Here is a 57,229-nt window from a genome sequence, read left to right as displayed (position 1 = left end):
ACGAGTAGCCGGTCGGAACCGTGATGCCCACGACCGGGCGGGAGACACCCAGGTGCTCCATCTTGGCGATCAGCCGAGGCAGCGCCGATTCCGAGGACGAGGTCGACAGGATCAGCAGGAACTCGCGCCCCAAGTAGCGCAGCAACGAGAACACGTTGACGCGCGCCACGACCCACAGGATCGTGCCGAGCACACCGAACACGAAGATGAAGCAGGTCAGGTAGAACGCGATCATCACCACGGCCAGGCCTTGCAGTGCCTTCCATCCGGTCGCACCGACGACAGCTGCCATCGCGCCGAACGCACCGATGGGCGCGGCATACATGATCATCTGCATCAGCCGGAAGACGAGTCGCTCGCAGTGCTTGATGCCGACCAGGATTGGCTCGCCGGCCGGGCCGAGCTTCTGCAGCGCGAAACCGACCAGCAGGGCCACGAGCAGTGCCTGCAGCACCGAGCCCGACGTCAGTGCCGAGACCAGGGTGTCCGGCACCAGGCCGAGGATGAAGTCGACCGTGCCGCTGCCCTCGCTGCTCACCTGCTGGTGGCCGGTCGCCGCCAGTTCCTTGGTCAGGTGCAGCCCGGACCCGGGATGGATGAGGTTGCCGACCAGCAGGCCGATCGCGAGCGCCACGGTCGACATGGTCAAGAAGTAGCCGAGCGCGAGCCCTCCGATGCGGCCGACGGCAGCGGCCTTGCGCACCGAGCCGATGCCGAGAACGATCGTGCAGAAGATGATCGGTGAGATCATCATCTTGATGAGGTTCACGAATGCGGTCCCGAGCCATTTCAGCTGGACGCCGAAGTCCGGCCAGATGATGCCGACCGCGATGCCCGCGATCATCGCGACGACCACGGCGGCATACAGATAATGCGTACGGTCCTTCTTGGGCGCCGGTGTCGGCGCTCTGTCCTTCACAGCGGTCATGCTCATCACATCTCTCACAACTCGTGTCCCGGGCCTGGCACCGGGAAGCCTCAACGACAATGGCGTGGTGAGTGATGCGGGTCACGTTTGTGTTCATAGAGTTCATCGGCAGCAGGCACAGTGAGCTCGGCTGCCCGTATGACGACTGAGGCCAGGGCACATCCACGGCTGCGCTCCCCTCGGCTGTGGAGTGTCGCCGCCCAGACCTTCACGTTGCAGGCCGTCGTCGCGCTGATCGTGGTGACGGCCGGCGTGGTCGGTGCCTACGTGCAGGCGCGGCACTACAGCAACAGCCGCGCGACGGCGCAGGTCGTGGCGGTCGCCCAGTCCGTGGCCGCGTCGCCGCAGGTCATCGCCGGACTGCACACCGCCGATCCCAGCGTGCGGCTGCAACCGATCGCGGAAGCCGTCCGGAAACGCACGCACACCGACTTCGTGGTGATCATGAGCCCGACCGGCACGCGCTACAGCCACCCCAACCCGGCGCGCATCGGACACACCTTCGTCGGCCACATCGCGCCCGCGGCTGCCGGCGGCCAGGTGGTCGAGGACTACACCGGCACGCTGGGCCCGTCCCGTCGTTGTGTCGTGCCGGTGACCGACGGCGGCAAGATCATCGGCCTGGTGTCGGTCGGCATTCGCAAGCAGGAAGTGCGCCACCAGGTCAGTGAGCAGTTGCCGGCCGTGTTCGGCGCCGGCCTGCTGGCCGCCGTCCTGGTCGGGCTCGGCACGCTGCTGGTTGCCCGTCGGGTACGCCGGCAGACCCGTGGACTCGGCTCCCGCCAGTTGCAGGAGATGTACGACTACTACGACGCCGTCCTGCACGCGGTGACCGACGGACTGTTGCTCACGGACCTCGACGGGCGGGTGCGGATCGCCAATGACGAGGCCGTGCGATTACTCGGGCTGCCAACGGATTTCGCCGGTCGGGCGGCCGACGACCTCGGCCTGCCTGCACCGATGGTGGCCACGCTGACCGACGACAGCACCCGACACGATGAGCTGCAGATCGCAAGTGGCCGGACCCTCGTCGTGAGCAAGGCTGTGGTCGCCCCCGGCGGCAAGCCGCTCGGGTATGTCGTCACGATGCGCGACCGGACCGAGCTCGTCGCCCTCACCGGTGAACTCGACTCCGCACGCAGCCTCACCGATGCGTTGCGGTCCCAGACCCACGAAGCGTCCAACCGGTTGCACACGATCGTGTCCCTCATCGAACTCGGACACACCGACCGGGCGCTGAACTTCGCCACCGAGGAACTGGATCAGGCACAGGGTCTCACCGACCGGGTCGTCGGCGCCGTCCACGGGGAACCGGCGATCACCGCACTGCTGTTGGGCAAGGCGGCGCAGGCCCGTGAGCGTGGCATCACGCTGCTGATCGAGCCGGACTCCGTGGTCCCCGAGGATGCCGCGCCGACCACGGACCTGGTCACCATCGTGGGAAACCTCGTCGACAACGCCTTCGACGCGGTGAGCGACCTGGACGGGGACCGGATCGTGCGGTTCGACGCACAAGTGACGGACGGCTGGACCACCATGACGGTCACCGACAACGGGCCCGGTCTCAGCGGCGACGTGGAGCAGGCCTTCCGTCGTGGTTACTCGACCAAGGAGTCGGGGCAGGCGGGCAGGCGCGGCGTGGGACTGGCGCTCGTGGCTCAAGCAGTAGCCCGACTCGAGGGCACCGTCGAAGTCACCGGTCCCCCAACGCGATTCGTGGTGCGGCTCCCGGTCGGTAGGGTCGCGCGATGACCGATCTGCGCGTGCTCGTCGTCGAGGACGAGCCGATCGCTGCCGAGGCGCACACGGCGTATGTCGAGCGCGTCGCCGGCTTCTCGGTGGCGGCCACCGTGGGCAGTTGCCAGGCCGCGATCCAGGCGCTGCAGGATCACCACGTCGACGTCATCCTGCTTGACATGCACCTGCCCGACCGGCACGGTCTGGACGTGCTGCGCGCCGTCCGCTCGGCCGGCCATCGGGCGGACGTCATCGCGGTCACTTCCGCGCGCGAGTTGGACGTGGTGCGGTCCGCTGTGTCGCTCGGGGTGATGCAGTATGTGCTGAAGCCCTTCACGTTCCCGACGCTGCGTGAACGACTGGAGGCCTACCGGGCGTATGTCGAGCAGACCGAGGCGGTTTCGTCGGTCACGAACCAGTCGGAGATCGACCAGATGCTCGGGTCGCTGCGCCCCAGTCGCCCGGTAGAGCTGCCCAAGGGCCTGTCGCAGGAGATGCTCGATCAGGTCAGCACCGTGCTGCGCGGCAGCGACGTCGCGCTGTCCGCACGGGACCTGGCCGAGCAACTGCCGGTCAGCCGGGTCACCGCCCGTCGCTACGCGGAACACCTGTGCGACGCGGGCCTGGCGATGCGTCGCTCCCGGTATGCCGGTGCGGGTCGCCCCGAGGTGGAGTACCGCTGGATCTGAGGCACCCCACGAGGTTTCTCCCCCGCTCCGCTCCTCCGAATACTTCGCGGGGACCCCGCCAGCACTCCCACGATATTTCGCAGCGCCTGCACGTCAGGCCGGTCGCTGCAGCTGCGCCGCCAGGGCCGGCGCGAGGTCGCCACGTGGGGCGACCACGACATCGTCCAGGCCGAGCCATCCCGCCAGCTCACGCAAGGCGTGCAGCAACTCGGGCGCCGTGTGCTCCGGGGCGCCGGGCTCGGCATACGTCCCGAGCACCTGGAGCACACTCCCCTGCCGGTCCGCCTTGAGATCGACGCGGGCGACGATGCGGTCACCGAGCAGGAACGGCAGCACGTAGTAGCCGTGCACCCGCTTGGCCTGTGGCACGTAGATCTCGATGCGGTAGAAGAAGTCGAAGAGCGCCTCCGTGCGCTCCCGCTGCCAGACCAGTGGGTCGAACGGGCTCAGCAGTGCACGCCCCGCGATCTTGCGGGGCACCGTCACGTCACGGTGCAGGTATGCCGGTCGCCGCCAGCCCTCGACCGTCACCGGCACCAGCTCGCCGTCCTCGACGAGTGAGTGCAGTGCGGGACCGATCTGCGGCAGGTGCACGTTGCCCGGTGATTGCAGCCGGAAGTAGTCGCGCAGGTCGAATTCGGTTGCCACGCCATACGATCGGGCCGCCCGACGGAGAAGCTCACGTGTGGCGTCCAGCAGGGTTGGCTCCGGCTGGGCGAGGACGTGCGGCGGAATGACTCGTGCCGGCAGGTCGTAGACCCGCTCGAACGCCGAGTTGCGCCGGGCGACGCTGAGCTCCCCGGAGAAGAACAGGAACTCCAGGGCCTTCTTGGTGTTGGACCAGTTCCAGCCCCAGTTGACCTTGGCACGGGGCAAGCCGTCATCGAGGTCGCGCGCCGTCGCCGGACCGCCCTCCTCGATCTCCCGCAGCAGCGCCGCCGGCAACTCCGGATCGTCGGGCACTCCGAACCAGGCGTGTCCGCGCGCGCCGTAGTCGCGCATCCGATGGATCATCACCGGCCACAGCTCGACCGGCATGTATGCCGCGCAGTGCGCCCAGTATTCGACCAGCCGTCTCGGCGACCTGCCCGCGGCACGGTCGAGCAGGCCAACGTCATAGGGGCCCATCCGGGAGAAGAGCGGCATGAAATGAGCCCGTTGCAGCACGTTGACGGAGTCGATCTGCAGGATGCCGGTGCGTTCGACGGTGCGCGCCAAGGTGCGCATCGTCGGCGGCGAATGCCGCGGATCGCGAAAACCTTGGGCCACCAAGGTGATCCGCCGGGCCTGAGCTGCCGACAACGAGTCAGGAAGGGGTGCTGGGCTCACCTACGCGACTCTAGGCGTAGCCACCGACATGGCCGGTGAATGCGGCACGAGCAGAGTCGCCGCCCAGCCCCGACGCCAGCAGGGCGAGCAGCAGCAGACGGGCCTTGTAGGCGTCCAGCGTGCCGGCCGGGAGAAGACCCCGGTCGACCAGATCACGTTCGTTCCCCGGCCCGCCGTAGGTCGCGATGTGGACCGCACCGGCGCCCGTCCGAGAGGCGAGGACCACTGGACGGGACCCGGCCAGTGCGGCCGCACGGTCGGCGATCTCGGGCCGCAGGTGGCCGACGCCGAACGCGGCGACGACGAGACCATCGCAGTCGCGCGCCGCGTCGAAGAGCCCGCCGTCGTCGTCCATGACCGTGACGATCAGCGGCACGCGCACCGCACGCAGCGGCCGGCCGATGACTGTATGGCGCGACACGCTCGTCGTGAACCGGACCGTGCCCTCCTCGACCCGGCCCACCGGGCCGGCGCCCGGCGACACGAATGCGGCGACGCTGCTGGTGTGCCGCTTCGCGACGAACCGCGCGGCGTGTATCTCATCGTTCAGCACGACGAGGGCGCCCAGGCCGCGACTGCCGGGGTCCGCCGCCACGCGAAGCGCCGCGACGAGGTTGGCCGGGCCGTCCGGCCCCGGCAGTCCGGGGTTGCGCATCGCTCCGGTGAACACGATCGGCTCGGTGTGGTCCCACCACAGGTCCATGAGGAACGACGTCTCTTCGAGGGTGTCCGTGCCCTGCACGACCAGCACGCCATCCGCACCGCCGGCCACAGCGGTCTCCGCCGCCTCGTGCAACTCGGCGAGGTCGGCGACCGAGATGCGCGAGCTGCCCACCGCACGGAAGTCCACGACCTCGGTGTCGATGCCGAGCGCCTCGACCTGCGGCGCATGCAGCAGGTCGGCGCCGGTCAGGCGGACGACCGCTCCCGTGTCGTCGGTCCCGGTCATGCTGATCGTGCCGCCGAGGAAGAACACCGCCACCTGAGTCACGACGTCACCTTAGTGAGACCGCGATTCAGGTGGCCGGGGCCGCTAGGCGGCGAGGGCGTGCTGCACCACGTGGCGACGGTGCAGGACGAGGGCGCCAAACCCCGTGACGGCGACGGCAGCGCCGATCCCCGCGACGAGCAGGAAGCCCGCCCCGAACCCTCCGGTGTCGATCGCTGCGCCGGCCAGCGGGGCGCCGAGGGCACCGCCGGCCGTCATGAACGACCCGTGCCAGCCCATCGCCTCGCCGCGCGCGGCCGACGGCACCACCCGGCTCACGGCGTCGACCGTTGCAGTGATCGTCGGTGCGCAGAACAACCCTGCGATGAGCGAGATCGCTGCGAGGGACCACGTGCCACCCGCGAACGCCATCGGAGCGGTCGCGACCGCCAGTCCGAGCAGCAGCAGGAACGGCGGGAACGACCGGGACAACGCGCCGTAGATCAGCCCACCGAAGAGCGAGCCTGCGGCCCACGGCACCAGCACGATGCTCATCTGGCTCACCGCATCGAACTCCCGCATCGCGGCGACGATGGCGACGTCGCTGCCACCGAGGACGATCGTGCAGGCTGCCGCGGCGCCACAGATGGCCAGGAAGCCGGCCCGGAACCAAGCACGCCGCGGGACGACCTGCCCGGCCTTGTCGGTCTCGGGGTCGGCCCCGCGCAGCGGCGGGTTCATCAGGTAGAGCGCGATGCCGGCCACCACGCCCGCGAGCTCGAGCCCGCACAGCACGAACCGTGTGTCGAACGCCGTGGCGAGCCAGACCGCGACCGCCGGACCGACCATGAATGCCATCTCGACGGTCACGCTGTCGAGCGAGAGAGCAGTGCGGCGTTCGCTGTCGGGCACCGCCGCAATGACGCCCTGCCTAATGATCGAGAATGTCGGAACGACGAAAAGTCCTGCGACCGTTGCGAGTACGAGCAACGGCCAGTAGCCGACGAACGGCGCGATGGACCAGCAGACCGCGTTGACCAGCAGCGACGGCAGCACGACACGACGCAGGCCCAGACGGTCCAGCAGCTTGCCGCGCCAGGGACCCGAGACCGCGATCGCGAGCGTCGCGCCGGCTGCCACGAGGCCGGCTTCGGAATAGGAACGACTGAGCGACTGCACGACGTGCAGGGTGAGCACGACCGCGGCGGACGCGATCGGGATCCGCAGCAGCAGACCCAGGAACAACACCCGTCGGGCATCACTGATGCTCAATACGCGCTGGTAGGGGTTGAACGACATACGGGAGTCACTCCTTCAGGGTCTGGAGAACAGGGCTCGGTCCACGACAAGAACCAGATGCAATACTTCCATATCGAAATATTGCGCGCGACCCATTTACCCGCCGTGAGAGCAAAATCTCACTGCTGTTTCCCAGCCTGCGTTCCGCGCCCTCGAAGCCCGGACCGAAAGACTTTCGGCAACCGGGAATTATTCGGAGGAGCCCTCCGTTACACCTCATGTCCGCCCGAGCCAGCAACCGAAAGGACACAGGATGGCGCCACGCACCTCACCGGTCGTGCACGAGACGACGTCGAGAATGCTCGACGCACTGCACCGCGACCACATCACGCGCAACCATTTGCCGACATCAGGGCAACGGAAGTTGCCTCGCATGCGCCCGTATGCCGAACAACTCGCCTACGAACGCGGCGACGACTGACGGCCTACGCGCACCCCTTTTTCGACGAGCCGACCGCATCGGCGCTCCACCGGGTGGAGCGGGCATGACGCGGTCGGCTTCGTCATGCCCGGAGGCGGATCAGCGAATGACCGCGCCGGGATGGCGCGCATCCACCAAGTCGCGATAGCGGCCCGCGGCCACGGCGCCCGCCCCGGGATCCGACGGCTCGACCGTCGCAGCCACAGGGACGTCCCACTCCGGTGGAGCCGACCCTCCCGCGAGCGCCCACGCAGCCTGGCGTGCCGCGCCGAGCGCGACATACTCCCCCGGCTCCGGCACCAGCACCGGCACCCCGAAGATGTCTGCGGCCGCTGAGCGGACGGTGCTCGCGGCGGCCGCGCCGCCGATCAGCAGCACCCTGCTGGCGTGTATGTCGTTGCGGGCCAGCGCGTCGATGCAGCCCTTGAGGTTGCAGAGCATGCCCTCGACATACGCGCGGGCGAGGTGCGCCGGAGTCGAGTTGGCCCGGGTGATGCCGGCCAGCGTGCCCTGCGCCATCGGCAGGTTCGGCGTCCGCTCGCCGTCCAGATAGGGCAGCAGGGTCAGTCCGTCGGCGCCGATCGGAGCCGACGCGGCGAGCGCGTCGAGACCGGCCAGGTCGACATCCAGGGTGCTTGCCGCGGCCACGAGCACCCGCGCTGCGTTCAAGGTCGCCAGCAGCGGAAGGTGCCGGCCGGTCGCGTCGGCGAACCCCGCCACTGCTCCGGAGACGTCGCCGACCGGGCGATCGTGCACGGTGAAGACCGCGCCGCTGGTGCCGAGCGAGACGACGACGTCGCCGGGCTCGATCGCCAGGCCGAGCGCGGCCGCGGCGTTGTCGCCCGTCCCGGCCGCTACGAGCATCCCGCCGGCGGTCCGGCCGGCCGCCTCCGAAGCCCCGACCACCCGCGGCACCTGCACGTCACGACCGAACGCGCGCCGCAACAGGTCGTGCCGGTATTCGCCGGTCACCGGCGACCAGTAGGCGGTGCCCGATGCATCGCCCCGGTCCGTCGTCCATCCCTGGAAACCGTTGCCGTCCTTCAGGATCCGCCCGGTGAGCCAGTCGTGTGGCAGCACGACCGTCTCGGTCTGCGCGGCATTGTCGGGCTCCTGCTCGGCCAGCCAGCGCAGCTTCGTGCCGGTGAAGCTCGCCACCGGAACCAGGTCGACCGCGTCGACCCATGCAGGTGCGCCGCCGAGCTCGTCGACAAGCTCGGCCGCCTGGGGCGCAGAGCTGGTGTCGTTCCAGAGCATCGCGTCGCGCACCAGCCGATCGGCATCGTCCAGCGTGACCATGCCGTGCTGCTGCCCACCGACCGCGATCGCCTGCACGCCGTCGAGCAGGCCACCGCTTCGTGCCTCCTCGAACGCGGACCACCACGCGTCGGCACTCACCTGCGTGCCGTCGGGATGACCCGCTCTGGCCTGTCGGACCACCCTGCCGGTCGCCGCCTCGCAGACGACGATCTTGCAGGACTGGGTCGAACTGTCGACTCCGGCGACCAATGACTCACTCATATGCGGACCTGCGTCATGCAGGCGAGGGTAGTCACCCCATGAAGTTTCTCCCCCACTGCGTTCCTCCGAATACTTCGCGGGGACCCCGCCGATCTGCTGACCGGATTGGTGCATGCCGAAACCCAGGGTCTATGCTCGGCCCTGCTTAGTTAAGGCTTGCCTAATACCGCAGAGAGGTGCACGTGCTCGCGACATTCGTGATCGGCCTGCGCGAGGGTCTCGAAGCTGCATTGATCGTCGGCATCATCGCTGCCTTCCTGAAGAAGAACGGTCATCGACTGACCACCATGTGGATCGGCGTCGGCGCCGGCATCGCGATCAGCATCGCCGTGGGGATCACGCTGAAGGTCGTCGAGTCCGCGCTGCCGCAACGGCAGCAGGAGATGATGGAGACCGTCATCGGCGCGGTCGCCGTGGTCTTCGTGACCGGCATGATCATCTGGATGAGCAAGCACTCCCGCGGACTCAAGCGGGAGATCGAGGCCGCTGCGCAGAGTGCACTGGGCGAAGGCACCTCGCGGGCCATGGTGATCATGGCCTTCCTCGCGGTCCTGAAGGAGGGCTTCGAGAGCGCGGTCTTCATGCTGGCGACCTTCCAGGCCTCCACCAACACCGGCAGTGCGATCGCCGGTGCGGTGCTCGGGATCGGCGGCTCGGTCCTGCTCGGCATCGGCATCTACCGCGGCGGCGTCTCCCTCAACCTGGGCAAGTTCTTCAAGGGCACCAGCGCCTTCCTGATCCTGATCGCCGCCGGCCTGGTCGTCAGCGCGCTGCGTACCGCCCACGAGGCGGGCTGGCTGAATGCCGGACAGGCACGAACCGTGGACCTGCACTGGCTGGCGCCGGTCGGGTCGATCCGCAGCGCCGTCTTCACCGGCGTCCTCGGCATACCGGCCGACCCCAGGGTCGTCGAGGTCCTTGGCTGGTTGCTCTACGTCATACCGATGGCACTGGTGTCGTTCTGGCCCGTCGCGCACCGCCCCGGCGCCATACAGAGCATCCGGCTGAAGCTGGGCGTCGCGGCGGCGTGCGCGATCGGCGCGGTCGTGACGTTCGTCGCGGTGCCGTCCGCCACACTCGACGTGCCTTCCGCTGCTCCGGTGGTCGACGCAGGCGGCGCGACCGCGGGCACAGTGCGGCTCGACGGAGCGACCTTGCAGCGCTCCGGCGGCGAGCAGACCCACCTGACCCGAGCCGGCAGGGCGACGGTAACTGGAGTCCGTACGAACCACTTCACCGGTAGCCCCGCGTCCGAGTCCGGGGCCAAGGCGCCCTCGAGCCTCACCCTCGCGCAGGTCACCGCTCTCAATGGCGGTCGGGTGCCGGTCGGCGTGGACCCCGCTGTCAACCCCGGGCCCTACCGGGCGGCGTGGCACCAGAGCGACAAGCTCGACGTGTGGACCAGCCACGGAAGGCTGTATGACGCGAGTCGCGCCGTCCGCTCCAGCGTGACCCTCACCGGCGGCGGCCTGAACACCCAGCGCACGCTGACCATCGCTCCCGACGCGACGATGCCGGCAGGCATGACCGCTCCCGGCGCTTCGTGGTCGGTCAAGCCGTCATACACCGACGACTTCAGCAGCGCACTCAATCACTTTGCCGGAGAACGTGATTCGGCAACCTTCTGGGGTCGTGTCGTCCCCCTCGGCCTGCTCCTGGCGGCCATCACACTCCTCGTCGTCGCGCTGCGTGCGCGCCGACGTGTTCCCAGCACCCGCGAACGCGTCAGTGCGACCACCCGCGATACCTCTTCGAGGAGCTCAGCACATGCCTAAGTCCACTGTCCGTCTCGCAGCCGTACCCGGCGCCGCCGTCGCGGTCGCTCTGGCGCTCACCGCCTGCGGGTCGTCGTCCTCCGGCGGATCCGCGAACAGGGCATCCGGCGGCAGCTCCGCGAGCAACGCGGCAGCGAAGGTGTCCGGTGGCGCGGCGCAGGTCGGCGTGACGTTGACCAGCGCCGGCGGCTGCGAGCTCGACCACGCGTCCGCACCGGCCGGTCCGGTCACCTTCACCATCACCAACAAGGACGCGACCGCCATCACCGAGATCGAGTTGCAGAGCGATCAGCGCATCCTCGGCGAGAAGGAGAACCTCGCGCCGGGCCTCGCCCCGGTGAAGTTCACGGCCACGCTCTCGGGCGGCAAATACCAGCTCTACTGCCCCGGCGCCGACAAGGAGAACGTTCCGTTCACGGTGACCGGCAAGGCGGCCGCAGCAGCTTCCGGCTCCACCGCCACGGTGCTGGCCGAAGGAACCAAGGGCTACGCGAAGTTCGTCAACCAGAACGCCGCCGACATGGTCACCGCGATCGGGAAACTGAAGGCGGCGGTCGACAAGGGCGACGTCGCCGCGGCCAAGAAGGCGTATGCCGGCGCGCGCCCGTTCTACGAGAAGATCGAGTCCGATGTCGGCGGATTCGTCCTGCCCGGCTTCAAGCCCGGGGACAACGCGGGCAACCTCGACTACCTGATCGACATGAGGCAGTCCAACCTCGACCCCAAGGTCGGCTGGCACGGCTTCCACGCGGTCGAGAAGGACCTCTGGCAGGGCGGCAAGATCACTCCTCAGACCAAGAAGTACGCGAAGGAACTGCACACCAACGTCGGCAAGCTCGCCAAGTTGGTCAAGGGCGTCACCTACAAGCCCGAGGACCTGGCCAATGGCGCAGCCAGCCTGCTCGAAGAGGTGCAGACCAACAAGATCAAGGGCGAGGAGGAGAAGTACAGCCACACCGACCTGTCCGACTTCGCCTCCAACGTTGAGGGCGCCCAGCAGGCGTTCGCGTTCCTCAAGCCCGGTCTGCAGAAGATCGACCCGGCGCTGACCGCACGGGTGAGCAAGCAGTTCACCAATGTGACCAACGGCCTGACCCCTTACCGCGACGGCGCCTCGCTGGGCGGTTTCAAGCCGTGGACGGCGCAACTGCGCAAGACCGACGCCGCCAAGCTCAGCAAGAAGGTCCAGGCGTTGCAGGACCCGCTGTCGCAGATCGCGCAGAAGGTGGCGACCGCAGGTTGAACAACGAACAACCCGAGACCAGAGGTCATAGTCTGCCGCGCCGACGGCTCTTCCAGGGAGCCGTCGGTGGAGCGACTGTGGGCGCGCTCGCGGTGGGCGCGTCCTGGGGCATGGACGCCTCGCGTTCGCATCCGGCGGACGCCGCCGACAAGGACGCCATCGACCTGACCACGCAGTATCCGTTCTACGACCAAGCCGAGCCCGCCGGGATCCGGACGCCTCCGCAGCGGTATTCCATCTTCATGACTTTCGATCTGGTCGACGGATCGTTGCGAACGGACCTGCAGTCGCTGCTCGCCCGGTGGACCGCCGCCAGCGCCCAACTGATGCGCGCCGAGCCGATCGGTCAGGTCCAGCCGTCGTCGGACGCCGGCGTCGGCCAGGACACCGGCGAAGCTCTCGGCCTGGATGCTGCCAGCCTCACGGTCACCATCGGTCTGGGCCCGTCGATCTTCGACGACCGGTTCGGCCTGGCGGACAAGCGACCGGCGCTGCTGCGTCGGCTGCCCAAGCTGCCCAGTGACAACCTCACCCCCGAGACCAGTGACGGCGACCTGTCGGTGCAGGTCTGCGCGGATGACCCGCAGGTGTGTTATCACGCCATCCGAAACTTGGCCCGCATGGCGCGAGACACCGTCCAAACCCGTTGGACCGTAATGGGATTCGGCCGCGCGTCGGCCGGCAAAGGTCAGCAGACGCCGCGGAACCTCTTCGGATTCAAGGACGGCACCCGCAACATCAGCACCGGCGCCGACTTCGACAAGTACGTCTGGTTGAAGGACGCCGACTGGATGACCGGTGGCACCTACCAGGTGGTGCGCAAGATCGAGATGAACATCGAGACCTGGGACGCCGACCGGGTCAGCGACCAGGAGCACATCTTCGGGCGTGGCAAGACGCACGGCGAGCCGTTGAGCGGGTCTGTCGAGCACGACACCCCGCGCTTCGCCGCCAAGGGCAAGGACGGCGAGGCGATCATCGCCCCGACGTCGCACATCGCCCTGGCCGCACATGAGAACAACGGCGGCATCAAGATCCTCCGCCGCGGGTACAACTACACCGACGGCATCAACGAATTCGGGCAGCTCGACGCCGGGCTGCTGTTCGTCTGCTATCAGAACGACCCGGCGCACTTCGTGCAGTTGCAGCGCAAGCTCGGCGCCGCTGATCTGCTGAACGAATACGTCAAGCACGTCGGCTCGGGTCTTTTCGCCATACCGCCGTCGCCCAAGACGGGTCACTACATCGGCGAGCAGCTCTTCACCTAGCCTCCTCACCGAATCCGGCAGAGCGGCCCCTTCGCCGACAGGCTCACAACGGCCTCGAGAGGCTCAGAAAATTCGCGTCGAAGCGGTCACTTTTCTGAGCCTCTCGAGCGTGTGGTGAGCCTCTCGGCGAAGGTGTCGGAAGTGGTCAGGTGCAAGGCTGTGGAAAACTTTTGCGGGCGCCGGCGCGTGGATGCGACGCTCACTCGTCATGAGCGTGGCACCGAACGAGCCGTACCCCGTGTCGAAGGCACTGGAGTCGCACATGCGCGCACGAGCCGAGCACGTTGCCGGGCTTGGTGCACTCGTGCGGTCGACGTCGGCACGTCGCCTGACGGCGTTCGGACTGTCACCCGTTGACGGCACGCCCTCCATCACAAAACTGCGTCGCAACGCCTACGGAACCGCCATCGGCGACCTCAGTGCGGAGGACTTGCTCATCATTATGGCGTGGGCCGTGCGGGACGCCACTGATCACGAACTCGTGTTCTCGAACGACACCAGCTGCGCCGTGTGGCAACTTCCCTCGATCGGCGCACGATCACGCCGGGTCGAGTATGTCGTCCGCCCCGGCACCCGCGGTCGCACGCCGAACGTCCGTCGCCGTCGAACGTCGTTGCCGACAGAGGCGGTCGACATCGGTGGACTGCTGGTCACGCCATACGAACGCACCGTCGTCGACGACGCGCGGCACGCCTTGCTCGAGTCCGGAGTTTCCGTGTGCGACGACGCACTACATCGGTCGTTGACCTCCCGTGAGGCGCTTCTCGGCGAACTCGCCAAGGTTCCCAGGGGCAGACGTGGCAGACGTATGGCGCAACTCGCCATACACCTTGCCGACGAGCGTGCCGAATCCCCGCTCGAATCCTTGAGTCGCACACGGATGTTCCAGTGCGGTCTGCCGATGCCCGAGTTGCAGAAGAAGTTCTTCGATGGCGCGGGCTTCATCGGCCGCACCGACTTCTACTGGCCAGCGCTTGGGCTCGTCGGAGAGTCCGATGGCGACCTGAAATACACTTTCCCAGAAGATGATTCGGGCGAAAGCGCGGTCGACGCCCTGTTGCAGGAGAAGAAGCGAGAGCAGCGATTGCGCCGACACCATGAGGTGGAGGACATCGCCCGCTGGGACTGGAGCGAAGGATTGCCCCACGGGGCACTGCACGGAGTGCTGGGCGCACACGGAGTGCGGCCGGTGCTCGACGGCGGCTGGCCCGTCCCGGACGGCCCGCTGCCGCCGCGAGCCTTCCCCGCCGAGAGGCTCAGACAGACGTCGAGAGGCTCAGAAAATCACCGGTGAACGGCCGAAATTTCTGAGCCCCTCGAGTCGTTTGTGAGCCTCTCGACGAGGAGGTGTGCGCGGAAGGGTCAGTCGCCGAGGCGGCTTATCAGCTCCCGGAGCGTGGCGGCGGCGCCCTTGTCGTGCAGCGACTCCAGCGCAGCGACGTATGGCGCGGTGAACGCCTCCTGCTCCGCGAGGTCACCGAAGAGGCTCGGGTCACGGATGAACGCGAGCCGGTCATCACTCTGCTTCGCAGCAGCCGCCATCACCTGCTCCTTGCGGTGATCCACGATGTCGATCGGCTCGCCCTGTTCGTCGACGCCCTCGGCATACCGCGCCCAGGCTGCGACGACGAGCGCCGCCCGCTCGACCGGCCGGTCCGCGGCGAGGTCGTCACGGATGACCGGGACCAGCCACTTCGGGATCCGGTCGCTGCTCTCGGCGCACAGCCTGGCGAGCGTGTCGCGGATCTCGGGGTTGGCGAACCGCGCGACGAGCTCGTGCTCGTAAGCCGTCAGGTCCACGCCGGGCACCTCGGGCAGCGTCGGCTCGCCCTCGTGCTTCATGTAGCCCAGCAGGAACCGAGCGAACTCCTGGTCCTGCGCGACCTCGTGCGCGTAGCGGTAGCCCGACAGGTAACCCAGGTAGCACAGCGCCTGGTGGCTCGCGTTGAGCAGCCGCAGTTTCATCAGCTCATACGGCATGACATCGGGGACGACTTGCACGCCCGCGTCGTCCAACGGCGGTCTGCCCGTGGGGAATTCGTCCTCGAGCACCCACTGGGTGAACGGCTCGGTGACCACCGGCCACCCGTCGTCGATGCCGAACTCGTCGGCCAGCCGATGGATGTCGTCCTCGGTGGTCACCGGCGTGATCCGGTCGACCATGCAGTTGGGGAACGACACGTTGGCGGCAATCCAGTCCCCCAACTCGGGACTCTTCAGCCTCGCGAAGGCGGTGATCGTGCCACGTGCCACATCGCCGTTGCCGGGCAGGTTGTCGCACGTCATCACGGTGAACGGTGCGACACCGGCCTCGCGACGCCGACGCAACGCTTCGACGATGAAGCCGAATGCCGTTGCCGGCACGGCGTTCTCGATGAGATCCGGCTGGATCGACGGGTGATGCGGGTCGAACTCGCCGGTCACCTGATCGACCAGATAGCTGCCCTCGGTGATGGTGAGCGACACGATGCGAGTTGCCGGGTCGCACATCGCCTCCAGCACCGCGTCCGGCTCACTCGGGGCGTGCAGCAGTCGCCGGATCGAGCCGATCACCCGTGGCTCGAGGTGACCGTCCGGGTGCTTGACCACCAGGGTGTAGAGACCGTCCTGCGCGTTGAGCACCTCGACGATCCGGTCGTCCTTCGGCAGCACGCCGACTCCGGTGAACGCCCAGTCGCAGGCTGCACCCTCGGACAGCAGGGTGTCGACATACATCGCCTGATGCGCGCGGTGGAAGCCACCGACACCCAGGTGCACTATCCCGGTGGTCAACGCCGATCGGTCGTATGACGGCACGGCCACTCGCGAGTCGAGTGAATTGACTGTGGTTGCAGATAGTTTCGTCGCCATCCCGGTCACCGTACCGCGCCCATGGACAGACCTTGGACCAGCTTGTCCTGCGCCGCGAATCCGGCGGCAAGCACCGGCAGCGACACCACGAACGACGCGGCACAGACCTGTGCGAGGAACAGACCTTGGCTGGTCACGAAGCCGGTCAGGAAGACCGGCGCGGTCTCGGCGCGAGTGCCGGTCAGCACCCGGGCGAAGAGCAGTTCGTTCCAGCTGAAGATGAAGCAGATCAGCGCCGCCGATGCGATACCCGGCATGATGACCGGCGCGATGATCTCGCGCAGCGTGCGGAGTAACCCGGCACCGTCGACCTGTGCGGCTTCCAGCATCTCCGCGGGGATCTCCGCCAGGAACGAACGCAGCATCCACACCGCGATCGGCAGGTTCATCGACGTGTAGAGGATGACCAGCAGCCAGATGTTGTCCAGGAAGTGCACCTTCTCGGCGAACAGGTAGACCGGCAACAGCGCCGCCACGACCGGCATGAACTTGGTCGACAGGAAGAAGAACAACACGTCGCTCCAGCGCTTCACCGGCCGGATCGACAGGGCGTATGCCGCCGGCAGTGCGAGGCACAGCACCAGCAACGTGCTGACGACGCTCGCGGTGAGCGAGTTGAGGATCGTCGGCCATGGATCGCTACCGAAGAACGACTTGTATCCCTGGACACTGAATGACGACAACACCTTCGGCGGGTTGCTCGCGGCGTCGGTCTCGGAGTGGAACGACGTCCAGATCATCCATACGACGGGGAAGACGAACAGGACGGAGATGATCCAGGTCGCTCCGGTCAACAGCACTCCGGCGCGCTTCTTCTTTCCGCCTGCGGCTCGCATCTGAGGCCCTGCCTGGGCCTCTTTCACAGTAGTCATTTTATCGGGTCTCCTCCCGGAACAGACTCAGCACGGTGCGCAGCGCGAAGGTGGCGATGATGATCGTGCCGATCACCACGATCACGCCCGCTGCGGACGCGGTGCCGTAATCGTGTGCGGAATAGAAGGTTTGGTAGATGTAGTACGGCAGGTTCGCGGTACCGAGGCCGCCCGACGTGATGGTGAAGACCGAGTCGAAGTTCTGGACGATGTAGATCGCGCCGAGCAGCCCGGACAACTCGATGTACTGGCGCAGGTGCGGCAACGTCATGTTGGTGAAGATCTGCCAGCTCGAGGCGCCGTCGATCTTCGCCGCCTCCACGACGTCCATCGGCCGGCTCTGCAACCCGGCCAACAGGATCAGCATCATGAACGGCGTCCACTGCCAGACGAGCGAGACGATGATCGCGATCAGCGGGTGATTGCTGATCCAGTCCGGTTGCGGCGCGTTGTCGCCGAGCACGAACTTGAGCACGCCGTTGAACAGACCGTACTGCGCGTTGTAGAGCGCGTGCTTCCACAGCAGCGCCGCGGCGACCGGCACGATCAGGAAGGGCGTGATCATCAAGGTGCGCGCCACGCCGCGACCCCGGAACTTACGGTCCAGCAACAGCGCGATCGCCAGGCCGAGCACCAGGCTGACCAGCACGACCCCGACGGTCAGACCGATGGTGACCAGGATGGCCGAGCGGGCGTCGACATCGGTCAGCACCGATTTGAAGTTGTCGATCCCGGCGAAGCCGCGATCGTCGGGGTAGTACGCGTTCCAATGCATGAACGAGATGAACAGCGTCGCCAGGAACGGGATCTGGGTGACGATGATCATGAAGACGAGCGCGGGCAGCAGCGGCGCCCGACGCGCCCAGGCACCAGATTTCGCGAGTGCTCTACTCGGCTTCTTGGGACCTTCCGCCGCGGGCTTCGCGGTGGGGCTCTCGACTGCGCTGCTCATTTGCCGGCCCTCCTGCGGTAGTCGGAAGCGACATCCTCGGCCCGCTGCTGGCCCTTGTTCAGGGCGCTGTCCACCGACATCTTTCCGGCGATGGCGGAGCTGATGTCCTGGCTGACCTCGGTGCCGAGATTGGTGAATTCAGGGATGTCCACGAATTGGATGCCCGGCACCGGTCGCGGCTGAACCCCGGGGTTGTTCGGATCTGCCGTCTTGATGGCGTTGAGCGTCGGCGTAGCGAAGGAGCTGGCGACCTTGAGGTAGTGCGGGTCGGCATACAAGGACCTGCGGAAACCCGACGGGACCTGGGACCAGCCGAACTTCGACGCGGCCTGTTTGGCGTAGCCCTTGCCACTTGCCCAGGAGATGAACTTCCAGGCGTCACTCTTCTTGGAGCTGGCCGACTCGATCGACCAGGCCCATGAGTACAGCCATCCCGAGGTCTTGGTCTTGACCACCGGCGCCGGGGCGTAGCCGATCTTGCCCTTGACCGGGCTGCCGTCGGCTTCCAGCGACCCGGCAGCCGACGTGGCGTCGTACCACATCGCCACCGAACCCTGGGTCAGGTCGTTGAGGCACTCGGTGAATCCGGCCTGCGCGGCACCGGATTCGCCGTGCTTGCGGACGAGGTTCACATAGAAGTTGGTCGCCTTCTTGAATTCCGGCGCGTTGACCTTGGCCTGCCAGTCCTTCGTGAACCAGGTGCCGCCGAAGGTGTTGACCACCGTGGTCAGCGGCGCGAACACCTGGCCCCAGCCGGGTTGGCCGCGCAGGCAGATGCCGCGCATCCCCTTGCGCTTGTCGACCTTCGCGGCGATGTCGGCGACCTGCTGCCAGGTCGGCTTGGCCGGCATCTTGATGCCCTTGGCGGCCAGCACGTCCTTGCGGTACATCAGGAACGAGGACTCACCGTAGAACGGCTCGCCATACACCTGCCCCTTGACGCTGAGGGCCGCCCGCATCGACGGCAGGATGTCCTGTTGGTCGAAGCCGGGGTCCTTGGCCAGATACGAGTTCATCGGAGCGACCCAGCCGCTCTTGGCGTAGATCGGGATCTCGAAGTTGGACAGCGTCGCCACGTCGTACTGGCCCGCCTGTGCCGAGAACTCCTGGCTGGCCTTGTCACGCAGATCGTCCTCGGGCAGCACCGTGTAGTTGACCTTGATCCCGGTCTTCTTGGTGAAGTACTTGTCGGTGAGTTTCTGCAGATCGATCATCTGCGGGTTGTTCACCATCAGCACGTTGATCGTGTGGCTTCCGCCGCCACCTCCCCCACCGCCCCATCCGGCGGCCGCTCCGCAACCGGTCACCGTGCTCATCGCAACGGCCCCGGCAGCGAGCACCGCTATCCGTCTCCTGCGAGGTGTCATGCGTCCTCCTGCTTTGCTCAAACGAGCGCTTACGTGCGCAGATGAGTAGTAGTGTGACACACGTAACACGTCCGTGGTGCGAATCAGGAGGGCCCGATGAGAGAGACCGATCGATGAGTGAGTCACCCACCGCCGGAGGGGCAACCGAGCGCGAACGAGAACTGTTGGCCGCGGTGGCGCGACGCTTCTACCTGCAGGACGAGTCCAAGGTCGACATCGGCAAGGAGCTGGGCATCTCGCGATTCAAGGTCGCGCGACTGCTCGAGTCGGCACGCGCGAAGGGCATTGTGCGGATCGAGATCCTCGGCGAGCCGAGCGTCGATTACGCACTCTCCGAACAGCTTTCGCACATTCTGGGCATCGACGGAGTGCTCGTCGTGCGCACCCATGAGGGTCAGTCGAGCGGCGAGACACGGCATGACCTGGGCATCGTGGCCGCCGCCGAGCTGACCCGGATCCTCACCGCCGACGACGTGCTGGGCCTGCCGTGGTCACGCAGTGTCGCCGCCACCGTCGGAGCCCTCCGGTCGCTCCCGCCGGTGCCGATCGTGCAGTTGTCCGGCGCACTGGCGATCCCCGATCTACATTCACCGGTCGACCTGGTGCGTTCGGCCGCCAACCTCAGCGGTGGCGTCGCGCACCACTTCTATGCGCCGCTGGTCGCCGCCGACCCCGCGAGCGCCGCGATGTTGCGTCGGCAGCCCGGGGTCAGTGAAGCGAACTCGCACATCCGCGACGTGACGGTCGCGGTCGTCGGCATCGGCGGGTGGGCCCCCACCGAGTCCACGTTGTTCGACCTCGCGACCCGCAGTGAACGCACCGCGATGCGCAAGGCAGGCGCCATCGGCGAGATCAGCGGAGTCTTCATCGACACGGCCGGACACTGCGTCGAGGGGGGCCTGGCCGATCGCATCATCACGCTGTCCGACGAGCAGCTCACCGCCATACCGACCGTCATCGGACTGGTCAGCGGCGCCGACCGTGCGCCCGTGGTGCGGGCGGCGATCGCCGGCCGGAAGGTCAACCGGTTGGTCGTGGACGCACCGCTTGCTCTGGAGCTGCTGCGGTAGGGCTATCGTTACGAAGCGTGGCACAACACTTTGACGTCGTCGTCCTCGGTGCAGGCCCCGGTGGGTATGTCGCAGCGATCCGCGCGAGCCAACTCGGCCTCAAGACCGCCATCATCGAAAAGCAGTACTGGGGCGGTGTCTGCCTCAATGTGGGCTGCATCCCGTCCAAGGCGCTGCTGCGCAACGCGGAGATCGCGCACATCCTCACCAAGGAGGCAAAGACCTTCGGCATCTCCGGTGACGCGACCATGGACTTCGGCGTCGCGTGGAAGCGCAGCCGTGGCGTCGCCGACGCCAGCGCCAAGGGCGTGCACTACCTGATGAAGAAGAACTCCATCACCGAGTTCGAGGGCACCGGCACCTTCACGGACGCGCACACCATCGCGGTGGAGCTGACGTCCGGTGAGAGTGAGACGGTGACCGCCGACAACGTGATCATCGGGACCGGCGCGACCACCAGGCTGATCCCCGGCACCGAGCTGTCCGAGCGCGTCGTCACCTACGAGGAGCAGATCCTCACCGAGGATCTGCCGAAGTCGATCATCATCGCCGGCTCCGGCGCGATCGGCGTCGAATTCGCCTACGTCCTGGCCAATTACGGCGTCGAGGTGACGATCGTGGAATTCCTGGACCGCATGGTGCCGACCGAGGACGCCGACGTGTCCAAGGAATTGCTGCGCCACTACAAGAAGCTCGGCGTCAAGGTCATGCTCTCGACCAAGGTCGAGAAGATCGAGGACAGCGGCTCCGGTCCCGTCAAGGTGACCGTCTCCCCCGCTGCCGGCGGCGAGACCACCGTACTCGAGGCCGACAAGGTGCTGCAGGCCATCGGCTTCGCACCGCGGCTGGACGGCTACGGCCTGGAGGCGACCGGCGTCGCGACCACCGACCGGGGCGCCATCGCCGTGGACGCGCGTGGCCGCACCAACGTCGAAGGTGTCTACGCGATCGGCGACGTCACGGGCAAGCTGATGCTCGCTCACACCGCCGAGGCGATGGGTGTCGTGGCCGCCGAGACGATCGGCAACGCCGAGACGGTCGAGATCGACTTCGACATGATCCCGCGTGCGACGTTCTGCCAGCCGCAGATCGCGTCCTTCGGCTACTCCGAGCAGCAGGCCAAGGACAAGGGTTATGACGTGAAGACCGCGTCGTTCCCGTTCTCGGCCAACGGCAAGTCCCGCGGTATGGCGGAGACGGCCGGCTTCGTCAAGATCGTCGCGGACGCCAAGCACAACGAGATCCTGGGCGGCCACCTCATCGGCCCGGAGGTCACCGAGCTGCTGCCCGCGCTGACGCTGGCACAGAAGTGGGATCTGACCGCGGACGAAGTCGCCCGCAACATCTTCGCGCACCCGACGCTGTCCGAGGCGATGAAGGAAGCCATCGAGGGCATCGCCGGCCACATGATCAACCTGTAGCTCCACATGCCGAGAGGCTCAAAACGCTCTCCACAGGCTCAGAAGAACCGCCGACAAGTCGGCGGTTCTTCTGAGCCTGTGGGCGTTCTTGTGAGCCTGTCGGCGAAGTTCAGCGCTTGGCCCGGGATGCGGGGTTGCGCGCCTCGATCCCGGCGATCAGCACCTCGACGCCGAACGAGAAACGCTCCTCGCTGTCGCCGTTCATCATCACGTCGAGATTGGCCGTGACCGTCGGGTAGCGCTCGGGAGGAAGCTGCGCGAAGTAGCCACGAACCTGCTCGATCCACTCCGTGCCCGCCTTGAGCGCGGCAGCGTCGTCGCCATCAGCGGCACCGAAGCGCTCACGCAACACATGGCCCTCGAACGCGTCGGCACCGATGTAGAGGGCCAGGCGGTCGAAGAGCCACGTGGCATCCCGCGGTGAGACCCCCTGATCGATCATCGTCGACAGCATCTTCTCCACGCCGTCCAGCGCCCGAGGGCCCGTGGGTATGTCGGCAAAGCTCAGCTTGGCCAGATCGCGGTGCCGCCGCAGCAATTGGTACATCCCCCAGGCGAATTCGCGCAGCATGTCCTGCCACGGCTGGTCGGGGTCGGGGTCGTCCACCTCAGTGAGCGCCAGCTCGTAGGCCGCCGCGAGTAGCTCGCTCTTGCCCGCGACATGGGCGTAGAGGCTCGCTGCGCCTGTGCCGAATTCTGTCGCGACACGACGCATGCTGACCGCATCGACGCCCTCTGCGTCAATGATGTCCAGCGCCTTCGCCACGATCGCCTCGCGGCTCAGCGCGGGCTTGTCGGTTCGCTTCGGGCGGGCGGCCTTCTTCGGTTGCCGCCACGGTGCGGGCGGAAGTTCGTCCATCGGCATACGAGCACCGTACTTGACACGAACACTGTTCGTGCGTAGAACAGTGTTCGTGTTATCGCGAACACTGTTCGTCCATCTCGCGATCTCCTCATCCCATACGTGAAGGGACATGTCTCATGACAGTGCAACTTGCCCCACCGGGGAGCGCCGACGCAACCTCTCCGGCATACCGGTGGCGCTGGCTCGCATTGCTGGTCGTACTGTCCGCCGAGGTGATGGATCTGCTCGATGCCCTCGTCACGAGCATCGCCGGGCCGACCATCACCGACGAGCTGGGTGGCGGCGGCGTCACCATCCAGTGGCTCTCGGCGGGTTACACACTTGCCATGGCGGCCGGACTGCTCATCGGCGGACGCCTCGGCGACATGTTCGGACGCAAGCGGATGTTCCTCATCGGGATGGCGGGCTTCACGCTCTTCTCCTTACTGTGCGCGGCCGCCCAGGACCCGACAATGTTGATCACCAGCCGCGCCCTGCAGGGATTGCTCGGCGCGACACTGCTGCCACAGGGCCTGGGCATCATCAATGAGATGTTTCCGCCCGCAGAACGCGCGAAAGCGTTCGGTGCATTCGGTCCGATCATGGGCATCGGTGCGGTCGGCGGGCCGATCCTGGCGGGCTGGCTGATCGACGCCGACCTGCTCGGGCTCGGCTGGCGCGCAATCTTCGCGATCAACATCCCGATCGGAATCATCGGCATCGTCGGCGCCGTGCGCTACCTGCCGAAGAACCGTCCCGACCGGAGCCTGGGCCTCGACGTCTCCGGCGTGATACTCGCTGCCGCGGGGATGTTCCTGCTGGTCTACCCATTGGTGCAAGGACGCGAACACGACTGGCCGCTCTGGTGTTTCGTAATGTTCACCGCGGGCCTGCTCGCATTCGTCGCCTTCGCATTTCTCGAGCGCAGCAGGGACCGGGCAGGTCGTTCGACGCTCGTGGTGCCGTCACTGTTCACCAAGCGCGCGTTCACCGGCGGGCTCATCACCGGATTGGCGTTCTTCAGCGCGCTGATGGGCTCGTCGCTGGTGCTGACGCTCTACCTGCAGCTCGGCCTGCACTACACGCCGTTGCAAGCAGGTCTGACCGCCATCCCGCAGGCGGTCGCCATGATTGTCGGCTTCGGAATCGGACAACCACTGACCGCCAGGATCGGCCGGACCACGATGCACCTCGGCTACCTCGTGGTCATCGCGGGCCTCGGAGTCCTCGTGGCGACCATCAGCTGGTCGGGCGCATCGATCGACGCACTACGTCTCGCGCCCGCGCTGACCCTGATCGGCACCGGCATGGGTATGGCGATGACTCCGTTCTTCGACATCGTCATGAGTGGGGTCGAGGACCAGGAATCAGGGTCAGCATCCGGGTCGATGACTGCGGTCCAGCAGATCGGCAGTGCACTCGGTGTCGCAGTCCTGGGCACCGTGTTCTTCGGACAGGTCGACGGTCACGGAGCCTCCGTGGCCGACTCCTTCGGTCACGCGACGCAGATCACGACCTGGGTTGCGATAGGAGCGATGGTGGTCGCCTTCGCGCTGACCTTCCTGTTGCCAAGGCGGGCCCGCGACGACCTACCGGCCACCCACTGAGTGCACGCCCCGCGGCGGGGATCAGCCCTTGGCGGAAACCACGGAGAAGGCGAGCCCGTCGATACGGGCACGGGTCTCGCCGTCGGTCGCGATCTGCTCCCCCACCCGACGAGCCAGCGCCTGCAGCTCCGGCTGGGTCAAGCCGGGTAGCACCGACAGAACCACGCGCAGCTCACCGGGCGCTTCGCCGGCCTCGCAGCGTGCTTCGGCGATCTCCGGCTCGTCGTGCACGGCCTTCGAAACGCCTTGGCGCACATGGTCGTCCAGGTGCGGCGGCTGCCACGTCATACGCTGCGCGAGCGCCCAGACCATGCTGGGTCGCAGCACCAGCGACCGGGTGGCCACATCGAGCACCATCACGTCGCAGCGCTCCGCGATCGCGGCCTGCGCCGCCAGGTCGGCGCGCACCGGTGACGGCCGGGCCTCGGCGTCCCATGCGTTGAGCGCGGCGGTGTCGGTGAAGATCGGCAGCGCGCGTTCACCGGACGGAGCGGTCAGCGTCACGACCGCCATGTCGGTGTTGCGGTGCGCATCCTCGGTCAGTGCCGCGACGATCGGCACCAACAGTCGCGCCTGCGACAGCGCTGCCATCAGCGCCGTTTCGTCGTCCGGGGTCTCCAACGCCTCGTCCAGGGTTGCGTCGATCGACCCGTCGTCGTTGTCGAAACCGGTGCCGGTCAGGGACCTTCCGGAGAAGGTCTGCCCGGAGGAGTCGGCGTGCTCGTGGCTCATCGCGGGCGGCCCGCGAGGTCCAGGGCGTCGCCCAACTCGAACGCTCCCCTGTAGAGCGCCGATCCGATGATCGCGCCCTCCACACCGACCGGCACCAGCCGACGCAGAGCACGTATGTCGTCCAGCGTCGACACACCACCGGAGGCGACGACCGGGCGGTCAGTGCGAGCGCAAACGTCTTGCAGCAGAGCGACATTGGGGCCCTGCAGCATGCCATCCTTGGCCACATCGGTCACGACGTAACGAGCGCAGCCCTCGCTGTCGAGACGTTCGAGCGTCTCCCAGAGGTCACCGCCCTCCTGGGTCCAACCGCGTGCGGCCAACGTCGTGCCGCGCACGTCCAGGCCGACGGCGATGCGGTCGCCGTGGCTGGCGATCGCCTGTGCCGTCCATTCGGGGTCCTCAAGGGCGGCGGTGCCGACATTGACGCGACGGCACCCGGTCGCCAGTGCTCTCGCCAGCGACTCCTCGTCCCGTATGCCGCCGGACAACTCGACCTTCATGTCCAACTGCCCGACGATGCCGGCGAGCAGCTCTGCGTTGCTGCCGCGCCCGAACGCCGCGTCGAGGTCGACCAGATGCAGCCACTCGGCCCCGGCGTCCTGCCAGGCGAGCGCAGCCGCCAGCGGATCGCCGAACTGGCCGCCCGTGCCGGCGACGCCTTGCACGAGCTGGACGGCTTGGCCGCCGGCCACGTCCACGGCGGGCAGCAGTTCGAGCCGCGGCTCCTGGTCAACCATCGAAATCTCCTCGGATTGCATGTATTTCAACTTCTCGAACGTCCGAACGCCTGGTCTCGACGCGGGGCCGCGCTACTCGACCAGCACGCACATCACAGCGTGCGCAGCCAGTTGTCGACCAGCTGCGCGCCCGCGTCTCCGGACTTCTCCGGGTGGAACTGGGTGCCGGCCAATGCACCGTCCTCGATCGCCGCCACGAAGCTCGTGCCGTGTTCGGCAGTCGTCACGACCGGCTCGCCGCCGATGCGACTGGCGTCGAGCCGGCGGGCGGCATACGAGTGGACGAAGTAGAAGCGCTCGTCGCGCACGCCGTCGAACAGCCGTGAGCCGGGCGCCGGGGTGACGTTCGACCAGCCCATGTGCGGCACGACGGGTGCATCGAGGCGCTCGACGATGCCGGCGAAATGACCCAGGCCCGGCGGTGGCGGCTGGATCGAAGTCGGCTCGGTCGAGCCGTCGAAGAGCACCTGGAAGCCGACACACACGCCGAGGACCGGACGGCCCAGTCGCAGCCGGTCGGCAATGATCTCCGCTCCCCCGGCGGTGCGCAGTCCGGTCATGCAAGCGTGGAAAGCGCCGACGCCCGGGACGTAGAGTCCGTCCGCGCGCACCGCAGCCTGCCGGTCCGCGGTCAGCGTGACCTGCGCGCCGACCCGCTCGAGCATCCGGACGACGGAGCGGACGTTGCCGCTCCCGTAGTCGAGGACCACGACATGCTTGCTCACAGTTGCTCCAGCTCGGTGCGAATCTCTTTGTCTTCCTTGGTGACCCGGGAAAAGCGCTCGACGGCCTTCGTCGTCGGCTCGACCAGCGCCGCTCCCTCGGCGTCCTTGACCTGACCGCTCAGCAGGCGTTCGCCGGGCAGCGCGAGAGCACCCATCAGGTCGGCCAGCACGTCGTCGAGCACGGAAGTGCGTTCCGTCAGAATCTCCCGCAGCGAACGCACCGACTCCGGCACGACGCCGGCCGCCATCGCCATGTCACCGGGCCGCGCCAACGGCAGGCCGGGCAGACCGGACACGCCGTCGCCGCGCTCCCACACCAGCCAGCGCGGCAGCGCCCGCCAACCGCGCGGATGCACCACGATCACGCCGCGGTCGTCCAGTCGGAAGAAGCCGATGGCCGCTCGCATCCGGCTCGGCACCCGGCGCGCCAGCAGCACGCGCACGGCGTCGTCATACGGACTGCCCGCCTGGGAGGGACCGCCGGGCACCACGGCTGTCCAGCCCGCCAACGGCACGACGTATGAGGGCACAACACCCTGCCGCAACCAGGCAGTGGTGGTCTTGACGTCTCCGTGCAGCAGCAGCACTCCCGAACGCCGCGAGGAGCCACGAGGCATGCGGTTTACAGCGCTCCCTTCGCGCTGGGGATGCCGATGACGCGCGGGTCCCGCGCGATCGCGGCACGCAATGCCCGCGCGACCGCCTTGAACTGTGCCTCGACGATGTGGTGCGGGTCGCGACCGGACAGCACCCGCACGTGCAGCGCGATCGCGGCGTGGTGGCCGAAGCTCTCCAGGACGTGCTGGGTCAGCGAACCGGTGTAGGTGCCGCCGATGATCGCGTAGATCTGACCCTCCGGCTCGCCGGTGTGGACGACGTAGGGCCGACCCGCGACATCCACGACGGCGTGCACCAGCGCTTCGTCCAACGGCACTGTGGCGTCACCGAATCGGGAGATGCCGCTCTTGTCACCCAGCGCCTCGCGCACGGCCTGGCCGAGCACGATCGCGGTGTCCTCCACGGTGTGGTGGGCGTCCACGTCGAGGTCGCCGGTCGCCTTGACCCGCAGGTCGATCAGGCTGTGCTTGGCGAAGCTCTCGAGCATGTGGTCGTAGAACCGCACACCGGTCGACACCTCGCTGACGCCGGTGCCGTCCAGGTCGACCGACAGGTCTATCTGGCTCTCCTTGGTGGCGCGTTCGATGTGCGCCGTGCGGTTATCGGTCGTCATGCCTGTTCTCCTTCGACAACTGCTCTCAGCGCCTGCAGCACGGCGTGGTTCTCGTCCGGGGTGCCGGCGGTGATGCGCAGGTGGTGTGGGATGCCGACGTCGCGCACGAGCACTCCGCGGTCCAGCAGAGCCTGCCAGGTCGCACCGGCGTCGGCGAAGCCGCCGACGAGCACGAAGTTGGCATCGCTCGGTACCGGCCGCAGACCCAACTCGGTGCATCCCGCCACGAGTTCGTCACGGGTGGCCTTGATCTGCTCCACCATCGCCAGCATCGGCTCCGTGTGCTCCAGTGCGGCGCACGCGACGGCCTGGGTCACCGACGACAGGTGGTAGGGCAATCGGACCAGCCGCAGCAGGTCCGTGAATTCCGTTGCTGCCGCAAGGTATCCGAGTCGAGCGCCAGCGAATGCGAACGCCTTGGACATCGTGCGACTCACGACCAACCGGTCACGCCCGGGCAACAGCGACACCGCGCTCGGCGTCCCGGGCCGGGAGAACTCCGTGTAGGCCTCGTCGACCACTACGATCGCGCGGTCGGTCGCGTCATAGATCCGCTTGACGACGTCGAGGTCGAGCGCCGTGCCGGTCGGGTTGTTCGGGGAGCACAGGAAGATCAGCTCCGGATCGTGCCGCAGCGTCTGCTCGACCGCGAGATCCCCGTCGAGGTCGAAGCGCTCGGGGTCTGCGTCCCGCAGGCCGTCGACCCAGGTGGTGCCGTTGCGACCACTGATCAGCGGGTGCATCGAGTACGACGGAGTGAAGCCGAGCGCGGTCCGTCCCGCTCCCCCGAACGCCTGCACGATGTGCTGCAGCACTTCGTTCGAGCCGTTGGCCGCCCAGACCTGCCCGGCCGTGACCGGCTCGCCGGTCGTGCCTTGCAGGTATGTCGCCAAAAGCTCTCGCAATCGGACGAATTCGCGATCCGGATAGCGGTTGAGCGATGCGGCGACAGCCATCACGTCGCGGGTGATCTGGTCGACCACCACCTGCGGCACCGGGTACGACGACTCATTGGTGTTGACCGCCACCGGCACGTCGAGCTGCGGCGCGCCATAAGGTGTCTGGCCGCGCAGCTCGGGGCGGACCAGGTCCTGCAGGGTGCTCATGTCGTTTCGAATCGCGCGGTCACTGCGGCGCCGTGTGCCGGCAGATCCTCCGCATCGGCCAGGGTCACCACGGTGTCGGCGATGTCCGCGAGCGCGTCGCGGGAGTAGTCGATGACGTGTATGCCACGCAAGAAGGACTGCACCGACAGGCCGCCGCTGTGGCAGGCGCATCCGCCGGTGGGCAGCACGTGGTTGGACCCGGCCGCGTAGTCGCCGAGGCTGACCGGGGCGTAGTCGCCCACGAAGATCGCACCGGCGTTGCGGATCCGAGCGGCCACGCCCGCGGCGTCGCGGGTCTGGATCTCGAGGTGCTCCGCGGCATACGCGTCGACGACGCGGACGCCCTCGTCCAACCCGTCGACGAGCACGATGCCCGACTGTGGTCCGCCCAGCGCGGCACGGACCCGCTCGACGTGCTTGGTGGCGGCGACCCGCTCCTCGAGCTCCTGCTCGACCTTCGTGGCCAGGGCCTCGCTGTCGGTGACCAGCACCGATGCGGCGAGTTCGTCGTGCTCGGCCTGGCTGATCAGGTCGGCGGCGACGAGCGCGGGGTCGGCGGTCTCGTCGGCGAGGATGGCGATCTCGGTCGGCCCCGCCTCGGCGTCGATGCCGATGGTGCCCAACAACAGTCGCTTGGCGGCCGCGACGTAGACGTTGCCCGGACCGGTCACCAGATTGACCGGCTCGCAGACGGTCTCGCCGGACTCGTCGAGGACGCCATACGCGAACATGGCGATCGCCTGGGCTCCGCCCACTGCATAGACCTCGTCGACGCCGAGCAGCGCGCACGCGGCCAGGATGGTCGGGTCGGGGTAGCCGACGAAGTCGCCGGTGTTGGAGCGCTGCGGCGGGCTGGCGACCGCCAGCGAGCCGACGCCGGCGATCTGCGCCGGAACGACGTTCATCACGACGCTGCTGGGATAGACGGCCTGCCCGCCGGGGACGTAGAGGCCGACCCGCTCGACAGGCACGTGCCGCTCGGTCACGGTGCCGCCGGACACGACCTCGGTCACCGAGTCGGTGCGGCGCTGCGCCTCGTGCACGATCCGGGCACGCCGGATCGACTCGTCGAGCGCATCGCGCAGCGCCGGCTTCAGTTGCTCCAGGGCTGCGGCGACGACCTCGGCGGGCACGCGCAGCGACTGCGGACGCACTCCGTCGAACTTCTCGTCCAGATCGAGCACGGCCTGCACGCCGCCGGCATGAACCTGCTCGCAGATCGGGCGCACGATGTCGAGTGCGGCCTCCACGTCGAGTTCGGCTCGGGGCAGCGTGCTGCGCAGGGCGCGGGCATCCAGGTCGGAGAGCGCCGCGCCACGCAGGTCAAGGCGGTTGATCACGGGTCGATTCTAGGTGGCCGGGCTGTCGCCGATACCGGGCCGTCCGATCCCCGGAATCGCCGTGACGAACCTGGTGGGCACCCACCTACGCCGGGGATACTGCAATCGTGAGCGAGCGAGCAGCGGTGCGAACGTGACCCTGGTGCAGATGCACGGCGCCCACGACGCGATCGTCGTCCTGGTTTTCACCGTCGTCGGCACGTTCATCGCCGCCGGCATCGTGCGCTGGGGACGGCTGGGCAGCGGCGCCGGGCAACTCACCGCGGGCCTGCGTGCCTGCGCTCAGCTCGCGATCGTCGGCGCCATCGTCGGCGCGGTGCTGCAGTCGTGGGCGCTGTCCCTGCTGTTCTGCGTACTGATGCTGTCGGTGGCGGCATACACCAGTGCGCATCGGATCCTCGGCCGCGCGACCTGGTGGACCCTGGCGCCCATTTGTGGAGGCGTTCTGCCCGGCGTGCTCGGCATGCTCGCGACCGGGCTGGTGCCGATCAAGCCGATCGCCGTCATCCCGGTGCTCGGCATCGTCGGCGGCAACTCGATGACCGCGACCTCGCTGTCCGGCAAGCGGATCCACGAATCATTGCGCACGCGGTACGGCGAGTTCGAGGCCGGGCTGAGCATCGGACTCACCCGCGCGGAAGCCGCCGATGTCGTCGCCCGTGACGACGCGGCGCTGGCGCTGATCCCTGGGATGGACCAGACCCGCACAGTCGGCCTGGTCACCCTGCCAGGAGCGTTCGTCGGCGCGTTGCTCGGCGGTGCGAGTGCGTGGGAGGCCGCTGCCGTGCAGCTGCTGGTGCTGGTGGCGCTCCTCGTCGCCCAAGCTGTCGCGGTCCTGATCACGACCGAACTGACCATCCACGGCCACCTAGGCGGGATCGGAGCCCCGCACGACCGACCCGCCAGGAAGTCGACCAGGGAATCCGGCAGGCGGTCGGGCAGCGATCAGCGGGTCGGGTCGGTGTCACGCTCGTCATCGGGGTCGGTGCCGTAGAACTCGCGCTCCACCACCTCACGTGCCCGCCGGGACACCTTCAGGTAGCGGTCGGACAACTGATACCCCGAACCGACCGGGGACCCGAGGATCCGCGCGATGCCATCGGCGTCGGCGAGCGCACCGGGCAGCGAGTCGACCGGCCGGCCGCGCCAGAGCACCGAGGCGTTGCGCAGCCGGCTGGCCAGCGTCCACGACTCGCGCAGATGGTCGGCGTCGTCTGCCTCGATCAGGCCGTGCTCGACCATCGCGCGCAACGGAGTCGTCGTGCCGGTGTGCCGCAACGCCGGGATGTCGTGCGCGTGCTGCAGCTGCGCCAGTTGCACCGTCCATTCGACGTCCGACAGACCTCCTCGACCGAGCTTGAAGTGCGTGCGGACATCGCCACCACGCGGCAATCGCTCGGCCTCCATCCGTGCCTTCAGCATCCGGATCGCGCGGACCGCCTTCTCGTCGATGCCGCCTTCCGGCCACCGCAACGGATCGATCAGCGCACGGAAGCTGACGCCCAGCTCTTCGTCACCGGCGATCGGCGCCGCTCGCAGCAGAGCCTGTGACTCCCAACCTTCGGACCACCGCTCGTAATAGGCCGCGTATGACGCGAGCGTTCGCACGATCGGACCGGCCTTGCCCTCCGGGCGCAGATCGGCGTCCACGACCAGGGCGGGATCCGGCCCGCCCGCGCTCAGACCCGTGCTGAGGAAGGTCACGACCTCCTCCGCCTGGCTCTGCGCGAGCTGGGGATCCGCGTCCGGCAGCGGATCGTGCACGAAGATCACGTCCGCGTCCGAGGAATAGCCCATCTCGCCGCCGCCGAGACGGCCCATGCCGATGATCGAGATGCCGGTCGAGATCGTCGTGTGCGTCTCCTTCTCGACGTGCCGGATGGCCAGCTCCAGCGTGCCCTGCAGGGTCGCGGAGGCCAGGTCCGTCAACGCTCTCTCGACCGCGTCGAGCTCCAGCTTGCCGGTCAGGTCGGCGACGGCGATGCGGATCAACTCCGTGCGGCGTGCGGAGCGGACCGCCAGCAGCGCCGCGTCGTCGTCCTGCGGTTGCCGGTCGACCGCGGCGCGCATCACGGTCAGCAACTGGTCGCGGGTCAGCGGCCGCAACGCGTGCGTGGAGCCGAAGATCCTTACCGCGGAGGGGGCGTTCTCGAGCAGTTGACCGACATACCGGCTGCTGGCCAGAGCCTTGGCCAGCGTCTCCGCCGCACGCCCCTCGTCTCGCAGCATCTTCAGGAACCAGTGCGTCGTCCCGAGCGCGTCGCTGAGCTTGCGGAAGGCGAGCAACCCCAGGTCGGGGTCGACCTCCTCGGCGAACCACTGGAGCATCACCGGCAGCAGGGTGCGCTGGATCGCGGCACGTCGGCTGACACCCGAGGTGAGCGCCTCCATGTGGCGCACCGCGCCCTTGGCATCTCGAAAACCCAATGCTGCGAAGCGATCCTGCGCGCTTGCCGGGCTCAGCCGGGCGTCGTCGCGGGACAGGTTGGCGACCGCCGACAGCAACGGCCGGTAGAAGATCCGCTCGTGCAATCGGCGGACCTGCGCAGCGCGCTCGCGCCACTGCTTGACGACGTCGGTCTCGGGGTTGGCCCGCAAGCCTATGGAGCGGCCCAGCACCCGCAGGTCGGCGGAGCTGTTCGGGATCAGGTGGGACCGCCGCATGCGGGACAACTGGATGCGGTGCTCCAGCACGCGCAACCGGCGGTAGGCCTGGTCCAGATCGTGCGCGTCGACACGGCCGATGTAACCGCCGCGGGACAACGAGGCCATGGCCGCGAGCGTCCCGCGATCACGCAGCCGCTCATCGGTGCGACCGTGCACCAACTGGAGCAGCTGCACACTGAACTCGATGTCGCGCAAGCCACCGGGACCGAGCTTCAACTGGCGGCCGACCTCGGCCTGCGGCACGTGGTCCTCGACCCGTCGCCGCATCGCCTGCACGTCCTCGACGAAGTGGTCACGGTCCGCTGCGCGCCAGATCAGCGGCCGGATCGCGTCGAGGTAGGCCTCGCCGACCTCCGCGTCGCCGGCGATCGGCCGGGCCTTGAGCAGCGCCTGGAACTCCCAGGTCTTGGCCCACCGCTCGTAGTAGGCGCGATGCGACTCCACCGACCGAACCAGCGGTCCCTGCTTGCCCTCCGGGCGTAGCGCGGGATCCACCGGCCACAGCGATCCCTCGCCGGTCGCCTCGGAGCACGCCCGCATCACCTCGGCGGCGAGCTTGTTGCCGACGGTCAGTGCATCGGCCTCGTCGACCCCGTCGGCCGGCTCGCAGACGAAGATGACGTCGACGTCGCTGATGTAGTTGAGCTCCAGCCCGCCGCACTTGCCCATGCCGATGACCGTCATCCGGCACGTGTCCGAGTCCTCGACGGTGTTGGTCGCGATCCGTAATGCCGCCGCGATCGCCGCACCGGCCAGCTCCGAGAGCGCCTCGGAGATCATCGGGAACTGCTCCACCGGGTCGTCGGTCAGGTCGACCGCTGCGATCTGCAGCAGTTGCCGGTAGTAGGCGACGCGCAGCGCGTCATACGCATCGGTGCCGGTGGTGTCCCCGACGCTGTCACTCAGCGCGGCATACAACGCATCGCGACCGCGCACCTCCGCGGCCACCACGTCCGGCCAATGCTCCGGGTGCCGCACCAGGTGATCGGTCAGTGCCGTTGATGCTCCGAGCAAGCGGACCAGACGGTCCCAACCGTCCCTGTCGTCGGTGAAGAGCGTTGCTATCCGGTGATTCTCGCTGTCCGACAGCACTTCGCCCAGTCGGACGAGCCCGAGCAGTGCATGGTCCGGCGAGGCCGCCTGCGCCAGCGATGCGACCGCCGCATCGACCAGCTCGGGTGCGATCCGGAGATCGCCGACCATGCCCTGCGCGCGCTCCACCTCGGTGAATCCGGCGCGCGCCAGCACGGAGCGGGAGACTGCAGGGCTCTCCGCGGTCACAACGTGCCCAGGTATCGATCCAGCTCGTACTGCGTGACCTGGTCGCGGTATGCCGCCCACTCGGCGCGCTTGTTGCGCAGGAAGAAGTCGAAGACGTGCTCGCCGAGCGTCTCGGCGACCAGCTCACTGTGCTCCATCAGGTGGATGGCGTGATCCAACGACGCCGGCAGCGGCTCGATGCCCATGGCGCGCAACTCCCGGTCGGTGAGCGCCCAGACGTTGTCCTCCGCCTCCGGCGGAAGTTCGTAGCCCTCGTCGACGCCCTTCATGCCGGCGGCCAGCAGCACCGCGTAGGTGAGGTAGGGGTTGGCCGAGGAGTCGATGGATCGCACCTCGACGCGTGAGCTCTGCCCCTTGGACGGCTTGTACATCGGCACCCGCACCATCGCGCTGCGGTTGTTGTGACCCCAGCACACGTGCGCCGGCGCTTCGGCGCCGCTCCAGATCCGCTTGTAGGAGTTGACCCACTGGTTGGTCACCGCGCTGATCTCCCCCGCGTGGTGCAGGATGCCGGCGATGAAACTCCTTGCCATCTTTGACAGTTGGTATGGCGCACCGGCCTCGAAGAACGCGTTGCGGTCCTCCTCGAAGAGCGAGACGTGCGTGTGCATGCCGGACCCTGGCGCGTCGGCCAGCGGCTTGGGCATGAACGAAGCGAAGACACCCTGCTCGAGCGCGACCTCCTTGATGACCGTCCGGAACGTCATGATGTTGTCGGCGGTCGTCAGGGCGTCGGCATACCGCAGGTCGATCTCGTTCTGGCCCGGCCCGGCCTCATGGTGCGAGAACTCCACCGAAATGCCCATCTGCTCCAGCAGAGTGATCGCCGAGCGCCGGAAGTCATGGCCGGTGCCGTGCGGGACGTGGTCGAAAAAACCGGAGTTGTCGACCGGCACCGGCGGCCGGCCGGGCTGGATGTCCTTCTCGAAGAGGTAGAACTCGATCTCCGGGTGGGTGTAGAAGGTCAGTCCCTTGTCCGCGGCCTTGCCCAGCGCACGCTGCAGGACGTATCGCGGGTCTGCCATGCTCGCCGAGCCGTCGGGCAGCCGGATGTCGCAGAACATCCTCGCGGTCGCCGGATTTTCACCGCGCCACGGCAGCACCTGGAAAGTGTCCGCGTCGGGTAGCACCAGCATGTCGGACTCGTAGACCCGGGCCAGTCCTTCGATGGAGCTGCCGTCGAATCCGATGCCCTCGGCGAAGGCTCCGTCCAGCTCGGCCGGCGCCACGGCCACCGACTTCAGCGTGCCCAGCACGTCGGTGAACCACAGTCGGATGAACCGGATGTCGCGTTCCTCGATCGTCCGGAGGACGTATTCCTGTTGTCGATCCATAAGTTGGGTCCTCCTCAATCGCGCACGGTCGCGGCGGGTTGCTCGGTCCCATGAGACTCATGCTGTCGATCCATAACCGAATCCTGCCTTACTCGAGCACAGCGGGTCTTGCGACCCGATGCATTACCTGATAGTAATATATTACTACTTGGTAATTGATGAAGGAGAGACCATGCCCACCGTCACCCGGACCATCACCATCCCGCGCGACACCGCCGCTGTATGGCGCCAGTTCACCTCCGCGGAGGGCCTGCGCAGGTGGCTGTCGGCGGACATCACGATCGACCTGCGTCGTGGCGGCGCCTACCGCATGCTGGGCGGCGACGGAGGAACGTGGATCAGCGGCGTCGTGCTCGAGTTCGAGCCGGAGAAGCTCTTCGTCCTGTCCTGGCTCGAGGAGGACGCCGGCTGGATGCACCCCGGCCGTTTGACGATCGCATTGGAAGGCGGCGGCGAGCAGACCGCGGTCACCCTCACCCACGACGGTTTCGCCGGCATCGGCACGCCGACGTGGGAGCGCGCCGAGGCGGCATACGAGCGCGGCCTCGAGCGGCACCCCGTCCTCGAGCGGCTGACCGACGCCGTCGTGACAGCCGCATGACCGAGCAGGTCGATCCGTTCCGGGCCATCGCCGACCCGACGCGTCGCAGCATGCTCGACCTGCTGGCCGAGCGCGGCACGCTCACCGTCGGTGAGCTCGCGGCCGCGTTCCCCGAACTGGTCGCCTCTGGCATCTCCAAGCACCTGATGACGCTGCGAGCGGCCGGCCTGGTCCGGGCCCGCAAGGACGGTCGCAACCAGCACTACGAGATCGACCGGGACGGCTGGCGCGCCGCCTTCGCCCCCTGGGTGCAGCGGTATGGCGACTACTGGTCCACCGCTCTGGAGCGCCTGTCCGACGCGACCGTCGCGGACGACCCAGGTCGCACCACTGACTGAAACACCCTGTCGCGCAACGGAAAGCGCCGACCGGAAGAAAACTTCCGATCGACGCCTCCTCGTGCGGGGTGCTTACTTGGTGAACTTCACCTGCAGCAGCAGTCCGTCGCCCTGCTTGTGCTTGACGGCGATCTGCGTGCCGGTGCCGGCGACCTTCACCGAACCGGTCGGGTTCTCGGCCGACCAGTAGGCGTTGGTCCGCGAGTCGTCGAACAGCGGGATGCCCGCCTTCTTCGGCATCTGCAGCGTCGTGCCCTTGCGGTGCAGCGTGAACTTGTCGGTCTTGCTCGTGCCGAAGGTCGAGTCATAGGACTGGATCCGGTTGGAAGCGACCTCGCCGGTCTTCCACACGGTCGGGACCGGGTGGGCGTCGACCGGCAGCACCAGACCGCGGCCCGGGTGCACCGAGGTGTTGTTGTCCTCGAACTCGTTGTCGACGTACCAGACCAGCAGGCCGTCCTGGTAGGGGTAGTGCTCCACCCAGTCCGGCTTCTCGGGGCTGAAGCCGAAGTTGTACGGACCGGTCTTCAGCGTGGAGTCGTAACCGGAGTAGCGACGGGACTCGGCCAGGTAGTAGTGCGCGGCCGTGACGGTGTTGCTGCCGGTCATGCGGGTGAATCCGTCTGCGGTCCAGACGGATTCGGTCGACTCGACATCATCGGTGGTGGTCGTGCCGTCGATGGTCACTGCCAGGTCGTCGAGGAAGGCGCCGTCGTTGTGCACGCCACCGTCGGTCTGGTAGGCGAACCGGAAGAGCACCTTCTTGCCGACATACGGCGCCAGGTCGAAGTTGACCGAGGTCCACTCCTTCTTGGTCCCGGTCACACCGTCACCGACGTTGGTCCAGGTGGACCCGCCGTCGGTCGACACCTGACCGTAGAGGAAGTCGTAGTCCTGCTCGATGTCGTACCAGGCGGCCGCCGAGACCGAGGCCGACGACGCTCCGCTGAGGTCGATCTCCCGGGAGAGGGTCGTGTTCAGGTTGTCAGCGCTGCCGCTCCACCATTCGTACGAACCCGACTTCGGGGTGTTGTAGTCGGTGGTGATCTCCTTGTCCGGCAGGCTGACTGCGAGGGCCTGGGGCTCCTTCGCGTTGTCCATGTCGGCCGGGCCGAGGTGCACCTCGGAGTCGTCGCCGTACTTCACGGTCTGCAGGTCCGCCCAGCCGAGCTGAACCTTGGACCACGCATCCATGTAGCCGGGCGTCGTGCCGATGGCGTCCTCGCCGTGGTTGAGCCACGAGCCACTGCTCATCAGGCTCCAGAAGCCGACCGTGTTGTCGCCGCCGCCGGAGGTGTCGTAGAGGTCCGGCAGGCCCAGGTCGTGTCCGAATTCGTGTGTGAACACACCGAGTCCGCCGTTCTCCGGCTCGGTGGTGTAGTCGGAGACCCAGATCCCCGTGTCGCCGATCTGGACACCACCGGACTTGTTGCCCTGCGGTCCCGTCGTGCCGTAACCGGACTGCACGGCCCAGCGGTGCGACCAGATGGCGTCCTCGCCCTCCGCGCCGCCACCGGCCTCCTCGCCCTCACCTGCATGCAACGCCTCGTAGTGGTCGATGTAGCCGTCGGGCTCGTTGAAGTCGCCGTCACCGTCGAAGTCGTAGCGGTCCCAGGTGTCGAACTGCTTGAGCTCTTCCTTGACCTCGTCCTTGGTCTTGCCGGACTCGATCTGCTTGTTGTACCAGGACGTCAGCGAGTCGTTGACGAAGGACCAGTAGCCCTCGGCCTCGCTGGTGCCGTCACCCTTGACCGGGTTGTGCCCGTAGCGCGCCTCGTTGTAGGGCACCTTCACCCAGTCGCTCACCGTGGTGGACACGTCGAAGCGGCCCAGCGACTGGTCCTTGTAGAAGTTCTTGAACGACTCGCCGGTCCCGTTGAAGAGTTCGTCGTAGTGCGCCTGGTTGAAGTCGTCCACCCAGTAGGTCGAGTTGTTCTCGGTGCGATCCGGTTTCGGGATGGCGTTGTGCAGCGGTCCGGCCGAACCACCCGTCGCGTCCTTGGTCTTGTCACCGAACTCGGCGAGAGTGGTGAAGATCTTGGTCGACTGGTTCGGGTCGTACTGGACGTACTTCCCCTTCTTGGGCTGGGTGCCCTTGCCGCGCTTGCCCTGCTTCGCAGCCGATTCCGGCGCCTGCAGCTCGATGACCTTCTTGCCATCGATCGTCTTGACCTTGGCCTCGCCCTTGATCAGCTTGTTGACGGCCGCCTTGCGTTCGGCAGCCTGTCGCTCAGCGCGGGGGTTGGGCAGATTGTCGGCGCGGTGCGTGAGGCCGGGTCCGGCCGAAGGCACCGCCTGTGCATCGGCGGGCTGGGTAAGCCCTGCGATGGCGAAGGACGCCGTGGCGGCGAATGCCGTCGTCCCGGCGACCGTCTTGAAGACGCGTCTTGTCACTGTTCCTCCAACTTAAAAGAGACCGCCTCGAACGGGGATGTGAGGCGGGCCGTGCACAGCCTGACGAACTCTGCGCGAAATCGCGGGCAATCATCAGCTTCCTTTAATGTTTCCATGCCTGACCTTGGCGATCTCTTTACTTTCTGTTCGCCGATAGGCTCGCTGTCATGACGGACAAGACCCCGGAAGTGAACGCCCCCTACGGCACTGGAGCTCAGGCCGCGCCGCAGCGGCGGGTTCGCGTGCCGCACCTGCAGGCCAAGAAGACCAAGGGCGAGAAGTGGGCCATGCTCACGGCATACGACATGTATGCCGCGGAAATCTTCGACGAAGCCGGCATCCCGGTGCTGCTCGTCGGTGACTCCGCCGGCAACAACGTCTTCGGCTTCGAGACGACCGTGCCGGTGACCGTCGATCATCTGGTGCCGCTCACGCGCGCTGTCGCGACTGCAACATCGCGCGCCATGGTCGTCGCGGACCTGCCGTTCGGTTCCTACCAGGCGAGTCCGCAACAAGCGCTCGCCACCGCGACCCGTTTCATGAAGGAGGGGCTCGCCCACGCGGTCAAGCTCGAGGGCGGCAAGCCGATGGTTCCGGAGATCGAGTTGCTGGTGCGTGCCGGCATCCCCGTGATGGGGCACATCGGCTTCACCCCGCAGAGCGAGCACGTGCTGGGCGGATACCGTGTGCAGGGCCGTGGCGACGGCGCCGAGCGCCTGCTGGAGGACGCACTCGCCCTGCAAGAGGCGGGCTGCTTCGCAGTCGTCATGGAGATGGTCCCGGCACCGGTCGCGCGAAAGGTGACCGAAGCGCTGACGATCCCTACGATCGGCATCGGCGCCGGACCGGACTGCGACGCGCAGGTGCTCGTCTGGCAGGACATGGCCGGCCTGCGGGGCGGCAAGGCACCACGCTTCGTCAAGAAGTATGCCGATCTGCGCGGCGAGCTCGGTCGTGCCGCTCAGGACTACGCGCGCGAGGTCGCGTCCGGTGAATTCCCCTCTGCGGAGCAGAGTTTCGAGTCCTGACCCGCCGGTGGTGCCTTGCCCTTCGTCGGCACCGACCACCACATGACCGCGGCGGCCAGCAGCCCGAAGGCTCCGGAGACGATGATCCCGGCAGCAAGGGCGGCCGCTGCGGTCACGGCCGACAGGACGGCGGGGCCGACGGTCGCGCCCGCGTCGGAGAGCTCGCGCCAGATGCCGAGGAATTGCGCCCGTCCGACCGACGGCGAGAAGTCGGCACCGAGCGTCATCACCATGCCCGAGCCGATGCCGTTGCCGAAGCCGAGGATGCATGCGACCACGCACAACGGGACCGCGCCGTCCGTGAGCGGGATGGCCATCATCGACAGGCCCATCACGATCATGGAGGGCACGGTGACCCACCGTCGGCCGAACAGGTCCATCACCTTGCCCGCCGGATAGAAGACGAGCATGTCGATGCCACCCGCGATGCCGACGATGACGGAGATCGCCTGCGGTGACAGGCCCAGGCTCTCCGCCCACAGCGGGATGACCGCCTGGCGGGTGGCGCGGATCATCGCGACCAGCAGGATCCCCATGCCGACGGTGAGGAAGATCCGTTTGTAGTCGCGCGCGACAGCGCGGACCGTGGGGGCGTTCGCCGCGGAGTTGCTTCCGTCGGCGTGCGCCGGCAGGTCCTGCAGGGTCGCGCCCAGCAGGCCCGCGACTGCCAGCGCGAGGACGCAGACGGCATACGCACCGCGCAGGTGCCACAGGCCCATCGCCGCCGCCCCGATGAAGGGACCGAGGAACATCCCGACCCGCATCACTCCCCCGAGTGTCGACAGCGCTCGAGCGCGGTAGCGCACGGGCACCGCCTCGGTGAGGTAACTCTGCCGCGCGAGCATGAAGACCGAGCCACTGATGCCCATGAGGAAGGCGCCGGTCCCGAAGAGCACGAGGGTGTTTGCCGCCATACAGAGTGCTGCGGCGACAACTCCGACGACGGATGCGCCGATGATGGCGTGGCGTTCGCCGTACTTCGCGGTGATCACCGAGCTGGGCACGTTGAACAGCAACGAACCGATGTTGAGCAGGGTCACCATCAGGGCCGCGGTCGCCACCGAGCCGCCGAGGTCGCGCGCTGACAGCGGGACCACGGGGAGCATCGCGCCCTCTGCCACGCCGAAGAGCAGCGACGGAGCGTATGCCGGGATCGCCAGTCGTTTCAGGTCGAAGTCCGGCGCATCACTCATCGTTAGCCAGTCTAACGACCTCCGGACTCTGCCGATGGCGCACCTGATGTCGACGCCCTCGGCTCCCATCCGGAACGGCCACGGCACCGAACCACCGGGTGTCATTGTTCGCCGCATCGTCGCAGGAGCCGTCATGATCACTCGCGTCCTGGGCACGTCGTTGGATTCCCGGTTCCGGTTCGTGGTCGTCGTCGCTGCGGTGATCGCAGCCATCGCACACGTGCCCGTGATCCGGCCGCACCTGGACGAGGCGCCATACATGGGCGTCTTGTTCGTCGTGCTCACGGTTGCCTGCGTGACACTGGCCGTCACAGTGGTGGCGCATGACGGCTCACGCGTCTACGGGCTGGCGATCCTGACCTGCGGGTTGGCGGTGGTGGGGTATGCCGCGACCCGGCTCGTCGCCTTCCCGATGCTCTCGGACGATGTGGGCAACTGGCTCGAGCCGCTCGGAATCGTCTCCGTCGTCAGTGAATCCGTGGTCGTCGTCGCTGCGGCGATCGCGCTGCACGGGCACCGTCGGTCGGGGTCAGCGCAGCGCGGGCAGCTCGAGCCGTCGCCCGTCGGCGAGGTGCGTGGCGCCGGCATGTAACAGCTCGGCCGACGGGTCGGCGAGCTTCTGCTGCAGCGTGCGCACCTCCTCCACGGCGTGGGCGCGTGCCACCCGACCGATCACGCCCGACGCACACGCGCGGTCGAACTCGTCCTCGTCGTCCACGCCGAATGTGCCGTCCGCGTCGACATAGGGATCCAGCTCGAGGTCGTCATACATCCACACATCGCCCACCCGCAGCGGCGGCGTCGCGATGTCGATGTCGACGGCGCGCTCGGCGCGCCATACCCAATGGGCGACATACCATCCGCCGGCCGGCAGTAGGACCACACACGAACGACCCACGAGCTGCTCGTCCTGGGCGACCTCGCAGATCTCCTTGTGTCCGTCCGGGTGAACGCCGGTGTATATCGAGTGCGCCGGCGTGAAGACCCAGCAGCCGAGACTGTCCTGCTCCAGGACGTAGCCGCGCCAGCTGCCGGAACCGGCCGGCCGCTTCCACTTCTGAATCGTCACGACGTCCATGTGTCCATTGTCCGTCGGTTCTGCGCACGTGAGTAGCGGCGAAGGCGTGTCGTGCGAGGCGAGCACCGGGACCGGGCGACGCCGTGTACTGACCGGGGACGTTAGGTACGGCGGGTCGGCATGTTCCCGAACTGACCTATCGGACCACGTCGCGGTCAGTTGGGGCGTGCGGACCTCTCGATGAGCTCGTCCAGCAACGGCACCGCGTCACCGAGGCCGAACATCGTCATCGCCTTCGACATGTCCATCGAACTCATGATGCGCAGCACGGCAGGGTCGTCCTGGATCAGGGCGGCCTCCTTGTCTGGCAAGGCACGAACGAGCGTCCCGATCAGCACCTCGCCGCCGACGCTCGGATGGTCGAGCCACTCCTCCACCGACGACGTACGCGAAAGCGGTCGCACTGGCTCATTGCCCTCCAGCGAAATTGCCTGTGCCTGAACGATGTCGTGCGCGTTGTGACCGACCTCGACCGTGTAGTCACCCGCAGGGACGACCCATGCGTGGTCGGCGACATCCCAGTACGCGAACGCCCGCTCACCGAGCTCGAGCGTGACCTCGCGCGACTCCCCGGGCTCCAACTCCACGGAGGCGAACGCTCGCAGTTCGCGCGCGGGCCGCTGGACCGCGCCCGGCGGCGGAGCGACATACAGCTGTATGACGTGCCGGCCGGGACGCGAACCGGTGTTGGCCACCGTGACCGTCGCGGAGGCGCTCACGCTGCCGGTGACGTCGACCACCAGTCCGGTCGTCGCGAACGTCGTATAGCTCAGCCCGTGACCGAACGAGTAGCGGACCGGGACGCCGGTGGTCTCATACGACCGGTATCCGACGAAAACCCCCTCGCCGTAACGCACTTCGTCATGGTCGCCGGGAAAATTCAGGAAGGCCGACGTATGCCGCAGCTCCTTCGGCATCGACTCCGCGAGATGTCCGGACGGGTTGGCGACGCCGTACAGCAAGTCGGCCGTCGCCGCGCCGCCCGCCTGACCCAGTAGGAAGCAGTCCAGGATCGCCTCGACATTGTCGTGCCACTCCTCCACCGTCACGATGCCACCGTGCGACAGCACCACGACCGTTCGCGAAGCCACCTCTGCCACGGCATTGATCAGGGCGACCTGGTCCTCCGGCAACGACAGCCCGGCACGGTCGAAGCCCTCGGACTCCATGGCGTCCGGGAGACCGGCGAACACGACGGCGACCGAGCCTGCCGCCACGCGGACTGCTTCGGCCCGGAGGGACTCCGAATCACCGGAGCCGTCGAACGTGAAACCCGTTGCGAACTCGACGTTTTCGGCATGATCACGGATCGCGTCCAGCGCTGACTCGACCCGGGTGGCGTTGATGTGCGAGCTGCCGCCACCCTGGTAACGCGGGCTGCGCGCGAACTCACCGATGACCGCGATCGACGCAGCAGCGTCCAGCGGCAGCACCTCGGTGTCGTTCTTCAGCAGCACCGCACAGGCGCGGGCTGCCTGCCGCGCGATCTCGTGATGCGCGTCGAGGTCGAACAGCTCGGTCGGTTCCGCCACCCATGCCCGCAGCCCCAGCACGTTGCGGACCGCGCGGTCCAGGTCGGACTCGGCCAGCGACCCGTCCGCGACAGCGGCTTCGATCGCGGCCACCGCACCCGCCACGGGGCCGGGCATCTGCAGGTCGAGCCCTGCCGCGACAGAGGCCACTGGGTCACAGGTCGCGCCCCAGTCGGAGACGGTCGCACCGTCATACCCCCACTCGGCGCGGAGCAATTGCGTGAGCAGCCAGGGGCTCTCGGTCGCGTGCAACCCATTGACCAGGTTGTATGACGCCATGACCGTCGCCGGAGCGGAACGCTTGACCACCGCTTCGAACGCCGGCAGGTAGATCTCCCGCAACGTCCGCTCATCCGCGACCACGTCGACCCGCATGCGGCCGGTCTCCTGGTTGTTCGCCGCGAAGTGTTTGACCGAGGCGCCGACACCGGCTCCCTGCTGGCCGTTGACATGCGCGACGCCGAGTTCGCCGGACAGCAGCGGATCCTCGGAGTAGTACTCGAAGTTCCGACCGCACAATGGTGTGCGCTTGATGTTCACGCCAGGGCCCAGCACGACGTCGACACCCAACGAACGCGCCTCGTGCGCAATGGTTTCGCCGATCGTCCGGGCCACTGAGGTGTCCCAGCTGCAGCCGACCGCGACGGCCGGTGGGAAGCACGTCGCGGGCGAGGCGGCGTTGAGGCCGAGTTCCTCGCCCGTGGCGTGCCGAACACCGTGCGGACCGTCGGCGACCTGGACACTGCCGATGCCGTGCTCGGGCACATCCGTGGTGGCCCAGAAGTCCTTGCCGACGAGCAGCGCAGCCTTCACCCGGACCGGAAGCGCACCCACGTCCACCGCAGTGGCCTGATCAGCGGTCACCGAACGTCCCTCAGCGACCCGTGAGGTGCTCGACCGCGAGCTGGTTGAGCTTGACGAATCCGTAGTCACGCTCGGACGCCTGCTGCACGTCGAACCCGTCGTCAGCGGCCAGGAAGTCGGTGAGCGACTCGCCCGCGGCCAGCGTCGGCTCCTGCAGCGCGGTGACACCGGCATACTCCATCGCCTCGGTCACCCGCGGGTCGGCCCGGAAGGCGCGGGCCTTCTCCGCCAGGTGCAGGTAGGTCGACATGCAGGCCTTGGCCGATTCCCACACTCCCGGCATGTTCTCGGTGCGCGACGGCTTGTAGTCGAAGTGCCGCGGTCCGGTGTAGCGGGGCGCGTCGGGCTGCCCGGGGAAGCCGTTCTCGAGCAGGTCGACGGTGAAGAACGCCGACAGCAGGTCGCCGTGCCCGAAGACCAGGTCCTGGTCGTACTTCAGGCCGCGCTGACCGTTGAGGTCCAGGTGGAAGAGCTTGCCGCTCCACAGCGCCTGCGCCAGCTGGTGGCTGTAGTTGAGGTTCGCCATCTGCTCGTGACCCGTCTCCGGGTTGAGGCCGACGATGTCACCGTTGTCGAGCTCGGCGATGAAGGCCAACGCGTGGCCGACGGTCGGCAGGAAGATGTCGCCGCGCGGCTCGTTGGGCTTGGGCTCCAACGCGATTCGCAGACCGTAGTCCTTGGTCTTGATGTATTCCGCGACGGTGTCCAGCCCCTCCTTGTAGCGCTCGAGGGCGGCGTGGACGTTCTTGCTGCCGTCGTACTCGGCGCCCTCCCGGCCGCCCCACATCACGAAGGTCTCCGCTCCGCACTCCGCGGCGATGTCGACGGCCTCCAGGATCTTGCGCAGGCCGAAGCGACGGACACCACGGTCGTTGCTGGTCAGTCCACCGTCCTTGAACACCGGGTGAGTGAAGGTGTTGGTGGTCACCATCTCGATGGTGATGCCCGACTCGTCACACGCCTTCTTCAGCTGGTCGACGCGCGAACGCTTCGTCGCCGCGTCGGCGTCGAAGGGGAAGACGTCGTTGTCGTGGAAGGTGATGCCCCAGACACCGAGGTCCGCGAGGTGCTTGACGTATTCCCACGGCTCGAGCGGCTCGCGGGACGCCGTGCCGAAGGGGTCGACGCCCGTCCAGCCGACGGTCCACAGACCGAAGGAGAACCTGTCGTCGGGTGTCGGGGTGTTTGCCATGGGGATGCCTGCTTCCTGGTAGTGATCGATCAAGTGTGTATGACGTCAGCGCGCTTGCGCGACAACGGTTGTCGGCGTCTCGAGGACACGTCCCTCGCCGACTTCGCGGACTGCTCCGTCGATGCGGAACCGCCCTGTCAGCGGCAGCGTGTCGCTCGCGGTGCCGACGGCAACACCGAACTCCCCCGGCTCGACGATGCGAGTCCCCGTGAGGCCGGTGAAGGATGTGCGGTCGGCGTGCAGTTCGAACGTTACTCGTGCGGCGGCGGACGGCTTGAGGTCGACCTTCGCGAAGCCACTGAGCCAGCGCGTCGGCCGGACGATCTGCGCGACCGGGTCGGACAGGTAGAGCTGGACCACCTCGGCCCCGGAGCGGTCACCGGTGTTGCGCACGGTCGCGCTCACGCGGACCGTCCCGTCCGCGGCGATCGAATCGGTCGAGATCTCCAGGTCCTCGACCGCGAAGGAGGTGTAGCTCAACCCGTGGCCGAATGCGTAGGCCGGCTGTGGGTCGAGATTGGAGACACCGTCGTTGTCGATCGCCAACGGTGGACCGAGGTAGGTGCCCGGCTGGCCGCCGCGCAACGCAGGCAGGCTCACCGGGAGCTTGCCGCTCGGATTCACCCGACCGGAGAGGACCCCGGCGATCGCCGATCCGCCCTCCTCTCCCGGCATGAAGGCCTGCACGATCGCCGCTGTCCGGTCGACGAACTCCCCTACTGCATAAGGGCGCCCGGTGATCAGGACCAGGACCACCGGGACATTGCGATCGGCCGCTTCCGTCAGCACCGCATCGACGAGGTGGGACTGTGCACCCGGCAGCGCCAGATCGACCACATCGCACCCCTCCCCCGACGTTCCTCGACCGAAGAGACCCGCCAGGTCCCCGATGGTCAGCACGACCAGATCGCTGTCACGCACCACCTCGAGCGCTTCCGGCACACCGGACACGTCCGGATCGGTGAAGTCGACACCGTGTGCGTGCCGGACGGTTGCCGCCGGCAGCTCGGCACGCAGAGCGTCCAGCAGCGTCACCAACTCGATGCCGGCGCCGTGCTCCTCGTAGCGGGACAGGACGTGGTTGGGGAAGGTGTAGCAACCGAGGTAGGTGCGTGCTTGCACGGCTGACGGCCCGATGACGCCGATCCGTCGCGGCCGGTCGACAAGCGGCAACGTGTCGTTCTCATTGCGCACCAACACGATCGAGCGTTCGGCCATGGTGCGCGCCAACCTGCGGTTGCCGTCGCTGTCCAGCTGTACGTCGGCTGCGCCGCGGGGCGCGATCGCCCAGTCGGGGTCCAGCAGCCCGAGCGAGACCTTGTGCCGAAGCACGCGTCGTACCGCGGTGTCCAGCACCTTCTCGGAGAGGGTGCCGTCCGCCACCGCATCCGCGAGTCCGAAGAACGCACTCGTCTCGGGCAGCTCGACATCCATGCCGGCGGACAACGACAGCACGCCGGCTTCCTCGCGGGTGGCCGCGACGTGATGCATCGACTCCAGGAAGCTCACCGCCCAGTAGTCGGAGACCACCGTGCCATCGAATCCCCAACGATCCCGCAGGATCCCGGTCAACATCCGGTATGACGCCGCGGGCGGCTCGCCGTCCAGATCGGCATACGAGTTCATCACCGACTCGACGCCACCGAGGCGCACCGCCATCTCGAACGGCACGAGGATCACATCCTCCAACTCCCGCGGACCGATCGAGACCGGCGCGTGGTTGCGACCGGCGCGGGAGGCGGCATACCCGGCGAAGTGCTTCAGCGTCGCGATGACGCCGCCACTCTGCAGGCCGCGCACGTAGCCGACGCCGAGGCTGCCGGTGAGGAAGGGGTCCTCACCCATCGTCTCCTCGACCCGGCCCCACCGATAGTCACGCACGACGTCGAGCACCGGCGACAGACCCTGGTGCACGCCGACGGCCTTCATGTCGCTGCCGATCCGTCGTGCCATCGTCTCGACCAGGTCGGGCTCGAAGGACGCACCCCACGCGATCGCCGCCGGGTAACAGGTCGCCCCGAGTGCGGTGAAGCCGGTGAGGCATTCCTCGTGAGCGATCGCCGGGATGCCCAGCCGCTGGTGGTCGACGACATACTGCTGCAACGTGCGCAGTTGCTGGACGCCGGTCGCCGGGGAGACGGGCGCCGAGCCGAAGACGCGGGTCAGGTGACCCAGGCCCTCCGCAGCCGTCCGTGCCAGTTCCTGCCTGCCGTCCTCGAAGGCCGACTGCATCGGTGCGACATCGCCGTCGCCGGATTCCTCCTGTGGCCGTGGCCAGTAGGACCCGAGTTGGGCGGCCTTCTCACGAACGGTGAGCTGCCCCAGCAGTGCCTCCACTCTTTCGTCGATGTCACGTGCCGGATCGGTCCAGGGTGCGGCGGGTACCGGCACCTGCTGTTCAGTTGTCATTGCTCACTTTCCGAAGCCGGCGGTCAGGCCCGCGACCAGCTGACGGCGCCCGATGATGTATGCCGCCAGGATCGGCAGGCACGACAGCACGATGGCGGCCAGCACGGCCGGGATGTCCGAATTGAATTCGCCCTGGTAGCTCCACAGCGACAGCGGCAGGGTCCGCTTGTCCTCGCTCTGGGTCAGGATCAGTGGGAAGAGGAAGCCGTTCCAGCAGTTCAGCGCGTCATAGATCGCCACCGTCGTGATGGCCGGTTTGGACAGGGGCAGCACCAGGCTGATGAACGTCCGCCAGTCGCTCGCGCCGTCCGCGTGCATCGAGTCGTACAACTCGTTGGGTATGTCGCGCAGGTAGTTGACCAGGATCAGCACGGTGATCGGGATCGCGAACGCGATGCCCGGCAGGATGAGCGCGGGCAACGTGTCGTAGAGGTGCAACTGCACGATCAAGTAGTAGACCGGCACGATCGTCGCCTGGATCGGGATCGCGATGCCGAGCAGGAACACCCGCTGCGACAGGTGCACGATCCTGGACGACCTGCGCACGATGACGTAGCTGGCCATCAGCGAGATCGCGACGACCACCGCCACCGTCACCACAGCGACGATCAGGCTGTTGATGAAGTAGTGCAGGAAGTCGTTCTGCAGCACGATCCGGTAAGCACGCAGAGTCGGATTGGTCGGGATGCCAAGAGCATTCGAGGAGTAGTAGTCCGCCTGGTCCTTCAGGCTGGTGATCACCACGTAGTAGATCGGGCCGATGATCAGGACCAGCCAGAAGAAGCCGAGCAGGCCGCCCACCACATTGGGCCGCTGTCGTTTCCGCATCCGCGGACGCGCGACGCTCGCCTGGGCCATCACATTCCCTCCATCTGGCTCTCCATGCGATCCGAACCGCTCAGCTTGTTCAGCAGCAGCGCGAACGACAGTGCAAGACCGATCAGGATCACGGCGACCACACTCGCCACACCCATCTGGTTGCTCTTGAATCCATCGAGGTACATGTCGACGGGCAGGATGCGCGTCGCATCACCCGGGCCACCATTGGTCATCACGTAGATCAGATCGAACGCCGTCAGGGCGCCGACGATCATCAGCGTCGTGCTGGTGACCATGGTGTATTTCAACTGCGGCAGGGTGATGCTGAAGAAGCACCGGACCCGGCCCGCGCCGTCCAGTTGCGCAGCCTCGTAGAGCGACTTCGGGATCTGTCGCGCACCGGCCTGATAGAGCAGCGAGTGGAACGGGATGAAACACCACGACACCACCGCGATGATCACCCAGAACGCCAGTGTCGGCGAACCCAGCCAATCCTGTTGCAGCAGACCGAGATGCAGCGCGTTCGAGACACCGAAATTGGGGTCCAGCAGGTTCTTGAACGCAATACCGATGGCTGCGGCCGAGAACAGCAGCGGCAGGAAGTAGAGCACTGACATCACTGCCCGATAACGCTGCTGGCCGGCCATGAAGACACCGAGCAGCAAACTGATCGGGAACTGCACGACGAACGTCCCCACACACATCAGGACCGTCAGCCACAGCGCGTGATAGGTGCTGCCGTCCTTCAGGACCGACGTCCAGTTGTCCAGACCCGAGAAGGTCGGGCTGCCCAGTCCGTTCCAATCGCAGAAGGACAGGACCACGGTGCCGAGCAGGGGCACCAGCCCGAAGGCCGCGAAGAACGCGACCGCCGGCGCCAGCATCCACAGGCTCGGTCCCTTACGACTCGCCTTGGGGGACGAGGCACTGATCGATCTCCGCGGTGATCCCGGTCCGCTCGGATCAGCATCCGGCAGCGGTTCCTTCTTGCGCAGCAGCACCTCGGCGCCTGACGAGGTCGGACGGTCCGCCGCAGCTGCAGCAGTCCCGTCCGAACTCATTTGATCGTGCCGTTCATCGCCGAGATGAAGTCATCCGCGGAGGCCTTGCCCAGGAAGAACGCCGACAGCTTCGTCAGAATGGTCTGCGCCTGCTTGTCGGACAGTGCCTGGTCCCAGGACAACTGGAAGCTCTTGGCGTTCTTGGTCTGGTCGTAGGTGTACTGCAGGAAGTCTTTGTCCTTGCTGGCCGCCAGCTTGCCCTCGATGTTCTGGACAGCGGGCACCAGGCCCATGTCGATGAGCTCCTGGCAGGCGCTGTCGCTGAGGTTGTACTTGTCGAGGAACTTCGCCGCCCGGTCCTGGTCCTCCTTGGACGCCTTGGAGGAGACCGAGAAGTAGTTGGACGGGTTGCCGTAGACGTTGCTCTTGTCACCGGTGCCACCCTCGATCGAGGGGAAGTCGAACCAGCCGAGGTTGCCGGCCTTGAACCACTTCGCGGCGTCGTTGGTGAAGGTGGTGTAGACCCAGCTGCCCTGCAGCAGCATCGCTGCCTTGTCGGTGTAGACCAGCGCCGCGTCGGCATTGTTGTCGGCGACGACCGAGCCGAACTTGTCGCCGAACGCGCCGGCGTCGATGAGCTCCTTCAGCTTGCCGAACGCCTTCTTGAAGGCCGGATCGGACCAGGCGCCCTTCTTCTGCTCGAATGCCTTCTTGAACGGCTCCGGACCACCCATCCGGTCCACGAGGTACTCGATCCACATCAGCTCCGGCCACTGGCTCTGCCCGGCCAGCGCGATCGGCAGGATCCCCTTGGACTTGAACGTCTTGACCGCCGCGAGCAGGTCGCCGAAGGTCTTCGGCACCTCGACGCCGGCCTGCTTGAAGAGCTTCTTGTTGTAGTAGAAGAGCACCGGCTGGGAGTTGTTGATCGGGACGGCATAGACCTTGCCGTCGACCTTGCCGACGTCGAGCACCGCGGGGAGGGCGCGCTTGGTGAGGGTCGGGATCTTGTCGGTGATGTCGACGACGTCCTTGCTGGCGACGTAGTCCTTCAGCGTGCCGCCGGCCCAGGAGTAGATGAGCGTGGGGCCGTTGCCCGACCCGACGGAGGTGCGGATCTTCTGCTTGTAGGCGTCGTTCGCGAAGTACTGCACCTTGAACTTGTGGTCCGGGTTGTCCTTGTTCCACCTCGCGAAGGTGGATCGGAAGACCTTCTCGGGGCCGCCCGTCAGCGCCCACGCGGACAATCCTCCGCCGCCGCCACCCGCGCCATCCCTTCCCCCGCCGCTTCCGCAGGCGGTCAGGGCGAACAGCGGCGCGGACGCCACCGCACCCATCAGAAGCTGACGACGAGACACGGACATGGAGGCTCCTCAGTGACAGTGCGAAACTTTCGGAAATGTTTCGATTTGGGTTAATGTAATTCCGGCCCGGCCACCGGTCAAGCAGTTCCAGGCAAAAAGAAGGAGCGACATGAGCATCGATCGAGGCGAGACATGACGACGCTGCGAGCGGTCGCCGATGACGCCGGCGTATCCATGTCGACCGCCTCCAAGGTGCTCAACGGCCGGCCCGACGTGAGCCCAAAGACCCAGGAACGCGTGCTGCGGTCGGCTGCGAACCTCGGGTACAGCGCGCGGCGCCGCGCGCGACAGCGAGCGAACTCCGTGCTGATCCTCTTCGACGACCTGATCAGCCCTTACTCACTGTCGGTGCTCAGCGGCGCGACGGAGGCCGCCGTACGCCTCGGGCAGTCGCTGATCGTCGAACGCATCCTGGACGACGACCCGGCCCGCGGCCTCACCAAACGATGGTTCGACGAGGTGGCCGCCCGCGGCATCGGCGCGCTGGTGACGGTCACGACTCCCCTGACCGACCGCGAACTGCAGTGGTGTGCGGAGGCCGGGATCGCCCTCGTCGTGATCGACCCGATCGGCACGACGACCAGCTCGACGGTCACGATCTCGGCCACCAACTGGGCCGGCGGCCGCGAGGCCACCGAGCACCTGCTCGGCCTCGGCCACCGACGGATCGGCTTCCTGGGCGGGCCGCCGGCATCGCAGCCGGGTCGCGAGCGTCTGCACGGCTACACCAGCGCTCTGATCGACGCGGGGATCGCGTTCGACCCGGATCTCGTGCTCGGTGATGTGTATGCCGTCGAGCCCAGCCTCCGCGCCGCGCACGACCTACTGGCCCTGCCGGACCCGCCGACGGCGATCTTCGCCTCGAGCGACGCCAGCGCCCTCGGCGCACTACGTGCGGCGATGGAACGCGGTATGACGGTCCCGCGCGACCTGTCCGTGGTCGGATTCGACGACACACTGATGGCCCGGTGGGCGCCGATCCCGCTGACGACGGTCTATCAGCCGCTCGTGGAGATGGGGAAGGTCGCGGTGGAGCGAGTGCTCACGCTCGCCGATGACCCGGATGCGTTCTCGCACCCGTTCCAGCTCGAGACGCACCTGATCGTCCGCAAGACGACCGGCCCGTTGATGCCTCAGACCGAGAGCTGAACCGCCGCGGCGGACGTGCGCCGCAGCAGGCGAAAAGCCAGTGCAGCCAACAGGATTGCGCCAAGCCCTGATCCCACGGGGACGAAGTAGCCTGCGTGCGCACCCCAGTGCTCCACGACCGCGCCACTGAGTGCGGAGCCTGCCGCGACCCCGATGAGCAGCCCGGTGAACACGACGCCCATGGACTCGTTGACCTGCCCGGGACGTACCAGCGTCTGCGCCAGCTTCATCGAGGTGATCAAGGTGGGAGCTGTCGCACCACCGGCGATCAGCAGCACCACCGTGAGCGCAACGAGGTTGTCGACCAACAGGATCGGCGCCTCCAGGACACACATCGCGATCGTGCCGATCAGCAGCGCTCGCGACAATGAACCCTTCATGGCCTTGGCGCCGTAGACAATCGCCGCGGCGCCGGATCCCAGCGCGAACACCGCGAGGATCAGCCCGGCGAGGTTCTTGTGCCCTTGCTCGGCCGAGAACGCCAGCGTGACAACGTCGTTGGCGCCGAGTATGCCGCCGGTCAGGACCATGATCAGGGCGACGACCAGAATCGGGGCGTTCCGCACGACGCTCTGCACTCCGCCCTCGTCGGCCGGGTGCACCGGCGGCTCGGTGGAGCGCGCGCTGACGAATAGCAGCGACCCCACGGCATACAGGACGGACGCGGCGATGAAGCCCGCCTCGGGCGTCACCGTGGTCGCCAGCAGCACCGCGACGGCCGGCCCGACGACGAACGAGAACTCGTCGAGCACCTGCTCCAGCGACATAGCGGTGTGCAACCGATCAGGTTGTCCTTGCAAGAGATAGGCCCAGCGGGCGCGGCTCATCGCATCGGGTGCAGCCACGATCGCGGCCATCGGGTAGGCGACGAACAGCGTCCATGCCGGCGCCCCTGACATGGACGCGATCACCAGCACGGCGTCCCACGTGACGCCCCACAGCGCGAGGGGCAGCGTCACCCGACGCTGTCCGAAACGGTCCACCAGCCGACCGACCCCGGCCGCGGTGATCGCCAGCATGATCAGGCCGGCAGCCGAGACGCCTCCGGCCAGCGAGTAGGAGTCCCGTCGGCCGGCGACCATCGCGACGACTGCGACACCGAACATCGCGCCACCGAGACGGGCGACCAGCGACCCGAAGAGGAAGCGTCCCGCCTCCGGGGTGGCGAGGAGAGCGCGATAGGGCGCCAGGGCCGACGGGCGGCGCCCTGCGACGAGGTCGTCAGTCGTCGTTCCACTCCTTGTCGGACTTGTCCCAGGCGGCGGTCTGCTCGGCTGCGTGCTCCAGCGCGTTGCGGGCTTCGTCCTCGGTCTCGAACGGCCCCAACAGGTTGGCCTTGGGGTCGGTCTCGCCGTCCTGCTCGACCTTGCTGTTGTCGACGTTGTACCAGTACGCCATGGTGCTGCTCCTTGTCGTCGTTGTCGGCGCAGCCGACGGACTCCTTCTCATCGTCGTCGGCGTCGCCAGATCCTCGAGTTCGAATCCAATCACACGTAGCCCGACTCCCCTTGTCACATTTGTCCGCTCCCATCCGACAGTGCAGTGAATCCGCCGGTCGTGTCGCGATGGCACGGGCACTCGGCGGACCACACACACTTCCGGGAGGTTAATCCGCATGACATCCACGCCCGCCGAGTCATCGTTCCTGGCGACCCGTCGTGGCCGCCTCACCCTGCTGTTGCTCGCCTCGATCGGCTTCATGGACTTTGTCGACGCATCCATCGTCAACATCGCCCTTCCCCACATCCGCGACGACCTCGATTTCAGCGTCCAGAACCTGCAGTGGGTGCTGAGCGCCTATCTGCTGACGTACGGCGGGCTGATGCTGCTGGGCGGGCGCGCCGGTGACCTCATCGGTCGCCGCCGGGTCTTGGTGACCGGCACCGTGATCTTCGGACTGGCCTCGCTCGCGGGCGGCCTCGCAGGATCCGCTGCGGTTCTCGTCGGCGCCCGGCTCGTGCAGGGCGCCGGCGCGGCGCTGATGATGCCGACCGCGCTCTCGCTGCTGACAACCAGCTTCAGCACGGGCTCGGACCGGACCAAGGCACTCGGTGTCTGGGGTGGGGTCGGCGGCCTCGCCTCGGCAGCAGGGGTCTTCCTGGGCGGCGTGCTGACGCAAGGCCCTGGCTGGCGCTGGGTCCTCTACGTGAATCCGCCGATCAGCGCCATACTCCTCGTCGGCATCTATGCACTCATCCCCGGTGAGACCCAGCGTGCACCATCGCGCGACCTCGACCTACCGGGCTCCGTGCTTGTCACCGGCGGCATGGCGCTGCTCGTCCATGGCCTGATCGAGGCTCCGGGTCGGGGCTGGGGCACGAGCTGGACGGTCGCCGAGCTCGCCGGTGCGGCAGCGCTGCTGAGCGCTTTCGTGCTGGTCGAGTTGCGAACGGATCGCCCGCTCATTCCACTGAACGTCTTCCGCATCCGGGGACTGGCAGCGGCCAATCTGGCGCAACTGATCGGCGTCGGTGGCTTCGTCACCATGTTCTTCTTCTTGACCCTCTACATGCAGAACGTTCTTGGCTACTCCGCGATCGAAACCGGAGCGTCCTACCTGCCACTGACCGTCGGCGTCGGCATCTCGGCCGGCCTCGGCACCGCACTCATCAACCGGATCGGCACTCGGCCGGTCATCACCGGCGGCGCACTGATCACGGCAACCGGGTTGTTCCTGTTGTCCCGCATCCCCGTCGACGGCCGCTACCTGACAGACCTCCTGCCCGGGCTCATGGTGGTCTCCCTCGGCATCGGCGGCGTCTTCGTCGGTGCGACGACCGCAGCCAACGCCGGCGTCCCGCCACGACTCGCCGGACTCGCGGCAGCACTGGTCAACTCCGCGCAACAGGTCGGCGGCGCTCTCGGGCTCGCCGTCTTCAGCGCAGTCGCCACCGCCCGCACCAACGATCTGCTCGCCGGCCACGCTCCCGCGTCCTACGCGGCCACCGCCGGCTTCCAGCGCGCCCTCGCGGCCGCAGCTGTCTTCCTCCTCGCGGCTGCTGTCGTGGCCGTCCGCACCACCAACAACCGTGGTGAACAAGGCGCCGCAGAGACCCCCGAGAATCACCCCGCCCGACGTGCCGTGACCTCCGCCCACTGATTCCCCCCCCAGTACGAAGGAGCAGGACATGACACTGACCACCGAGACACACGCCGAGGCGCAGCGCCGGCGCACGCTGCTCAAGGGGCGCGTCGACTTCACGATGATGTATGTCGCACACGATGCGTTCAACCGAGATCTCTCGCGCCTCATCGACGCTGTAGGCCGCGGCGACGGCCTGAGCACTGCGGCCGCCAGCACCTGGAAGCTGTTCACTGCGCAGTTGCACACGCACCACACCGCCGAGGACCGGGCGCTCTGGCCGCCGCTGCGGGATGCCGTCACGGACCCCAACGACCTCGCCGTACTGGACGCGATGGAGAGCGAACACGCTCAGATCGACCCGCTGCTCGACACGGTGGATGCGGCATTCGCCAGCCGCGAGAATGCCGTGCTGATAAACGAATTGGCGGATCTGGCGGACGGACTCGCCAGGCACATGCGCCATGAGGAGAACAGCGCGCTACCGCTGCTGGACCGCACGCTCGGGCAGGCCGGATGGGATGGGTTCGTAGCGCGGATCCGGCACGAGAACGGCGGTCTTCGCGGCGGCGCCGCCTACTTGCCATGGGTGCTCGACGGTGCGTCCGATCAGCTGACCACAGCGGTGCTGCGGACGCTGCCGCGGCCGGCCCGATGGCTCTATCGGCGTCGTTGGGCTCCGAGGTACCGACAAGCTGGACACTTGAGATGACGATCCGGAGGAACGAGACGATGCGCGATCTGTCCTGGCTGACTGACGAATTCGAACATCACCGGCCGCAATTGCGTGCGGTTGCCTACCGGATGCTCGGATCCGTCACCGAAGCGGATGACGCCCTGCAGGACGCGTGGATCCGGGTCAACCGCACAGGTAGCAACGACATCGACAATGTGGGCGGCTGGCTCACCACGATCGTGGGGCGTGTCTGTATCGACATGCTGCGGTCCCGAAAAGCGCGGCACGAGAGCCTGATCGGCACCTGGTTACCCGAACCGGTGGTAACGATTGACGAAGGGCTCGGTCCGGAGCAAGCGACGTTGCTCGCCGAATCCGTCGGTATGGCGATGCTCGTGGTCCTGGAGAGCCTCGAACCGGATGAGCGAGTGGCGTTCGTGCTGCACGACATGTTCGCCCTGCCCTATGACGAGATCGCTCCGATCGTCGGACGGTCGTCCCCTGCCGCACGACAACTCGCCAGCCGGGCCCGCCGTCGCATCCGGGGCGCCGCAACCGCGCCCGATCCAGACTTGACCAAACAACGCCAGGTGGTCGCTGCCTTTCTCGCGGCAGCACGCGCCGGCGACTTCGAGTCACTGCTCGCCGTACTCGACCCGGACGTGGTGTTCCGAGTCGACAGCGGACCGGGAAAGCAGCTCGCGCCACCGATACTCACCGGTGCCGCCGACGTCGCGCGGCAAGCGGCAGCAACCGGGCCGCGGTTCGCCACACTGTGCGAGCCGTGCCTCGTCAACGGAGCCGCAGGCATCATCGCGCGCACCTCCCACGGAGTCATCGCCGTGGTGGGAATGACCGTCATCGCCGCCAGAGTCGTCGAGATCGACCTGATGCTCGACTCTGCGCGCCTCGCAGCCGTCGAGATCCAGGAGCCCACCGGGGGTCCTGCCGAGGAAACGTCCGAAAGGCGATCATGACCACCATCGACACCCGCATGAGCGTCGAATTCTCATGCGCGGGAACCAAACTCGCAGCTTGGCACTATCCCGGGTCAAATGGCGCCTGCGTGGTGATGACCGGCGGACTCGGAGTGACGAAAGAGCCCGCAACCGACCGGTTCGGTCAGGCGTTCCACGCCGCCGGCTTCAGCGTGTTGGCATTCGACCACCGTGGGATCGGCGCCAGCGACGGCATGCCTCGCCAAGTCCAGACCATGCGCGGCCAGGCGGCGG

Annotated in this window: 50 protein-coding genes (2 of these 50 cut by a window edge); 20 read left to right on the top strand and 30 right to left on the bottom strand. The window is 67.3% G+C overall.

The window, feature by feature from the left end:
- Positions 1–934 carry the 5' portion of a cation:dicarboxylate symporter family transporter gene (locus IEX71_RS18245; RefSeq protein WP_188838447.1) on the bottom strand. 443 nt of this gene lie to the left of the window's left edge, so only the first 934 of its 1,377 coding nucleotides appear in the window; its start codon is at positions 932–934; its stop codon lies beyond the left edge, outside the window.
- 132 nt (positions 935–1,066) lie between these two features.
- Between IEX71_RS18245 and IEX71_RS18240 the strand changes: the two genes are divergently transcribed.
- A complete protein-coding gene (locus IEX71_RS18240) occupies positions 1,067–2,680 on the top strand; it encodes a sensor histidine kinase (protein ID WP_188838446.1) in 1,614 nt (537 codons plus the stop codon).
- Positions 2,677–3,354, top strand: a complete 678-nt coding sequence (locus IEX71_RS18235; protein ID WP_188838445.1) for a response regulator — start codon at positions 2,677–2,679, stop codon at positions 3,352–3,354. The genes IEX71_RS18240 and IEX71_RS18235 overlap by 4 nt, the downstream gene beginning before the upstream one ends.
- A 93-nt stretch (positions 3,355–3,447) precedes the next feature.
- On the opposite strand, the gene IEX71_RS18230 is transcribed toward IEX71_RS18235, so the two are convergent.
- The 3 genes from IEX71_RS18230 to IEX71_RS18220 are packed head-to-tail and all read right to left on the bottom strand — an operon-like array spanning position 3,448 to position 6,910.
- Positions 3,448–4,683: a winged helix-turn-helix domain-containing protein gene (locus IEX71_RS18230; protein WP_229749846.1), complete on the bottom strand. Its 1,236-nt coding sequence runs from the start codon at positions 4,681–4,683 to the stop codon at positions 3,448–3,450.
- Between the two features lie 10 nt (positions 4,684–4,693).
- Positions 4,694–5,674, bottom strand: a complete 981-nt coding sequence (locus IEX71_RS18225) for an asparaginase (RefSeq protein ID WP_229749845.1) — start codon at positions 5,672–5,674, stop codon at positions 4,694–4,696.
- A 42-nt stretch (positions 5,675–5,716) separates the two neighbouring features.
- Positions 5,717–6,910, bottom strand: a complete 1,194-nt coding sequence (locus IEX71_RS18220; protein ID WP_188838444.1) for an MFS transporter — start codon at positions 6,908–6,910, stop codon at positions 5,717–5,719.
- 253 nt (positions 6,911–7,163) lie between these two features.
- Between IEX71_RS18220 and IEX71_RS18215 the strand changes: the two genes are divergently transcribed.
- Positions 7,164–7,331 carry a hypothetical protein gene (locus tag IEX71_RS18215; protein WP_188838443.1) on the top strand — a complete coding sequence of 56 codons (168 nt, stop codon included), beginning with the start codon at positions 7,164–7,166 and terminating at the stop codon, positions 7,329–7,331.
- A 99-nt stretch (positions 7,332–7,430) separates the two neighbouring features.
- Here IEX71_RS18215 and IEX71_RS18210 read toward each other — a convergent pair whose 3' ends face one another.
- Complete coding sequence (locus IEX71_RS18210) at positions 7,431–8,852, bottom strand: FGGY-family carbohydrate kinase (protein ID WP_188838442.1); 1,422 nt, start codon at positions 8,850–8,852, stop codon at positions 7,431–7,433.
- Between the two features lie 182 nt (positions 8,853–9,034).
- On the opposite strand from IEX71_RS18210, the gene efeU reads away from it, so the two are divergent.
- The 4 genes from efeU to IEX71_RS18190 all read left to right on the top strand — a co-directional run bounded on the left by efeU (position 9,035) and on the right by IEX71_RS18190 (position 14,432).
- Complete coding sequence (gene efeU / locus IEX71_RS18205; protein WP_188838441.1) at positions 9,035–10,627, top strand: iron uptake transporter permease EfeU; 1,593 nt, start codon at positions 9,035–9,037, stop codon at positions 10,625–10,627.
- A complete protein-coding gene (gene efeO, locus IEX71_RS18200) occupies positions 10,620–11,870 on the top strand; it encodes an iron uptake system protein EfeO (RefSeq protein WP_188838440.1) in 1,251 nt (416 codons plus the stop codon). The genes efeU and efeO overlap by 8 nt, the downstream gene beginning before the upstream one ends.
- Positions 11,867–13,138 (top strand): iron uptake transporter deferrochelatase/peroxidase subunit, encoded by a 1,272-nt coding sequence (efeB, locus tag IEX71_RS18195; RefSeq protein ID WP_188838439.1) that lies wholly within the window; start codon positions 11,867–11,869, stop codon positions 13,136–13,138. Before efeO ends, efeB begins: the two co-directional genes overlap by 4 nt.
- Before the next feature lie 208 nt (positions 13,139–13,346).
- Positions 13,347–14,432 (top strand): hypothetical protein, encoded by a 1,086-nt coding sequence (locus IEX71_RS18190; RefSeq protein WP_188838438.1) that lies wholly within the window; start codon positions 13,347–13,349, stop codon positions 14,430–14,432.
- A 68-nt stretch (positions 14,433–14,500) separates the two neighbouring features.
- On the opposite strand, the gene IEX71_RS18185 is transcribed toward IEX71_RS18190, so the two are convergent.
- Genes IEX71_RS18185 through IEX71_RS18170 form a run of 4 tightly spaced genes read right to left on the bottom strand, consistent with a single transcriptional unit; the run spans position 14,501 to position 19,179 of the window.
- Entirely contained in the window at positions 14,501–15,988 is a 1,488-nt protein-coding gene (locus tag IEX71_RS18185; RefSeq protein WP_188838437.1) for a mannitol dehydrogenase family protein, read from the bottom strand.
- 5 nt (positions 15,989–15,993) lie between these two features.
- Positions 15,994–16,824, bottom strand: coding sequence for a carbohydrate ABC transporter permease (locus IEX71_RS18180; protein ID WP_229749858.1), 831 nt, complete (start codon positions 16,822–16,824; stop codon positions 15,994–15,996).
- 37 nt (positions 16,825–16,861) lie between these two features.
- Entirely contained in the window at positions 16,862–17,812 is a 951-nt protein-coding gene (locus IEX71_RS18175) for a carbohydrate ABC transporter permease (RefSeq protein ID WP_188838435.1), read from the bottom strand.
- A complete protein-coding gene (locus IEX71_RS18170; protein WP_188838434.1) occupies positions 17,809–19,179 on the bottom strand; it encodes an ABC transporter substrate-binding protein in 1,371 nt (456 codons plus the stop codon). Before IEX71_RS18170 ends, IEX71_RS18175 begins: the two co-directional genes overlap by 4 nt.
- Positions 19,180–19,292: 113 nt before the next feature.
- Here IEX71_RS18170 and IEX71_RS18165 point away from each other — a divergent pair, with 113 nt between their 5' ends.
- Together IEX71_RS18165 and lpdA are read left to right on the top strand one after the other, a co-directional pair.
- Positions 19,293–20,249, top strand: a complete 957-nt coding sequence (locus IEX71_RS18165) for a sugar-binding transcriptional regulator (protein ID WP_188838433.1) — start codon at positions 19,293–19,295, stop codon at positions 20,247–20,249.
- Between the two features lie 17 nt (positions 20,250–20,266).
- Positions 20,267–21,670, top strand: a complete 1,404-nt coding sequence (gene lpdA, locus IEX71_RS18160; protein WP_188838432.1) for a dihydrolipoyl dehydrogenase — start codon at positions 20,267–20,269, stop codon at positions 21,668–21,670.
- Positions 21,671–21,779: 109 nt separating this feature from the next.
- Here the strand turns inward: lpdA and IEX71_RS18155 are convergent, their stop codons facing one another.
- Positions 21,780–22,535, bottom strand: a complete 756-nt coding sequence (locus IEX71_RS18155; RefSeq protein WP_188838431.1) for a TetR/AcrR family transcriptional regulator — start codon at positions 22,533–22,535, stop codon at positions 21,780–21,782.
- Between the two features lie 116 nt (positions 22,536–22,651).
- On the opposite strand from IEX71_RS18155, the gene IEX71_RS18150 reads away from it, so the two are divergent.
- Entirely contained in the window at positions 22,652–24,121 is a 1,470-nt protein-coding gene (locus tag IEX71_RS18150) for an MFS transporter (RefSeq protein ID WP_188838430.1), read from the top strand.
- Positions 24,122–24,142: 21 nt separating this feature from the next.
- On the opposite strand, the gene IEX71_RS18145 is transcribed toward IEX71_RS18150, so the two are convergent.
- The 7 genes from IEX71_RS18145 to hisD all read right to left on the bottom strand — a co-directional run bounded on the left by IEX71_RS18145 (position 24,143) and on the right by hisD (position 29,995).
- On the bottom strand, positions 24,143–24,853 hold the full coding sequence (locus IEX71_RS18145; protein WP_188838429.1) for an SseB family protein: 711 nt from the start codon (positions 24,851–24,853) through the stop codon (positions 24,143–24,145).
- The gene (priA, locus tag IEX71_RS18140) at positions 24,850–25,593 is read right to left on the bottom strand and encodes a bifunctional 1-(5-phosphoribosyl)-5-((5-phosphoribosylamino)methylideneamino)imidazole-4-carboxamide isomerase/phosphoribosylanthranilate isomerase PriA (RefSeq protein ID WP_188838428.1); all 744 of its coding nucleotides are present in this window, start codon (positions 25,591–25,593) and stop codon (positions 24,850–24,852) included. The genes IEX71_RS18145 and priA overlap by 4 nt, the downstream gene beginning before the upstream one ends.
- Before the next feature lie 92 nt (positions 25,594–25,685).
- Positions 25,686–26,318, bottom strand: a complete 633-nt coding sequence (hisH, locus tag IEX71_RS18135; RefSeq protein WP_188838427.1) for an imidazole glycerol phosphate synthase subunit HisH — start codon at positions 26,316–26,318, stop codon at positions 25,686–25,688.
- Positions 26,315–26,935, bottom strand: coding sequence for a hypothetical protein (locus IEX71_RS18130; protein ID WP_188838426.1), 621 nt, complete (start codon positions 26,933–26,935; stop codon positions 26,315–26,317). Before IEX71_RS18130 ends, hisH begins: the two co-directional genes overlap by 4 nt.
- 5 nt (positions 26,936–26,940) lie before the next feature.
- Positions 26,941–27,549, bottom strand: a complete 609-nt coding sequence (hisB, locus tag IEX71_RS18125; protein WP_188838425.1) for an imidazoleglycerol-phosphate dehydratase HisB — start codon at positions 27,547–27,549, stop codon at positions 26,941–26,943.
- The gene (locus tag IEX71_RS18120) at positions 27,546–28,655 is read right to left on the bottom strand and encodes a histidinol-phosphate transaminase (RefSeq protein WP_188838424.1); all 1,110 of its coding nucleotides are present in this window, start codon (positions 28,653–28,655) and stop codon (positions 27,546–27,548) included. The genes hisB and IEX71_RS18120 overlap by 4 nt, the downstream gene beginning before the upstream one ends.
- Complete coding sequence (hisD, locus tag IEX71_RS18115; protein ID WP_188838423.1) at positions 28,652–29,995, bottom strand: histidinol dehydrogenase; 1,344 nt, start codon at positions 29,993–29,995, stop codon at positions 28,652–28,654. The genes IEX71_RS18120 and hisD overlap by 4 nt, the downstream gene beginning before the upstream one ends.
- A gap of 61 nt (positions 29,996–30,056) precedes the next feature.
- Here hisD and IEX71_RS18110 point away from each other — a divergent pair, with 61 nt between their 5' ends.
- Complete coding sequence (locus IEX71_RS18110) at positions 30,057–30,989, top strand: ABC transporter permease (protein ID WP_229749844.1); 933 nt, start codon at positions 30,057–30,059, stop codon at positions 30,987–30,989.
- On the opposite strand, the gene IEX71_RS18105 is transcribed toward IEX71_RS18110, so the two are convergent.
- Both IEX71_RS18105 and IEX71_RS18100 read right to left on the bottom strand, forming a co-directional pair.
- Complete coding sequence (locus IEX71_RS18105; RefSeq protein WP_229749857.1) at positions 30,941–33,865, bottom strand: bifunctional [glutamine synthetase] adenylyltransferase/[glutamine synthetase]-adenylyl-L-tyrosine phosphorylase; 2,925 nt, start codon at positions 33,863–33,865, stop codon at positions 30,941–30,943. The genes IEX71_RS18110 and IEX71_RS18105 overlap by 49 nt on opposite strands.
- A gap of 74 nt (positions 33,866–33,939) precedes the next feature.
- A complete protein-coding gene (locus IEX71_RS18100; RefSeq protein WP_188838421.1) occupies positions 33,940–35,277 on the bottom strand; it encodes a glutamine synthetase family protein in 1,338 nt (445 codons plus the stop codon).
- A gap of 172 nt (positions 35,278–35,449) precedes the next feature.
- On the opposite strand from IEX71_RS18100, the gene IEX71_RS18095 reads away from it, so the two are divergent.
- Together IEX71_RS18095 and IEX71_RS18090 are read left to right on the top strand one after the other, a co-directional pair.
- Complete coding sequence (locus tag IEX71_RS18095; RefSeq protein ID WP_188838420.1) at positions 35,450–35,878, top strand: SRPBCC family protein; 429 nt, start codon at positions 35,450–35,452, stop codon at positions 35,876–35,878.
- Complete coding sequence (locus IEX71_RS18090) at positions 35,875–36,216, top strand: ArsR/SmtB family transcription factor (RefSeq protein WP_188838419.1); 342 nt, start codon at positions 35,875–35,877, stop codon at positions 36,214–36,216. The genes IEX71_RS18095 and IEX71_RS18090 overlap by 4 nt, the downstream gene beginning before the upstream one ends.
- A 72-nt stretch (positions 36,217–36,288) precedes the next feature.
- On the opposite strand, the gene IEX71_RS18085 is transcribed toward IEX71_RS18090, so the two are convergent.
- Complete coding sequence (locus IEX71_RS18085) at positions 36,289–38,610, bottom strand: immune inhibitor A domain-containing protein (protein WP_188838418.1); 2,322 nt, start codon at positions 38,608–38,610, stop codon at positions 36,289–36,291.
- 167 nt (positions 38,611–38,777) lie between these two features.
- On the opposite strand from IEX71_RS18085, the gene panB reads away from it, so the two are divergent.
- Positions 38,778–39,638 carry a 3-methyl-2-oxobutanoate hydroxymethyltransferase gene (gene panB / locus IEX71_RS18080; protein WP_188838417.1) on the top strand — a complete coding sequence of 287 codons (861 nt, stop codon included), beginning with the start codon at positions 38,778–38,780 and terminating at the stop codon, positions 39,636–39,638.
- On the opposite strand, the gene IEX71_RS18075 is transcribed toward panB, so the two are convergent.
- The gene (locus tag IEX71_RS18075) at positions 39,578–40,831 is read right to left on the bottom strand and encodes an MFS transporter (protein ID WP_188838416.1); all 1,254 of its coding nucleotides are present in this window, start codon (positions 40,829–40,831) and stop codon (positions 39,578–39,580) included. The genes panB and IEX71_RS18075 overlap by 61 nt on opposite strands.
- 133 nt (positions 40,832–40,964) lie before the next feature.
- On the opposite strand from IEX71_RS18075, the gene IEX71_RS18070 reads away from it, so the two are divergent.
- The gene (locus IEX71_RS18070; protein WP_188838415.1) at positions 40,965–41,423 is read left to right on the top strand and encodes a hypothetical protein; all 459 of its coding nucleotides are present in this window, start codon (positions 40,965–40,967) and stop codon (positions 41,421–41,423) included.
- Here the strand turns inward: IEX71_RS18070 and IEX71_RS18065 are convergent.
- The 7 genes from IEX71_RS18065 to IEX71_RS18035 all read right to left on the bottom strand — a co-directional run bounded on the left by IEX71_RS18065 (position 41,361) and on the right by IEX71_RS18035 (position 51,090).
- Positions 41,361–41,909: a ribonuclease FAU-1 family protein gene (locus tag IEX71_RS18065; RefSeq protein ID WP_188838414.1), complete on the bottom strand. Its 549-nt coding sequence runs from the start codon at positions 41,907–41,909 to the stop codon at positions 41,361–41,363. The genes IEX71_RS18070 and IEX71_RS18065 overlap by 63 nt on opposite strands.
- A 155-nt stretch (positions 41,910–42,064) precedes the next feature.
- The gene (locus IEX71_RS18060; protein ID WP_229749843.1) at positions 42,065–44,305 is read right to left on the bottom strand and encodes a beta-glucosidase; all 2,241 of its coding nucleotides are present in this window, start codon (positions 44,303–44,305) and stop codon (positions 42,065–42,067) included.
- A 10-nt stretch (positions 44,306–44,315) separates the two neighbouring features.
- Complete coding sequence (gene xylA / locus IEX71_RS18055; protein WP_188838413.1) at positions 44,316–45,497, bottom strand: xylose isomerase; 1,182 nt, start codon at positions 45,495–45,497, stop codon at positions 44,316–44,318.
- A 45-nt stretch (positions 45,498–45,542) separates the two neighbouring features.
- Positions 45,543–47,906 (bottom strand): beta-glucosidase, encoded by a 2,364-nt coding sequence (locus IEX71_RS18050; protein ID WP_188838412.1) that lies wholly within the window; start codon positions 47,904–47,906, stop codon positions 45,543–45,545.
- Between the two features lie 3 nt (positions 47,907–47,909).
- Entirely contained in the window at positions 47,910–48,764 is an 855-nt protein-coding gene (locus tag IEX71_RS18045; protein ID WP_229749842.1) for a carbohydrate ABC transporter permease, read from the bottom strand.
- Complete coding sequence (locus tag IEX71_RS18040; RefSeq protein ID WP_188838411.1) at positions 48,764–49,786, bottom strand: carbohydrate ABC transporter permease; 1,023 nt, start codon at positions 49,784–49,786, stop codon at positions 48,764–48,766. The genes IEX71_RS18045 and IEX71_RS18040 overlap by 1 nt, the downstream gene beginning before the upstream one ends.
- Entirely contained in the window at positions 49,783–51,090 is a 1,308-nt protein-coding gene (locus IEX71_RS18035) for an extracellular solute-binding protein (protein WP_188838410.1), read from the bottom strand. The genes IEX71_RS18040 and IEX71_RS18035 overlap by 4 nt, the downstream gene beginning before the upstream one ends.
- A gap of 132 nt (positions 51,091–51,222) precedes the next feature.
- Here IEX71_RS18035 and IEX71_RS18030 point away from each other — a divergent pair, with 132 nt between their 5' ends.
- Positions 51,223–52,239, top strand: coding sequence for a LacI family DNA-binding transcriptional regulator (locus tag IEX71_RS18030; RefSeq protein ID WP_188838409.1), 1,017 nt, complete (start codon positions 51,223–51,225; stop codon positions 52,237–52,239).
- On the opposite strand, the gene IEX71_RS18025 is transcribed toward IEX71_RS18030, so the two are convergent.
- Positions 52,224–53,429 (bottom strand): MFS transporter, encoded by a 1,206-nt coding sequence (locus IEX71_RS18025; RefSeq protein WP_373284661.1) that lies wholly within the window; start codon positions 53,427–53,429, stop codon positions 52,224–52,226. The two genes, IEX71_RS18030 and IEX71_RS18025, sit on opposite strands and share 16 nt — an antisense overlap.
- 31 nt (positions 53,430–53,460) lie before the next feature.
- Complete coding sequence (locus tag IEX71_RS18020; RefSeq protein ID WP_188838407.1) at positions 53,461–53,637, bottom strand: methionine aminopeptidase; 177 nt, start codon at positions 53,635–53,637, stop codon at positions 53,461–53,463.
- Positions 53,638–53,854: 217 nt separating this feature from the next.
- Between IEX71_RS18020 and IEX71_RS18015 the strand changes: the two genes are divergently transcribed.
- The 4 genes in view from IEX71_RS18015 to IEX71_RS18000 are tightly spaced (at most 28 nt apart) and all read left to right on the top strand, a layout consistent with a single transcriptional unit that may run on beyond the window.
- Positions 53,855–55,339: an MFS transporter gene (locus IEX71_RS18015; RefSeq protein WP_188838406.1), complete on the top strand. Its 1,485-nt coding sequence runs from the start codon at positions 53,855–53,857 to the stop codon at positions 55,337–55,339.
- Between the two features lie 28 nt (positions 55,340–55,367).
- Positions 55,368–56,033, top strand: coding sequence for a hemerythrin domain-containing protein (locus IEX71_RS18010; protein ID WP_188838405.1), 666 nt, complete (start codon positions 55,368–55,370; stop codon positions 56,031–56,033).
- Positions 56,030–56,974 carry an RNA polymerase sigma factor SigJ gene (sigJ, locus tag IEX71_RS18005; RefSeq protein WP_229749841.1) on the top strand — a complete coding sequence of 315 codons (945 nt, stop codon included), beginning with the start codon at positions 56,030–56,032 and terminating at the stop codon, positions 56,972–56,974. Before IEX71_RS18010 ends, sigJ begins: the two co-directional genes overlap by 4 nt.
- Positions 56,971–57,229 carry the start of an alpha/beta hydrolase gene (locus IEX71_RS18000; RefSeq protein ID WP_188838404.1) on the top strand. 647 nt of this gene lie beyond the right edge of the window, so the window shows 259 of its 906 coding nt (coding positions 1–259); the start codon lies at positions 56,971–56,973; its stop codon lies beyond the right edge, outside the window. Before sigJ ends, IEX71_RS18000 begins: the two co-directional genes overlap by 4 nt.

This window comes from Flexivirga endophytica (genome assembly GCF_014640635.1).
Lineage (GTDB): Bacteria > Actinomycetota > Actinomycetes > Actinomycetales > Dermatophilaceae > Flexivirga > Flexivirga endophytica.
Note: the sequence above shows the minus strand (reverse complement) of the source record. Positions and strands in the feature narration are given on the sequence as shown.

What these genes read in the sequence shown, in the direction of transcription:
- IEX71_RS18240 (WP_188838446.1), top strand. Translation starts at nt 1,067, where the DNA reads ATGACGACTGAGGCCAGGGCACATCCACGGCTGCGCTCCCCTCGGCTG.
- IEX71_RS18235 (WP_188838445.1), top strand. Translation starts at nt 2,677, where the DNA reads ATGACCGATCTGCGCGTGCTCGTCGTCGAGGACGAGCCGATCGCTGCC.
- IEX71_RS18220 (WP_188838444.1), bottom strand. Translation starts at nt 6,910, where the DNA reads ATGTCGTTCAACCCCTACCAGCGCGTATTGAGCATCAGTGATGCCCGA.
- IEX71_RS18215 (WP_188838443.1), top strand. Translation starts at nt 7,164, where the DNA reads ATGGCGCCACGCACCTCACCGGTCGTGCACGAGACGACGTCGAGAATG.
- IEX71_RS18210 (WP_188838442.1), bottom strand. Translation starts at nt 8,852, where the DNA reads ATGAGTGAGTCATTGGTCGCCGGAGTCGACAGTTCGACCCAGTCCTGC.
- efeO (WP_188838440.1), top strand. Translation starts at nt 10,620, where the DNA reads ATGCCTAAGTCCACTGTCCGTCTCGCAGCCGTACCCGGCGCCGCCGTC.
- IEX71_RS18190 (WP_188838438.1), top strand. Translation starts at nt 13,347, where the DNA reads ATGAGCGTGGCACCGAACGAGCCGTACCCCGTGTCGAAGGCACTGGAG.
- IEX71_RS18185 (WP_188838437.1), bottom strand. Translation starts at nt 15,988, where the DNA reads ATGGCGACGAAACTATCTGCAACCACAGTCAATTCACTCGACTCGCGA.
- IEX71_RS18180 (WP_229749858.1), bottom strand. Translation starts at nt 16,824, where the DNA reads ATGCGAGCCGCAGGCGGAAAGAAGAAGCGCGCCGGAGTGCTGTTGACC.
- IEX71_RS18175 (WP_188838435.1), bottom strand. Translation starts at nt 17,812, where the DNA reads ATGAGCAGCGCAGTCGAGAGCCCCACCGCGAAGCCCGCGGCGGAAGGT.
- IEX71_RS18170 (WP_188838434.1), bottom strand. Translation starts at nt 19,179, where the DNA reads ATGACACCTCGCAGGAGACGGATAGCGGTGCTCGCTGCCGGGGCCGTT.
- IEX71_RS18165 (WP_188838433.1), top strand. Translation starts at nt 19,293, where the DNA reads ATGAGTGAGTCACCCACCGCCGGAGGGGCAACCGAGCGCGAACGAGAA.
- IEX71_RS18155 (WP_188838431.1), bottom strand. Translation starts at nt 22,535, where the DNA reads ATGCCGATGGACGAACTTCCGCCCGCACCGTGGCGGCAACCGAAGAAG.
- IEX71_RS18150 (WP_188838430.1), top strand. Translation starts at nt 22,652, where the DNA reads ATGACAGTGCAACTTGCCCCACCGGGGAGCGCCGACGCAACCTCTCCG.
- IEX71_RS18145 (WP_188838429.1), bottom strand. Translation starts at nt 24,853, where the DNA reads ATGAGCCACGAGCACGCCGACTCCTCCGGGCAGACCTTCTCCGGAAGG.
- priA (WP_188838428.1), bottom strand. Translation starts at nt 25,593, where the DNA reads ATGGTTGACCAGGAGCCGCGGCTCGAACTGCTGCCCGCCGTGGACGTG.
- IEX71_RS18130 (WP_188838426.1), bottom strand. Translation starts at nt 26,935, where the DNA reads ATGCCTCGTGGCTCCTCGCGGCGTTCGGGAGTGCTGCTGCTGCACGGA.
- hisB (WP_188838425.1), bottom strand. Translation starts at nt 27,549, where the DNA reads ATGACGACCGATAACCGCACGGCGCACATCGAACGCGCCACCAAGGAG.
- IEX71_RS18120 (WP_188838424.1), bottom strand. Translation starts at nt 28,655, where the DNA reads ATGAGCACCCTGCAGGACCTGGTCCGCCCCGAGCTGCGCGGCCAGACA.
- IEX71_RS18105 (WP_229749857.1), bottom strand. Translation starts at nt 33,865, where the DNA reads ATGGTCGGCGATCTCCGGATCGCACCCGAGCTGGTCGATGCGGCGGTC.
- IEX71_RS18100 (WP_188838421.1), bottom strand. Translation starts at nt 35,277, where the DNA reads ATGGATCGACAACAGGAATACGTCCTCCGGACGATCGAGGAACGCGAC.
- IEX71_RS18095 (WP_188838420.1), top strand. Translation starts at nt 35,450, where the DNA reads ATGCCCACCGTCACCCGGACCATCACCATCCCGCGCGACACCGCCGCT.
- IEX71_RS18090 (WP_188838419.1), top strand. Translation starts at nt 35,875, where the DNA reads ATGACCGAGCAGGTCGATCCGTTCCGGGCCATCGCCGACCCGACGCGT.
- panB (WP_188838417.1), top strand. Translation starts at nt 38,778, where the DNA reads ATGACGGACAAGACCCCGGAAGTGAACGCCCCCTACGGCACTGGAGCT.
- IEX71_RS18075 (WP_188838416.1), bottom strand. Translation starts at nt 40,831, where the DNA reads ATGAGTGATGCGCCGGACTTCGACCTGAAACGACTGGCGATCCCGGCA.
- IEX71_RS18070 (WP_188838415.1), top strand. Translation starts at nt 40,965, where the DNA reads ATGATCACTCGCGTCCTGGGCACGTCGTTGGATTCCCGGTTCCGGTTC.
- IEX71_RS18065 (WP_188838414.1), bottom strand. Translation starts at nt 41,909, where the DNA reads ATGGACGTCGTGACGATTCAGAAGTGGAAGCGGCCGGCCGGTTCCGGC.
- xylA (WP_188838413.1), bottom strand. Translation starts at nt 45,497, where the DNA reads ATGGCAAACACCCCGACACCCGACGACAGGTTCTCCTTCGGTCTGTGG.
- IEX71_RS18050 (WP_188838412.1), bottom strand. Translation starts at nt 47,906, where the DNA reads ATGACAACTGAACAGCAGGTGCCGGTACCCGCCGCACCCTGGACCGAT.
- IEX71_RS18045 (WP_229749842.1), bottom strand. Translation starts at nt 48,764, where the DNA reads ATGGCCCAGGCGAGCGTCGCGCGTCCGCGGATGCGGAAACGACAGCGG.
- IEX71_RS18040 (WP_188838411.1), bottom strand. Translation starts at nt 49,786, where the DNA reads ATGAGTTCGGACGGGACTGCTGCAGCTGCGGCGGACCGTCCGACCTCG.
- IEX71_RS18035 (WP_188838410.1), bottom strand. Translation starts at nt 51,090, where the DNA reads ATGTCCGTGTCTCGTCGTCAGCTTCTGATGGGTGCGGTGGCGTCCGCG.
- IEX71_RS18030 (WP_188838409.1), top strand. Translation starts at nt 51,223, where the DNA reads ATGACGACGCTGCGAGCGGTCGCCGATGACGCCGGCGTATCCATGTCG.
- IEX71_RS18020 (WP_188838407.1), bottom strand. Translation starts at nt 53,637, where the DNA reads ATGGCGTACTGGTACAACGTCGACAACAGCAAGGTCGAGCAGGACGGC.
- IEX71_RS18015 (WP_188838406.1), top strand. Translation starts at nt 53,855, where the DNA reads ATGACATCCACGCCCGCCGAGTCATCGTTCCTGGCGACCCGTCGTGGC.
- IEX71_RS18010 (WP_188838405.1), top strand. Translation starts at nt 55,368, where the DNA reads ATGACACTGACCACCGAGACACACGCCGAGGCGCAGCGCCGGCGCACG.
- sigJ (WP_229749841.1), top strand. Translation starts at nt 56,030, where the DNA reads ATGACGATCCGGAGGAACGAGACGATGCGCGATCTGTCCTGGCTGACT.